39 protein-coding genes, 1 tRNA gene and 2 pseudogenes (1 of these 42 running past the window's edge) are annotated in these 45,971 nt (G+C 68.5%); 22 read left to right on the top strand and 20 right to left on the bottom strand.

From position 1 onward, the window contains the following. Positions 1-186: pseudogene (locus EV683_RS05165) on the top strand (IS5/IS1182 family transposase); the annotation flags it as partial. A 252-nt stretch (positions 187-438) separates the two neighbouring features. Continuing rightward, complete coding sequence (locus EV683_RS05160) at positions 439-2,139, top strand: hypothetical protein (RefSeq protein ID WP_131862071.1); 1,701 nt, start codon at positions 439-441, stop codon at positions 2,137-2,139. A gap of 69 nt (positions 2,140-2,208) precedes the next feature. Here EV683_RS05160 and EV683_RS05155 read toward each other — a convergent pair whose 3' ends face one another. Both EV683_RS05155 and EV683_RS05150 read right to left on the bottom strand, forming a co-directional pair. Beyond that, entirely contained in the window at positions 2,209-3,336 is a 1,128-nt protein-coding gene (locus EV683_RS05155; protein ID WP_131862070.1) for a M14 family metallopeptidase, read from the bottom strand. A 100-nt stretch (positions 3,337-3,436) separates the two neighbouring features. Continuing rightward, positions 3,437-3,988 (bottom strand): phasin family protein, encoded by a 552-nt coding sequence (locus EV683_RS05150; RefSeq protein ID WP_066610570.1) that lies wholly within the window; start codon positions 3,986-3,988, stop codon positions 3,437-3,439. 196 nt (positions 3,989-4,184) lie between these two features. On the opposite strand from EV683_RS05150, the gene phaR reads away from it, so the two are divergent. The 3 genes from phaR (at position 4,185) to EV683_RS05135 (ending at position 8,925) form a co-directional block, all read left to right on the top strand. Continuing rightward, on the top strand, positions 4,185-4,757 hold the full coding sequence (phaR, locus tag EV683_RS05145; protein ID WP_066610569.1) for a polyhydroxyalkanoate synthesis repressor PhaR: 573 nt from the start codon (positions 4,185-4,187) through the stop codon (positions 4,755-4,757). Between the two features lie 138 nt (positions 4,758-4,895). Then, the gene (rimO, locus tag EV683_RS05140) at positions 4,896-6,212 is read left to right on the top strand and encodes a 30S ribosomal protein S12 methylthiotransferase RimO (RefSeq protein WP_131862069.1); all 1,317 of its coding nucleotides are present in this window, start codon (positions 4,896-4,898) and stop codon (positions 6,210-6,212) included. Between the two features lie 208 nt (positions 6,213-6,420). Beyond that, the gene (locus tag EV683_RS05135) at positions 6,421-8,925 is read left to right on the top strand and encodes an EAL domain-containing protein (protein WP_131862068.1); all 2,505 of its coding nucleotides are present in this window, start codon (positions 6,421-6,423) and stop codon (positions 8,923-8,925) included. A 5-nt stretch (positions 8,926-8,930) separates the two neighbouring features. On the opposite strand, the gene EV683_RS05130 is transcribed toward EV683_RS05135, so the two are convergent. The 6 genes from EV683_RS05130 to EV683_RS05105 form a co-directional block, all read right to left on the bottom strand. Next, positions 8,931-9,239: a hypothetical protein gene (locus tag EV683_RS05130; protein ID WP_231879822.1), complete on the bottom strand. Its 309-nt coding sequence runs from the start codon at positions 9,237-9,239 to the stop codon at positions 8,931-8,933. Positions 9,240-9,403: 164 nt separating this feature from the next. After that, positions 9,404-10,690 carry a serine--tRNA ligase gene (gene serS / locus EV683_RS05125; RefSeq protein WP_066610565.1) on the bottom strand — a complete coding sequence of 429 codons (1,287 nt, stop codon included), beginning with the start codon at positions 10,688-10,690 and terminating at the stop codon, positions 9,404-9,406. 12 nt (positions 10,691-10,702) lie between these two features. Then, positions 10,703-11,203: a hypothetical protein gene (locus EV683_RS05120; protein ID WP_066610564.1), complete on the bottom strand. Its 501-nt coding sequence runs from the start codon at positions 11,201-11,203 to the stop codon at positions 10,703-10,705. Further along, positions 11,178-12,491 (bottom strand): replication-associated recombination protein A, encoded by a 1,314-nt coding sequence (locus EV683_RS05115; RefSeq protein WP_131862067.1) that lies wholly within the window; start codon positions 12,489-12,491, stop codon positions 11,178-11,180. Before EV683_RS05115 ends, EV683_RS05120 begins: the two co-directional genes overlap by 26 nt. Before the next feature lie 28 nt (positions 12,492-12,519). Continuing rightward, a complete protein-coding gene (gene lolA, locus EV683_RS05110; protein WP_066610562.1) occupies positions 12,520-13,131 on the bottom strand; it encodes an outer membrane lipoprotein periplasmic chaperone LolA in 612 nt (203 codons plus the stop codon). 20 nt (positions 13,132-13,151) lie between these two features. Beyond that, positions 13,152-14,744 carry an NAD+ synthase gene (locus EV683_RS05105; protein WP_131862066.1) on the bottom strand — a complete coding sequence of 531 codons (1,593 nt, stop codon included), beginning with the start codon at positions 14,742-14,744 and terminating at the stop codon, positions 13,152-13,154. Positions 14,745-14,824: 80 nt separating this feature from the next. On the opposite strand from EV683_RS05105, the pseudogene EV683_RS14785 reads away from it, so the two are divergent. The 6 genes and pseudogenes from EV683_RS14785 to EV683_RS05075 all read left to right on the top strand — a co-directional run bounded on the left by EV683_RS14785 (position 14,825) and on the right by EV683_RS05075 (position 19,158). Then, positions 14,825-15,930 (top strand): annotated as a pseudogene (locus EV683_RS14785) (GNAT family N-acetyltransferase). Positions 15,931-15,997: 67 nt separating this feature from the next. After that, positions 15,998-16,088 (top strand) — tRNA-Ser (locus tag EV683_RS05095). 202 nt (positions 16,089-16,290) lie between these two features. Then, positions 16,291-17,199, top strand: coding sequence for a D-hexose-6-phosphate mutarotase (locus tag EV683_RS05090; protein WP_131862065.1), 909 nt, complete (start codon positions 16,291-16,293; stop codon positions 17,197-17,199). Between the two features lie 132 nt (positions 17,200-17,331). Then, the gene (locus EV683_RS05085; protein WP_066610555.1) at positions 17,332-17,616 is read left to right on the top strand and encodes a glycine zipper domain-containing protein; all 285 of its coding nucleotides are present in this window, start codon (positions 17,332-17,334) and stop codon (positions 17,614-17,616) included. Positions 17,617-17,815: 199 nt separating this feature from the next. After that, on the top strand, positions 17,816-18,586 hold the full coding sequence (locus EV683_RS05080) for a sulfite exporter TauE/SafE family protein (protein WP_131862064.1): 771 nt from the start codon (positions 17,816-17,818) through the stop codon (positions 18,584-18,586). A gap of 140 nt (positions 18,587-18,726) precedes the next feature. After that, positions 18,727-19,158, top strand: a complete 432-nt coding sequence (locus EV683_RS05075) for an acyl-CoA thioesterase (RefSeq protein WP_066610551.1) — start codon at positions 18,727-18,729, stop codon at positions 19,156-19,158. A 143-nt stretch (positions 19,159-19,301) separates the two neighbouring features. On the opposite strand, the gene mnmC is transcribed toward EV683_RS05075, so the two are convergent. Together mnmC and mnmH are read right to left on the bottom strand one after the other, a co-directional pair. Next, positions 19,302-21,284, bottom strand: coding sequence for a bifunctional tRNA (5-methylaminomethyl-2-thiouridine)(34)-methyltransferase MnmC2/FAD-dependent 5-carboxymethylaminomethyl-2-thiouridine(34) oxidoreductase MnmC1 (gene mnmC, locus EV683_RS05070; protein WP_131862063.1), 1,983 nt, complete (start codon positions 21,282-21,284; stop codon positions 19,302-19,304). A gap of 28 nt (positions 21,285-21,312) precedes the next feature. Continuing rightward, positions 21,313-22,353 carry a tRNA 2-selenouridine(34) synthase MnmH gene (gene mnmH, locus EV683_RS05065; protein WP_131862062.1) on the bottom strand — a complete coding sequence of 347 codons (1,041 nt, stop codon included), beginning with the start codon at positions 22,351-22,353 and terminating at the stop codon, positions 21,313-21,315. Between the two features lie 20 nt (positions 22,354-22,373). On the opposite strand from mnmH, the gene selD reads away from it, so the two are divergent. From selD to EV683_RS05040, 5 genes are all read left to right on the top strand, one after another. After that, a complete protein-coding gene (gene selD / locus EV683_RS05060) occupies positions 22,374-23,414 on the top strand; it encodes a selenide, water dikinase SelD (protein WP_131862061.1) in 1,041 nt (346 codons plus the stop codon). A gap of 69 nt (positions 23,415-23,483) precedes the next feature. Continuing rightward, complete coding sequence (locus tag EV683_RS05055; RefSeq protein WP_131862060.1) at positions 23,484-25,187, top strand: glutamine--tRNA ligase/YqeY domain fusion protein; 1,704 nt, start codon at positions 23,484-23,486, stop codon at positions 25,185-25,187. 134 nt (positions 25,188-25,321) lie between these two features. After that, positions 25,322-26,692, top strand: coding sequence for a cysteine--tRNA ligase (gene cysS, locus EV683_RS05050; RefSeq protein WP_066610540.1), 1,371 nt, complete (start codon positions 25,322-25,324; stop codon positions 26,690-26,692). A gap of 113 nt (positions 26,693-26,805) precedes the next feature. Then, the gene (rpmE, locus tag EV683_RS05045) at positions 26,806-27,021 is read left to right on the top strand and encodes a 50S ribosomal protein L31 (protein ID WP_066610537.1); all 216 of its coding nucleotides are present in this window, start codon (positions 26,806-26,808) and stop codon (positions 27,019-27,021) included. A gap of 100 nt (positions 27,022-27,121) precedes the next feature. Beyond that, the gene (locus tag EV683_RS05040; protein ID WP_131862059.1) at positions 27,122-28,771 is read left to right on the top strand and encodes an ArnT family glycosyltransferase; all 1,650 of its coding nucleotides are present in this window, start codon (positions 27,122-27,124) and stop codon (positions 28,769-28,771) included. Between the two features lie 63 nt (positions 28,772-28,834). Here the strand turns inward: EV683_RS05040 and EV683_RS05035 are convergent, their stop codons facing one another. From EV683_RS05035 to EV683_RS05025, 3 genes are all read right to left on the bottom strand, one after another. Next, positions 28,835-30,250, bottom strand: coding sequence for an alanine/glycine:cation symporter family protein (locus EV683_RS05035; protein ID WP_066610533.1), 1,416 nt, complete (start codon positions 30,248-30,250; stop codon positions 28,835-28,837). A 294-nt stretch (positions 30,251-30,544) separates the two neighbouring features. Beyond that, complete coding sequence (locus EV683_RS05030; protein ID WP_131862058.1) at positions 30,545-32,509, bottom strand: acetoacetate--CoA ligase; 1,965 nt, start codon at positions 32,507-32,509, stop codon at positions 30,545-30,547. Positions 32,510-32,567: 58 nt separating this feature from the next. Then, entirely contained in the window at positions 32,568-33,464 is an 897-nt protein-coding gene (locus tag EV683_RS05025) for a hydroxymethylglutaryl-CoA lyase (protein WP_066610663.1), read from the bottom strand. 102 nt (positions 33,465-33,566) lie between these two features. On the opposite strand from EV683_RS05025, the gene clpB reads away from it, so the two are divergent. Beyond that, entirely contained in the window at positions 33,567-36,140 is a 2,574-nt protein-coding gene (gene clpB, locus EV683_RS05020; RefSeq protein WP_066610529.1) for an ATP-dependent chaperone ClpB, read from the top strand. Between the two features lie 56 nt (positions 36,141-36,196). Here clpB and EV683_RS05015 read toward each other — a convergent pair whose 3' ends face one another. The 6 genes from EV683_RS05015 to fliW form a co-directional block, all read right to left on the bottom strand. After that, positions 36,197-36,400 carry a hypothetical protein gene (locus EV683_RS05015; protein WP_131862057.1) on the bottom strand — a complete coding sequence of 68 codons (204 nt, stop codon included), beginning with the start codon at positions 36,398-36,400 and terminating at the stop codon, positions 36,197-36,199. Between the two features lie 189 nt (positions 36,401-36,589). Next, positions 36,590-37,222, bottom strand: coding sequence for a 7-carboxy-7-deazaguanine synthase (gene queE / locus EV683_RS05010; protein WP_131862056.1), 633 nt, complete (start codon positions 37,220-37,222; stop codon positions 36,590-36,592). Next, positions 37,219-38,202: a 6-pyruvoyl trahydropterin synthase family protein gene (locus EV683_RS14820; RefSeq protein ID WP_131862055.1), complete on the bottom strand. Its 984-nt coding sequence runs from the start codon at positions 38,200-38,202 to the stop codon at positions 37,219-37,221. Before EV683_RS14820 ends, queE begins: the two co-directional genes overlap by 4 nt. A 3-nt stretch (positions 38,203-38,205) precedes the next feature. After that, a complete protein-coding gene (queC, locus tag EV683_RS05000; protein WP_131862054.1) occupies positions 38,206-38,910 on the bottom strand; it encodes a 7-cyano-7-deazaguanine synthase QueC in 705 nt (234 codons plus the stop codon). Between the two features lie 126 nt (positions 38,911-39,036). Then, the gene (locus EV683_RS04995; protein WP_131862053.1) at positions 39,037-39,618 is read right to left on the bottom strand and encodes a DNA-3-methyladenine glycosylase I; all 582 of its coding nucleotides are present in this window, start codon (positions 39,616-39,618) and stop codon (positions 39,037-39,039) included. Positions 39,619-39,632: 14 nt separating this feature from the next. Then, positions 39,633-40,076: a flagellar assembly protein FliW gene (gene fliW, locus EV683_RS04990; protein ID WP_131862052.1), complete on the bottom strand. Its 444-nt coding sequence runs from the start codon at positions 40,074-40,076 to the stop codon at positions 39,633-39,635. A 75-nt stretch (positions 40,077-40,151) separates the two neighbouring features. On the opposite strand from fliW, the gene EV683_RS04985 reads away from it, so the two are divergent. The 5 genes from EV683_RS04985 (at position 40,152) to argS (ending at position 45,166) form a co-directional block, all read left to right on the top strand. Next, complete coding sequence (locus EV683_RS04985; protein ID WP_066610511.1) at positions 40,152-40,991, top strand: ferritin-like domain-containing protein; 840 nt, start codon at positions 40,152-40,154, stop codon at positions 40,989-40,991. 14 nt (positions 40,992-41,005) lie between these two features. Then, positions 41,006-41,221 carry a hypothetical protein gene (locus tag EV683_RS04980; protein WP_066610509.1) on the top strand — a complete coding sequence of 72 codons (216 nt, stop codon included), beginning with the start codon at positions 41,006-41,008 and terminating at the stop codon, positions 41,219-41,221. A 172-nt stretch (positions 41,222-41,393) separates the two neighbouring features. Then, positions 41,394-41,813, top strand: coding sequence for a hypothetical protein (locus tag EV683_RS04975; RefSeq protein WP_066610507.1), 420 nt, complete (start codon positions 41,394-41,396; stop codon positions 41,811-41,813). A 31-nt stretch (positions 41,814-41,844) separates the two neighbouring features. Continuing rightward, the gene (gene trhP / locus EV683_RS04970) at positions 41,845-43,188 is read left to right on the top strand and encodes a prephenate-dependent tRNA uridine(34) hydroxylase TrhP (RefSeq protein WP_131862051.1); all 1,344 of its coding nucleotides are present in this window, start codon (positions 41,845-41,847) and stop codon (positions 43,186-43,188) included. Between the two features lie 259 nt (positions 43,189-43,447). Next, positions 43,448-45,166 carry an arginine--tRNA ligase gene (gene argS / locus EV683_RS04965; RefSeq protein ID WP_131862050.1) on the top strand — a complete coding sequence of 573 codons (1,719 nt, stop codon included), beginning with the start codon at positions 43,448-43,450 and terminating at the stop codon, positions 45,164-45,166. Between the two features lie 223 nt (positions 45,167-45,389). Here the strand turns inward: argS and EV683_RS04960 are convergent, their stop codons facing one another. Then, positions 45,390-45,971, bottom strand: the 3' end of a protein-coding gene (locus EV683_RS04960; RefSeq protein ID WP_131862049.1) for an acetyl-CoA C-acetyltransferase. Its footprint extends 600 nt past the window's final position; only the last 582 of its 1,182 coding nucleotides appear in the window; its start codon lies beyond the right edge, outside the window; it ends in the stop codon at positions 45,390-45,392.

Genomic DNA, 45,971 nt, shown 5'->3' with positions numbered 1-45,971 from the left:
CGCCGAGGGATGGAAAGTCGCGAGAAACTGGGCCGGCACCGCTGGGTGGTCGAACGTACCCACGCCTGGTTTGCCGCGCTCGGCAAGCTGCGCATCCGCTTCGAAAGACGGCTGGATACGCATTACGCCTTGCTCAAGCTGGCTTGTGCCTTGATCTGCTTACGCTTTGTCGAGCGGTTTTGTTAGCGGCTCTGAAAGCGGGCGGCTCGACCATAGCAAAGTCCGGACGCAGCGAATGCGGTATTATGCAAAGGGTGGCTTGGGCCACCCTTTTTCATGCACGCTCGCCGTCTTGCTCTTGCCGAACGCGACAATTTTTATGCTTTTTGCAAAACTGTCTTGCGCAAGCCTTCGCTGAGCGGATAATTCGGTATCGAGCCGCCCGAAACGGGCCGCCGTTGGCTGTGTATGTCCCTCCGACACAAAGACCTGGATGCCATGCTGGATTTCTTCTCCCGTTCCCCTCGCAAAAAAAGCGATCCGCTCGCCAGCGCCGACGCTGCAAAACGCTGGGTCGACGCGCAGCGCGAAGAACTCGGCTCGGCAGTGCACGGCCGGGTTGCCGCGCTCGTTGCCGAGTTCAACGAGACGGATGCGGAGTCCCTGGATTCTTCAACGCTGGAAGCCCTGCTGGCGCTGAATTTCGAGACCCATGGTTTGCACGAGCAGCTGGGCGAGCAGTATCTGATGAATACCCGCATGCCCCGTGCGCTCGAGAGCCAGCTGCGCGGCCAGATACTGCATTACGGCAAACAATTCCTGAACGCCTACGAACGGTTTCTTGCGCTCGACCTGCAGAGCGAGGACGGCGTGAGGGTTTATGCGCTGCTGCCGCTGGTGCTGTCCCGCATGCTGCATTATCTCGGCGAGTACGCGCGCTGGCAGTTTTACCGGCATTACGCGCCCGATGACGCATTCTGGCTGAATGCGAACCGGCTTTTCCTTTTTGCGGAAGATCAGGGCATCGATACCGTCCCCGTCCATCTGTTCGGAGCGGTCGGCGAATCCGCCGGTACGACGGTGCAGGACCAGTTCCTGATCCTGCATATGCTGTCGCTGTTGTCTGCCGGAAATCTGGGCATCCGCCAGCTGCATTTCGCCTACGAAGTGCTTGGTCGTCTGTCGAACCGGCTGACGATCCGCCGCGACTTCAGCGAGGAGGCCAGCTTCATGATTGCGCTGGACCGTGGGCGCCCGGCGGCGCGTTGCAACTCGGCCATCGGCAGCGCGCACGGACGCTACTGGAGCACCGCAGAATTCCTCGACGCGCTGTACGGCTGGCTTGCGGCGCTGGAGGCTGGCCGGCCGCCTGCCGAGCTCAAGGCCTTGCTCGAGCCCGGCATCGACGCGGGCCTGCTGCGGCTGCTGTGCCGCGAGTGGGCGGTGAAGTCGGTCCGTTTCGAGCGTGCCGAACGCGTCAGCGTGGCCGACCGGCAGATCGAGGTCGCCTACCGGCTGACGCTGCTGCACCGCCTGATCCGGCAACCCGACGAGCAGTTGCAGATGCGCGGCACGCAGAGCCATCCCGATAACTACAACGACATGAGCGACATCCGCATTTACGGCTTCGTGACCGGGCGTCGCAAGGATCGTGCGGCCGGTGCGGCGGCGGTGCCCGAGGTGGCCGCCCCGCACCACGACCTGTCGCGCTGGAGCGTCGAAAACGTGAGCCTGACCGGGCTGGGCGTATCGCTGGATGCGCAGGGCAACGAATGGGTGAGCCTCGGCGCGCTGGTCGGTTTTCGCAGCCAGGAGAAGCCGGACTGGTCGCTGGGCGTGGTGCGTCGTATCCGGCGCCTGAACCGGGAGCGCGTGTTTCTCGGCATCGAGACCTTGAGCGAGCGGCCGGTGGCCGCTTCGCTGCGTCCGCTGGACGGTCGAACCGACATGAGCCTGCCGTCCGACCAGCTGTGGCACGGCGGCCAGATCGGCATCTTCGTGCCGACCAGGCGGGAGGGGCGGTCGCTGAACGCGCTGCTGTTGCCGCTGGCTGCCTATACGCCGGGCAAGCAACTGGTGATGAGCGCGCGCGGCAAGCATTTCCAGATCGGTCTGTCGGCCCTGCTCGAGAAGGGCAGCGACTGGTGCCTGGCCGAGGTCGAGCTGGTGAGGCCGCTGGAGCACGCGCCGCGCCCCTGAGCGGCCCTGGTTTGCGAACGACAAAAAACCCCGCGTCGGCGGGGTTTTTGCATGGTGCCGTGCGCCGGTTCAGCGCAGGCGGCCGAGCACGCCGTAGATCGGCGTCAGCATCGCCTCGCCCAGGCGCAGGCTGCGCTGGCCGTTCCAGCCGAAGTCGTCGTCCGGCAGGTTGGCGTTGTCCTTGAACGGCATCTCGAGCGTGAAGGCGAGGCAGTTGAAGGTGTGACCGACCCACGCGGTCGCCAGCGTCATGTTGGCGTCGCCGAACTGGTCCGGCGTGTAGCCGAACTCGGTCTGGAAGTCGGGGCTGGCCAGGAGGAGCTGCTGGCGGAAGCGCTCCTGCAGCTCGGCCAACCTTTCATCGAACGACGGGATGCCGTCGTTGCCGGCGAGAAAGACGTAGGGGATGGTCTCGTCGCCGTGGATGTCGAGGAACAGGTCGACGCCGGTTTCCTTCATCTTCTCCCGCACGTAGTACACCTCGGGGCTCTTTTCGAGCGACGGCGACTGCCACTCGCGGTTCAGGTTGGTGCCGACCGCGTTGGTGCGCAGGTGGCCGCGTACCGAGCCGTCCGGGTTCATGTTCGGGACGATGTAGAAGGTCGCGTGGTCGAGCAGCGCGCGCGCGGTGGCGTCCTGCGGGTCGAGGAGGCGCGACAGCAGCCCCTCGACGAACCATTCGGCCATCGTCTCGCCGGGGTGCTGGCGGGCGATGATCCAGACTTTCAGGTCGGACTCGACCTCGTGGCCGATGGTCAAGAGGTTGAGGTCGCGGCCGTCGAGCGTACTGCCGAGGTCGGACACCTGGCACAGGCCCGAGCCCTGCGCCTGGCCGATCAGGTTCAGGTGTTGCTCGTGCGAGTAGGGCTCGAAGTAGGCGTAGTAGACGCTGCCGGCCAGCGGCGTGTGTTCGATGACGAGCACGCCGTCCTCGTAGCGGGTCGGCACGCGGAACCAGTTGGTGCGGTCGTAGGAGGCGACCGCCTGGTAATCCTGCCAGCCTTCCGGGTAGGCGCACTCGTGGGCATTCAGCAGTTTCAGGGTGCAGGGCTGGTAGGCGGCGCCCTGCAGGCGGAAGTAGAACCATTGCGCGAAATCCGAGCCGTTGTCCTTGCGGATCTTGAGCTGGATATCGTCGTAGCGGTCGAGCGAGACGACTTCGATATTGCCGGCGTCAAACAGGCTGCTGATTTTCATGCGTTCAGGATTGTCCGTTGGGGGCGATGCCCGGATTGTACTCCGGGCGCAAAAAAACCACACCCGGTAACGGGGTGTGGTTTCGTCTCGGTCGGCGCGATCAGCCGCGCTTGGCGGTGGTCGCCTTGACCGCTTCGGTGGTTGCCTGGCCGGCGGCCTTGAAGCTCGCGTCGGCGAACTGGCCGGCTTGCTGGGCGGCCTTGGTGAAGGTGCTCACCGCAGCGGTGGCGGCGGCGAGGGTGTTCTTCAGGCCGACCACGGCGACGTCGGCGCCCGGGGTCTGCTGGGTCTTGGCGAAGGTCTCGACCGACGAGATCAGCGCCTTGTTGAAGGCGTCGACGTTCTCCTCGACCAGGCTCGACAGTTCGGTCTGGGCCTGGGAGACGATCTCGTAGGCGCTGCGCGAGCCGGCGACGGCCTGTTCGACCGACTGGCTGGCGATCTGGTTGACGCGCGAGAACACTTCCTGCGGGTCGGACACGCCAGCCAGGTCGCGGGCCGCTTTGACGTTGCCTTCCAGCGATTGTTTGGACAGCTCGAGATTGAGCTTGACGAGACGCTCGGCGCTGTCCAGCGAGATCTGGGCGAAACGCAGAGCGGACTCGACGCCGCTCAAGGACAGCTTGCTCAATTGCTCATTCGTGGCGAACATAGGCTTACCCTCTATTTTCCGGTGGTGACTGGCGGATCATCGTTATGGTGTCGATGCGCTTTTCCGCATTGCACAATGCAGGGGGAATGTAACACGTCCGTTTCGACCTACCTAGAGGCTTTGCTCTAGCCTGTTGCATTTATGGTAAATTCGCCGGAAGCGCCACACGCCGCAGACAATAAAACGGGAGTGTTACATGGGTGTTGAAAAGAGGGTCATCAAGAAATATCCGAACCGTCGGCTGTACGACACGGCGACCAGTTCCTACATCACGCTGGGCGACGTGAAGCAACTGGTGCTGGACAACGTCGACATCCAGGTCGTCGACGCCAAGACCCAGGACGACATCACGCGCAGCGTGCTCTTGCAGATCATCCTGGAAGAGGAAAACGGTGGCATGCCGATGTTCAGCTACGAGGTGCTGACCCAGTTCATCCGTTTCTACGGCCAGGCGATGCAGGGCATGATGGGCCCCTTCCTCGAGAAGAACCTGCAGATTTTCGCGCAGCTGCAGCAAAAGCTGCAGGAGCAGACGCAGACGTTGTACGGCGACAAGGGCGTGTTCAACAACTCGCTGTGGGGCGAGTACATGAAGTTCCAGGGCCCGGCGATGCAGAACGTGATGGCCAACTATATGGAGCAGAGCACCAGCCTGTTCCTCGAGATGCAGACGCGCATGCAGGAACAGACCAAGCAGCTGTTCACCACCGGCTTCCCGTTTCCCGGCTACGGCGACAAGGACGACGAGGACGGCGGGATGAAGCCCTGACGGAGGACGCCGCGGCGCTGACACGCACCGGCGTTTTCTCTTATAATTTCAGGCATTTGGCAGCCGGGGGTCCGGAAAGACCGCCGGCTGTCGTCGTTTTTTCGCACGTTTCATCAGTTCAAGGTTCGAGATACAGGTATGTCCCACACCGCACCGAAGGTCGGCTTCGTTTCGCTCGGCTGTCCGAAAGCGCTCGTCGACTCCGAGCAAATCCTCACCAAGCTGCGCGCCGAAGGCTACGAGATCGCGCCCAGTTACGACGGCGCCGACCTCGTGGTGGTCAACACCTGCGGCTTCATCGACTCGGCGGTCGCCGAGTCGCTCGACGCGATCGGCGAGGCGCTGAACGAGAACGGCAAGGTGATCGTCACCGGCTGCCTGGGTGCCAAGGGCGATGTCGTCAAGGAGGTGCACCCGTCGGTGCTGGCCGTCACCGGTCCGCACGCGTCGGACGAGGTGATGAACCACATCCACGCCCACCTGCCCAAGCCGCACGACCCCTTCGTCGACCTGGTGCCGGCCGCCGGCATCAAGCTGACGCCCAAGCACTACGCCTATCTGAAGATTTCCGAGGGCTGCAACCACCGCTGCACCTTCTGCATCATCCCGTCGATGCGCGGCGACCTCGACAGCCGCCCGATCCACGACGTGCTGCGCGAGGCCGAGAACCTCGCCAAGTCCGGCGTCAAGGAAGTGCTGGTGATCTCGCAGGACACCTCGGCCTACGGCGTCGACGTCAAGTACAAGACCGGCTTCCACAACGGCCGCCCGGTCAGGACGCGCATGACCGAGCTGTGCGAGGAACTCGGCCGCCTCGGCATCTGGGTGCGCCTGCACTACGTCTACCCGTACCCGCACGTCGACGAGGTGATTCCGCTGATGGCCGAGGGCAAGATCCTGCCTTACCTCGACATCCCGTTCCAGCACGCGAGCAAGAAGATCCTCAAGGCGATGAAGCGCCCGGCCAACGCGGACAACGTGCTCGAGCGCATCAAGAAGTGGCGCGCGATCTGCCCGGATCTGGTGATCCGCTCGACCTTCATCATCGGCTTCCCCGGCGAGACCGAGGAGGATTTCCAGGAGCTGCTCGACTTTCTCGAGGCGGCGCAGCTCGACCGCGTCGGCTGTTTCACCTACTCGCCGGTCGAGGGCGCGGCCGCCAACGAGCTGGCCGACCCGGTACCGGAAGAGGTCAAGGAAGAGCGCAAGGCGCGCTTCATGGAACTGCAGGCGAAGATCAGCGCCGCCAAGCTCGCCGCCAAGGTTGGCCGAACGCTGACCGTGCTGGTCGACGAGATCGACGACAAGGGCGCGGTGTGCCGCAGCTACGCCGACGCGCCGGAGATCGACGGCTTGGTCTACCTCGGCGACGACGAGGGCCTGAAGGTCGGCGACTTCGTCGAGGTGCGCATCACCGACTCGGACGAATACGACCTGTGGGCCGAGCGCGTCTGAGCGCGGCCGGGTCGCGAACGGCAAGGGGGCTCCGGACGGGGCCCTTTTTTGCGCACGGGTAATCCCTTGGCTTTGGGTGGGGCCGGCTTGCGCACGGTTTGTCCACGATCAAGGCGGACGACGATTGAATGCGGTGGGATGACGAAAAGTTAAGGAAATTCAATATAATTGCCCGATGTATTTTCACCTCGTTGACTAAAGCGCTTCCATGCCCCCTCTGTTACAGCCCATCGAACAGATCGCCAGCGCCGACATCCTCGCCTGTACGCCCGACACCCCGCTGAACGAGGCGGCGCGCCGGATGGCCGAGCAACGCCGTGCGGCCATCGTCGTGCTCGGCGACGACGGTCGCGCGCTCGGCATCTGGACCGAGGCCGACGCGCTGCGGCTCGACCCGGGCGATACGGCGCGGCTGGCCTGCCCGGTCAGCGAGTGGATGAGCCGCTCGGTGCTGACGCTCGCCGCCGACACCTCGATCCACGACGCGACCTCGCTGTTCCGCGCGCGCGGCCTGCGGCACGCGCTGGTCGAGCGCGACGGCCGCTACGTCGGCTTCGTGTCGCTGTCCGACATCGTGCTGAACCAGGGGGCGGAATCCTTCCTCAGCGTGCGCCGCCTCGACAGCCTCGCGGTCGCGCCGCCGCTGCTGCTCGACGGCGCCGTGCCGGTGCGCGAGGCGCTCGCCGTGCTGCGCGAGCGGCGCTTCGACGCGCTGGTGGTGTGCTGCGCCGACGGCGGCTACGGCATGTTCACGCTGCGCGACGTGCTGTTCCTGTTGGCCGAGCCTTGCGCGCAGGAGGCGACGCTGGAGACGCTGTGCTCGCGGCCCTTGCTCGCGGTGCCCGGCGCCACCAGCCTCTTGCAGGCGCGCCAGCTGCTGGCCGAGCGCCAGATCCGCCATCTGGCGCTGCGGGCGCCGGACGGCTCGATCTGCGGCGTGGTCGGCTTCGCCGACATCCTCGCCGGCATCGAGCAGGAGTTCCTGCTCGAGTTGCACACCGCGCTCAAGGAGCGCGACGCGGCCTTGCTGCGCTCGCGCCAGAGCCTGAGGCTCGCCGACAAGGTGTTCGAATCGACGCTCGAGGGCATCCTGATCACTGACGGCGACGGCACGATCCTGTCGGTCAACCCGGCCTTCACCCGCATCACCGGCTACGCCGCCGACGAGGCGATCGGCCAGACGCCGGCGCTGCTGAAATCGGGCAAGCAGTCGCCCGACTTCTACCGCGAGCTGTGGACCACGCTGAAGCGCGACGGACAATGGCAGGGCGAGGTGGTCAACCGGCGCAAGAACGGCCTGTTGTACACCGAGCACCTGAGCATCACCGCGATCAGCGACGAGAACGACGCGCTCGGCCACTACGTCGCGGTGTTCTCCGACATCACGCGCCGCAAGCAGGCCGAGGAGCGCTTGCACTTCCTCGCCAACCACGACGCGCTGACCGGCCTGCCCAACCGCACGCTGTTCCTCGAAAGGTTGGCCGAGGCGATCGCCGCGGCGCAGGCGGGCAAGGAGCGGCTGGCGCTGTTCTTCGTCGACCTGGACCGTTTCAAGCTGGTCAACGACACGCTAGGCCACGCCGCCGGCGACGAGCTCCTGGCGCGCATCGGCGCCGACCTGCGCGAGGCGATGCCCGAGGGCGCGACCGTCGCAAGGCTGTCCGGCGACGAGTTCACCGTGCTGATTCCCGGCATCGCCGGCGTGGAGGACGCCGCCCGCCACGCGCAGCGCGTGCTCGAGGCGGTCGCCGACGAGACCGAGCTGGCCGGCGAGGAGGTGTTCGTCACCGCCAGCGTCGGCGTCAGCCTCTACCCGGACGACGGCGTCGCGCCCGAAACCCTGCTGACGCACGCCGACACCGCGATGTACCGCGCCAAGGAGCGCGGCAAGAACACCTTCCAGTTCTACACCGCCGAATTGAACGTGCGCGCGATCGAGCGGCTCAAGCTCGAGTACGCGCTGCGCCGCGCGCTGGCGCAGGACGAGTTCGAACTGTGGTACCAGCCCAAGGTGTCGCTGGCCACCGGCGCGCCGGTCGGCGCCGAGGCGCTGCTGCGCTGGCGCCACCCGGAGCTCGGCATGGTGTCGCCGGCGCAGTTCATCCCGATCGCCGAGGAGAGCGCGCTGATCGGCGCGATCGGCGAGTGGGTGCTGGCGACCGCCTGCCGCGACACGCGGCGCTGGGTCGCTGAGGGGCTGTTCGCCGGCCGCATGGCGGTCAACCTGTCCGGGCGCCAGCTCAAGCTCGGCGGCCTGGTCGACACGGTGCGCGCCGCGCTGGCCGACTCGGGGCTCGAAAGCGACTATCTGGAGCTGGAGGTCACCGAAAGCGTCGCGATGGACGACGCCGATGGCGGCCAGGTCGGCATGCTCGACGAATTGCGCGCGCTCGGCGTGCAGCTGTCGATCGACGACTTCGGCACCGGCTACTCGAGCCTCGCCTACCTCAAGCGCCTGCCGGTGCAGGTGCTGAAGATCGACCGTTCGTTCATCGCCGACCTGTCGCACGACAAGGACGACGCGGCGATCACCACCGCCATCGTGTCGATCGCCAAGAGCCTCGGGCTGGCGGTGGTCGCCGAGGGGGTGGAGGAGGCCGCGCAGCGCGACTTCCTCGCCGCGCTCGGCTGCGACGCGGCGCAGGGCTATCTGTTCGGCAAGCCGATGCCGGCCGCGCACTTCGAAGCCTACCTCGCGGCGCAGCGGCGCTGACGGTCTCAGTCCCCGGTGCGCTCGGCGTCGGTCTCGCGCTGTTCGGCGGCGAGCTCCTCGCGGCTCGCGGCGACCGCGCCCTCGATCAGCAGTTGTTCGAGCAGCTTGCTGCGCGACGCGATGTGGTGGTCGAAACGCCAGTCGCGCAGCAGCTCGAGCGCGAGGTCGAAGTAGCGCATGTCGATCTCGTACAGCGCCTTCAGGTCGAAGGCGCGCCCCAACTCGAGCGCGCCGGCCAGCTCCTTGAGCACTTCGACCTGCTCCGGGTTCTCGCCGGATTCGATCAGTTTGCGGATGCGTTTGGCGGCGTTCATGGTGTTTCTCCTTTGGCGGACGGTGCAGAAGGGGGCAAGCATCTTTGTGTATAGCCGCGCGAGTGCGGCAGCGCCTTGACGCGGCTCAAGACGAAGTCGCGCGTCGGCCGACGGCGGCGCGCATGAAAAAACCGGGCGAATCGCCCGGTTTTTTTTGCGTCGCCTCAGGCGCCCAGCACTTCGAGTCCGCCAAGGTAAGGACGCAGCGCCGTCGGCACCGTCACCGAGCCGTCGGCGTTCTGGTAGTTCTCCAGCACCGCGACCAGCGTGCGGCCGACGGCGAGGCCGGAGCCGTTCAGCGTGTGCACGTAGCGGTTCTTGCCGTCCTCGTCCTTGAAGCGGGCCATCATGCGGCGCGCCTGGAAGTCGCCCATGTTCGAGCAGGAGCTGATCTCGCGATAGGTGTTCTGCGCCGGCAGCCATACCTCGAGGTCGTAGGTCTTGGTCGCGCCGAAGCCCATGTCGCCGGTGCACAGCGTGACGACGCGGTACGGCAGCTCGAGCGCCTTCAGGATCGCTTCGGCGTGGCCGACCATGTCTTCCAGCGCCTCGAACGAACGGTCCGGGTGGACGACCTGCACCATCTCGACCTTGTCGAACTGGTGCTGGCGGATCATGCCGCGCGTGTCGCGGCCGTAGGAGCCGGCTTCGGAGCGGAAACACGGCGAGTGCGCGGTCAGCTTGATCGGCAGCTCGGCGGCCTTGAGCACCGATTCGCGCACGGTGTTGGTCAGCGTGATCTCGGAGGTCGAGATCAGGTACTGGTCGACCGTGCCTTCGTCGCCGCCGCGCGTGACCTTGAACATGTCCTCGGCGAACTTGGGCAGCTGGCCGGTGCCGTACAGCGCGCTGTCGTTGACGATGTACGGCGTGTACATCTCGGTGTAGCCGTGCTTGAGCGTGTGCGTGTTCAGCATGAACTGCGCGAGCGCGCGGTGCAGCTGCGCGATGGGGCCGCGCAGCACGGTGAAGCGCGCGCCCGACAGCTTGGCGCCGGTCTCGAAGTCGAGACCGAGCGGCGCGCCGACGTCGACGTGGTCCCTGACCTCGAAGTCGAACGAACGCGGCACGCCGACGCGGCGCACCTCGACGTTGCCTCCCTCGTCGTCGCCGACCGGCACCGATTCGTGCGGCAGGTTGGGGATGGTCAGAAGCCAGGCGTCGAGGCGGGCCTGCACCGTTTCGAAGGCGATCTCGGCGGCTTTCAGTTCGTCGCCGAGGTTGGCCACCTCGGCCATGATCGCCGACACGTCGTCGCCCTTGCGCTTGGCTTCGCCGATCTGCTTGGAGGTGGCGTTGCGCCGCGCCTGAAGCTCCTGCATGCGCGTCTGCAGCGCCTTGCGCTCGCCTTCGAGGCTGGCGAACGCGTCGGTGTCGAGGGTGTAGCCGCGGCTGGCGAGGCGGTCGGCCACGGCGTTGAGGTCGGAGCGGAGCAGTTGGATGTCGAGCATGGTTGTCCGTGCTTATTTGATGTTGATGAGGTGGCGTCCGTCGGCGATCAGCCAGATCTTCGCGTACGGACTGTCCGAAAAATCGCGCCCGGCCAGGTAGTCGCGCCACATCGGCGCGCTGATGCCGGCGTCGGCGTTGCAGATCAGCAGCCAGCAGGGCTTGAGCGTATAGGCCGCGAACTTGGCGTTCTTGTCGGCGATCGCGGCATCGAGCCGCGCGCGCCGCGCGTCCAGGGTCGGCGCCGGCAGGCCGCGGTCGGGCGGCGGCACCGAGCCGTTGAGCTTGGCGGCCGCCTGGCCGCTCGCGTACAGGTGGGTGACTTCGAGCCCGACGAAGTGCCAGGCGAAGATTCCGGTCAGCACGCGCAGGCTGTAGTCGGGCGCCTCGCGGTGCGGCCCGAGCTGGTAGCGTGGCGGATGCTCGTGCCGGTTCAGGTGTTCGACCAGCGTGCGCGCGGCGCGCGCCTCGATCCGCCACTTCTGGTGGTCATGTCCCTTTCGATGCTTCTTCATCGAGTCGGCGCAAAAATGCCAGTTTCTCGCCTATCTTCGCTTCGAGTCCGCGGTCGGTCGGCTCGTACCAGCCAAGACCTTCCAGCCCCTCGGGCAGGTAGGTCTCGCCGGCGGCGTAGGCGTAGGGTTCGTTATGGGCGTAGCGGTAGTCGTGACCGTAGCCCAGCTCCTTCATCAGACGGGTCGGCGCGTTGCGCAGGTGGACCGGCACCGGGCGCGATTTATCCTGTTTGACGAAGGCGCGTGCCTCATTATACGCCTTGTATGACGCGTTGCTCTTGGCGGCCACCGCCAGGTAGATCACCGCCTGGCCGAGCGCCAGCTCGCCCTCCGGGCTGCCGAGCCGCTCGTAGGTGTCGGCCGCGTCGAGCGCGATGCGCATCGCGCGCGGGTCGGCCAGGCCGATGTCCTCCCACGCCATGCGTACCAGCCGGCGCGCGATGTAGCGCGGGTCGGCGCCGCCGTCGAGCATGCGCGACAGCCAGTAGAGCGCGCCGTCGGGGCTGGAGCCGCGCACCGACTTGTGCAGCGCCGAGATCTGGTCGTAGAAGGCGTCGCCGCCCTTGTCGAAGCGGCGCGCGTTGACGGTCAGCACTTCGGCGAGGAAGCCGGCGTCGACTCGGCCAAGCTTGCGCGCCAAGGCCGCGGTGCGGGCTTGTTCGAGCAAATTCAAGAACCGGCGCGCGTCGCCGTCGGCGTAACCGGTCAGCGTGTCGATCGCGTCGTCGGCGAAGTCTAGCCCGGCCAGGCTGCCCTTGGCGCGCGCGCGCGCCAACAGTTCCTTCAGTTCGTCGTCGGAGAGGCTTTGCAGCACGTAGACCTGCGCGCGCGACAGCAGCGCCGGGTTGACCTCGAACGACGGGTTCTCGGTGGTCGCGCCGATGAAGGTGAACAGGCCCGATTCGACGTAGGGCAGGAAGGCGTCCTGCTGCGCCTTGTTGAAGCGGTGCACTTCATCCACGAACAGGATGGTCGCGCGACCCGAGGAGGCGAGCGCGGCTTGCGCGCGCTCGACCGCCTCGCGGATGTCCTTGACGCCGGCGAACACCGCCGAGATCGGGATGAACTCGGCGTCGAAGGAGCGGGCGAGGATGCGCGCCAGCGTGGTCTTGCCGACGCCGGGCGGGCCCCACAGGATCATCGAGTGCGGCACGCCGGCCTCGACCGCCAGCCGCAGCGGCTTGCCCGGCCCGATCAGGTGCCGCTGGCCGACGACCTCGGCCAACGTCGTCGGGCGCAACGCCTCGGCCAGCGGTTTCTTCGGCTCGGTGTGGAAAAGGTCGCTCACGTCGGCAGTCTGTCCAGTCGGTCGGGGCTCAGTCGCCGTTCATCACGTCCACGCCGGCCGGCGGCGTGAAGCGGAACTGGCTGGCGGCGATCGCCGGGTTCTTTTTCAGGTTGGAGAAGGCGATGCGCGTGACGTTGCCGAAGCTGTCGGTCAGCTCCATCTGCCGAAGCTGGTTGGCGGCAAAGCCCATCCGGATCGCGGCGAAGCCGTTTTCTTTGTTCTTCGGGCTGGCGGCCAGCCACTCGAGCCCGCCCTGGCGGCCGGTCTCGCGCAGGCTGTAGTCGCGCTCGATCGCGTTGTTGCCGGCGAGGAGGGCGGCCGGGCTCGAGCCGAGCGCCGCGTCGAGCGACTTCTTCGTCACCTGCGCCAGTTCCTGGTCGTACACCCACAGCGTCTTGCCGTCGCCGACGATCAGTTGCTGGTACGGTTTGCCGTAGCTCCAGCGGAACTTGCCCGGGCGCGAGATTTCCAGCGTGCCGGACGCGGTTTCCTGACGGCCGCCGCCGGTGACGGTCTGCGTGAAGTTGGCCGAGAGGGTCTTGGTCGAGGCGACGAAGGCCTTCAGTTGCGCGACGGCGGCCGCGTGGGCCAGCGTCGGCAGCGACAGCGCGAGCGACAGCGCGATCAGGGTCTTTTTCATCCGGGTATCCTTGTTGCGCCTCACGAAAACCGGTTGGTGATCGGGTAGCGCCAGTCCTTGCCGAAACCGCGCTGCGTGATGCGCGGGCCGACCGGCGCCTGGCGGCGCTTGTACTCGTTGATTTTCAGAAGCCGCACCACCTTCTTCACGTCGGCCTCGGCGTAACCCTCGGCGACGATCTCCTCGGTGGAGCGGTTGTCTTCCACGTAGCGCGCCATGATGGCGTCGAGCACATCGTAGGGCGGCAGACTGTCTTGGTCGACCTGGTCGGGGCGCAGTTCCGCCGAAGGCGGCCGGGTAATGATTCTTAACGGAATCACCTCGGATTGCGCGTTGCGCCATTCGCACAACTGGTAGACCAGCGTCTTGGCGACGTCCTTGAGCACGGCGAAGCCGCCGGCCATGTCGCCGTACAGCGTCGCGTAGCCGGTGGTCATCTCCGACTTGTTGCCGGTGGTCAGCACCAGCTTGCCGCTCTTGTTCGACAGCGCCATCAGGAGCACGCCGCGGATGCGCGACTGCAGGTTCTCCTCGGTGGTGTCGACGGCGAGGCCCGCGAAGTTGGGCGCGAGCGCGGCCATGAACGATTCGTACATCGGCCAGATCGCGATCTCGTCGTACTTCACGCCGAGCCGGGCGACCATGTCGCGCGAGTCGTCGACGCTGATGTCGGCGGTGTAGCGGCTCGGCATCATCACCGCGTGCACCTTGTCGGCGCCCAGCGCGTCGACCGCGATCGCCAGCGTCAGCGCCGAATCGACGCCGCCGGACAGGCCCAAGAGCACGCCCGGGAAGCCGTTCTTGCCGATATAGTCGCGCACGCCGGTGACCAGCGCCTGGTAGACGCTCTCGACCGGGCCGGGCAGGGCAGCCTGTTTGCCGGCCACGAAGTCGCCGCCCGCGAAGTCGACCAGCAGCAGCTCGTCGGCGCAGGTCGGCGCCTGCGCGACCACTTCGCCCGCGCGGTTCATCGCGAACGAGGCGCCGTCGAACACCAGCTCGTCCTGGCCGCCGACGAGGTTGACGTAGGCGATCGGGAGGCCGGTTTCCTGGCAGCGGTAGCGCACCGTGTCGTGGCGGGCCTCGATCTTGTTGCGGTGAAACGGCGAGGCGTTCAGCACCAACAGCGCCTCGGCGCCGGCTTCCTGCGCTTCTGCCGCCGGCTCGACCGACCAGATGTCCTCGCAGATCACCACGCCGAGCTTGACGCCCTTGTGCTCGAACACCAGCGGCGACGCGCCCGGCGTGAAATAGCGGCACTCGTCGAACACCTCGTCGTTCGGCAGCAGCATCTTGTGGTACTGGCCGAGCCGGTTGCCGTCGCGCAGCACCGTCGCCGCGTTGAAGCGCTCGTTGCCGAGCTTGACCGGGTGGCCGACCACCAGCGTGATGCCGTCCAGCTCCAACAGTTCGTCGAGCGCGTTCGATACCGCGCGGTAGAAGTGGTCGCGCAGCAAGAGGTCTTCGGGGCTGTAGCCGGTCAGCGCCAGCTCCGGCGTGACCAGCACGTCGGCGCCGGCGGCCATCGCGTCGCGCGCGAGATCGAGGATTTTCCGGGTGTTGCCGGCGATGTCGCCGACGACGGGGTTGAACTGGGCCAGGGCAAGTCGCATCTTGGAGGCTATCGACACTGAATAGTGGGAATGCCCGGATTTTACCGCAGCGCCGGGCTTTGCAGGCAAAGGAGTGGCGGGTGGGGATTTCCGGATACGACGCGGTGTCCGCGATCGAAGCTTGGCCGAGCCCCGAAGGGCCGGGCGGCCTGTTCGTCGGCGCGGCGTGGCTCTCGGCGCTGGAGGCGAGCGGCGCGGTCGGGCGGGGCAGCGGCTGGCGACCCTTGCCGCTGTTCGACGCCGTCGCGCGGCTCGCCTGCCCGGTCTACCTCAAGGGGCATTCCTACGGCGAATACGTGTTCGACTGGGCTTGGGTCGAGGCCTACGCGCGCGCCGGGCTGGCCTATTACCCCAAGCTGGTGGTCGCCTCGCCGTTCACGCCGATCGCCGGACCGCGCTTTCTCGGCGACGCGGCCGGCCGCGCCGCGCTGATCGGCGCGCTCGAAGCGCTGCAGGACGAATACGCGATCGGCTCGGCGCACGTGCGTTTCCGACCGGGGACGAGGCGCAAACCTTGGCCGAACGCGGCTGGCTGCTGCGCGACGGCGTGCAGTTCCACTGGGCCAACCGCGGCTACCGCGACTTCGACGACTTCCTCGACACGCTGTCGCGCGACAAGCGCAAGAAGATCCGCCAGGAGCGCCGCCGCGTCGTCGACGCCGGCGTGACGGTGCGCGTGATGGACGGCCACGCGGCGACGCCCGACGACTGGGCCTTTTTCGCCGCCTGCTACGCGAACACCTACCGCGAGCACCGCTCGTCGCCGTATCTCAACCGCGACTTCTTCGACAGGGTTGGCCGAGCGCTGCCCGGCGCGGTGCGGCTGGTCGTCGCCGAGCGGCACGACCGTCCGATCGCCGCCAGCTGGCTCCTCGCCGACGGCGGCCGGCTGTACGGCCGCTACTGGGGTGCGACCGAGCCTGTCGACTGCCTGCACTTCGAGCTGTGCTACTACGTCGGCATCGAGATCGCCATCGCCGAACGGCTGGCGGTGTTCGAAGGCGGCGCGCAGGGCGAGCACAAGCTCGCGCGCGGCTTCGAGCCGGTGTTCACCCGCAGCGCGCACCGTATCGCCGACCCGCGCTTCGCCGACGCCATCGCCGCCTGGCTGCGCCACGAACGCGCCGGCGTCGCCGCCTACCACGCCGACTGCCTCGCGCACCGCGCCTATCGCTTATCTGGATGACAAGCTTGCAATCGGCCGGATGCCCCTATATACTGCGCGCCTCTGCTGACGCAGCGGACCCTTCCACGGAGAGGTGGATGAGTGGTTTAAGTCGCACGCCTGGAAAGCGTGTTCAGGGTAATACCCTGACGGGGGTTCGAATCCCCCCCTCTCCGCCAGATTTTGAAAAGCCCGCCTTATGGCGGGCTTTTTCGTCGTCGCCCTTGCGTCGGGGTGCCCGGGGATGGCCTCATCCTTTTCCCGCGTCGCTCTGCGACGTGGCTCGTCGCTGCCGGCTCCTTGGGCTATCGTCGAAGCCAGCGCCTGCCGCCGGTTTGCGCTACAGTGACGCTCCTCCGTCGTCGTCGCGAAAGTCTCCGCATGTCTGCCATCGAACCCGATTTTCTCCCGCCCGAAGTGGAAAGCCTGACGCTGGGCGAGCTCGCCTGCTGGCGGGTGCGCACCGGTTCGGCCGAGCTGCTGCTGGCCCGGCAGGGCGCGCAGATCCTGGAATACCGCCGTCACGGCGAGCCGCCGCTGATCTGGCTCAGCGAGCAGGCCGCGTTCCGGCGCGGCGAGGCGGTGCGCGGCGGCGTGCCGGTCTGCTGGCCCTGGTTCGGCGACCTGGGGCGCAACCCGGCCGAGGTTGCTGCGCCGCGCCCGGACGACGCGCCCTTCCACGGCCTCGTCCGTACGCTGGACTGGACCCTGGTCGAGGCCGTCGCCGACGCCGACGGGGTCGCGCTCGCCTTCGAGCTCGCGCCGCAGGCCTTGCCCGGCTGGCCGCCGGCGACCGCGCTGCGCCTGGCCATCCGCGTCGGCGAGCGGCTCGAGCTTGCGTTGAGCAGCCACAACCGCGGCACGGCGCCGGTGGTCATCAGCCAGGCGCTGCACAGCTATTTCGCCGTCGGCGACGTCGAGGCGGTCCGGGTCGAGGGGCTGGAAGGGTGCTCCTATATCGAGACGCTGGACGGCTGGCAGCGCCGCCGCCAGGACGGCGCGCTGTCTATCTCCGGCGAGACCGACCGCATCTACCTGGACCTGCCGCCGCGGCTGACGCTGGTCGACGAAGCCTGGCGACGGCGCCTGGTGCTCGAGGCGAGCGGCTCGCGTTCGGCCGTGCTCTGGAACCCGTGGCTCGACAAGGCGCGCCGGCTGTCGCAGTTCGCCGACGACGCGTGGCGACGCATGCTGTGCATCGAGACGGCCAACGCGATGGACGACGTCGTCCGTCTCGCGCCGGGCGCGCGTCATACGCTGGGCCTGACGCTCACGAGCGCGCCGCTTTGATCGTGGGGCGCGACGCGGTCAGCCTTTCGAGTGGCCGCGTCTTTCTCAACAATTGCTAATAGTTATTTACACCTGCCGACCGACCTTCCGCGTTACGATCGGCACATTGTCAAAGCCGCGAGACGTAACGCGATGAAAAGAAAACTGTTTGCCTCCCTGTTCCTGACGCTTTCCCTCGCCGCCGGCGTCGCCCACGCCGGCAGCGGCTCGACCATTCTCGGCGGCGCGCTCGGCGGCGCGGCCGGCGCGGCGATCGGCGAATCGGTCGGCGGCCGCAACGGTGCCGTGATCGGCGGCGCGATCGGTGGCGCCACCGGCGCGGCGATCGGCCACGACTACGGCCGCAAGCCGGAAACCCGCTACGTATACAAGAAGAAACGCCACGGCCACCACAAACGCTGGCACCGCCACCACTGAGCGGCGGCGTGCACGAAACGGCAAGCGGGGGACGAGGTCCCCCGCTTTTTATTGTCGGAGCACCAATCTGGCCGTTTCTTTATCTATGAAATAGATATTACATATCTGAATAAAAGGTAAAGAAAACGGTCTAAAGCGTTATAACCGCTTCGGTTAGCATCCTCGAATCAAAAGCGAATAAGACGCGAGGAGCGCGATAGTGGAGTTGGGATACGTGGTCGCCGGCCTGGTGGTCGGTTTCATCGTGGGTTTGACCGGGGTCGGCGGCGGTTCGCTGATGACCCCGATCCTGCTGTGGTTCGGCATCAGCCCGGCCACCGCGGTCGGCACCGACCTGCTGTACGCGGCGATCACCAAGGCCGGCGGCGTCGTCGCCCACCATCGCCAGAAGCATATCGACTGGAAGATCACCGGCTGGCTGGCCGCCGGCAGCGTGCCGGCCGCCGCGCTGACCCTGGTCGGCCTGTCGCTGCTGACCTTCGATACCGAGGCGGTCAACGGGCTGATCCGCTTCACGCTCGGCCTCGCGCTGATCCTGACTTCGCTGGCGCTGCTGTTCAAGCCGCAGATCCTCAAGTGGGTGTCGGCTCATCGCCCGGTCCGCGCCGACGCGCCGCCGCCGGTCGCCGCCACCGTCGCCACCGGCGTGCTGCTCGGCGTGCTGGTCACGCTGACCTCGATCGGCGCCGGCGCGCTCGGCACCGTCGCGCTGTTCGCGCTGTTCCCGCTGCTGCCGACCGCGCGCCTGGTCGGCACCGAGATCGCCCACGCGGTGCCGCTGACGCTGGTCGCCGGCCTCGGCCACGCCAGCATGGGCAATATGGACTACCACCTGCTGGGCAACCTGCTGCTCGGCTCGCTGCCGGGCATCTGGATCGGCTCGCACCTGACCCGCCAGTTGGCCGAGCGCTGGCTGCGCCCGATGCTCGCCTGCATGCTGGTGCTGGTCGGCGCCAAGCTGGTTTTCTGACCGCCGCGAGGCCGCGTGCCGCGACGCGACAACCCCGGTCCTGCGACCGGGGTTTTTCGTGCCCGGTACTTGGGGTGGAACGCTACCGCGCGTTACCATGTTGCGCCGCAAGGCGGAACCATACGACAAGGGGCTCAACAATGGACAAGCACTACCCGGTGGTCGCCGAGGGGCGCATCGTGATGCGCTGGGGCGACATGGACGCGGTCGGCCACGTCAACAACACCACCTATTTCCGCTACCTCGAGCAGGTGCGGCTCGACTGGCTCGAGTCCTTCGGCTACTCGATCGACCCGGCCGGCACCGGTCCGGTGCTGGCGTCAACCGGCTGCAGCTTCCGCAAGGAGCTGGTCTACCCGGGCACGCTGCGCATCACCATCGAGCTGGAAAAGCTCGGCAAGAGCAGCCTGAAGATGCGCCACCGCTTCTTCCGCGAGGAAGACCCGCACACCGTCTACGCGACCGGCGAGGTGGCGCTGGTGTGGGTCGACTACGCGAGCGGCAAGCCGGTGCCGGTGCCGGACGACATCCGCGCCGCGCTGGCGATCCACGCCGACGCCTTGCCGGCCTGAGCGCGCCTTGAGCGCGACGAAAAAGCCCCGCGCGATGCGGGGCTTTTTCATGCGTCGGCCTTGAGCGGGCGCAGGGGCGGGCAGGCTGGGCCGGAGCCGGTCGCGCGGCGGCGGACGGGGCAGGGCGCGTCTTGTCCGGACGCTCAGGCCGAAGCGGGCTTGCGCGGCTTGCCGCGCATCAGCGCGCGGATCGCGAAGCGGTTCGGCGACAGCGCGTCGACGAGCGCGCGCGACACCGGCATCGGCTCGTTCTCCAGATAGGCCGCGACGATCTCGGCGCACAGCGGCGCGGTGACCATGCCGCGTGCGCCGTGGCCGGCGTTGACGAACAGGCCCGGCAGCCACGGCGCCGGGTCGGTCAGCTTGAGCGTCGCGTCGTTGGCGAGCGCCGCGTAGACCTCGGCCAACCTTGCCGCGTCGGCGAGCGGGCCGACCAGCGGCAGGTAGTCGGGCGTGGTCGCGCGCAGCGCCGCGCGGCCGGGCAGCGTCTCGACGTTGGCCGAGCTCGCCGCCAGCGCGCCGGCGAGCGCGGGCGCGAGTTTTGCGAGCATGTCGAGGTTGCCGCGGTGCTCGTCGGGCGACAACGCGTTGTCGGTGCGCTCGAAGTTGAAGCTCGCGCCCAGCGTGTGCCGGCCGCGCCGGGCCGGCGCGATATAGCCCTCGCCGCACAGCACGGTTGTCAGCGGCGCGGATTCGGAGGCCGGCAGCTCGCTGACCTGGCCGCGGATGGTTTTCAGCGGCAGGTGGGCGGTCGCCGCGTGGGTTTTCGTGTCGGCCGCCTGGCACAGCACCACCGCGTCGGCCTCGGCCAAGGTGCCGGCCGCGCCGTGCGCGATCCAGCGGTTTTCCCGATATTCGAGTTCGAGCACGCCGTTCGCGGCGCGCACGTCGACGTTCGGGTGGGAGGCGAGCGCGGCGACCAGCGCCGGCGGGTGCAGCCAGCCGGCCTCGGGGAAGAACAGCCCGTCCTGATCCAGCGCCACGCCGGCCAGTTCGCCCGCCTCGGCGGCGCTCACCGCCCGGGCGAAGGTCTCGGGCAGGCCGGCCGCGGCCAGGCCTCGCAGGCGTTTGGCCTCGGCGTCGTCGTAGGCCAGCTGCAGCACGCCGCAGGCCTGCCAGTCGTCGGGCGCGTCGGCCAGGTGGGTGTCGAGCACGCGCCGGCTGTAGCAGAGGCCCGCGAGCAGCAGCCAGGTCAGCGGCGTGAAGTGCGGCGACAGCTTGCCGTACAGCACGCCCTGCGGGTTGCCCGAGCCTTCCTGCGCTAGCGCGTCGTGCCGCTCCAAGAGAGTCACGCGCCAGCCGCGCGCGGCGAGGCTGGCGGCGGTGGCCGCGCCGGCGACGCCGCCGCCGACGACGATCGCGGTCCTGTCCCGCGCGAAGAGCGCGGGGCGGCTATACCACGGCGCGCGCCACGCGGCCTCGGGCGGCGCGGTCAGCACGCCGCGGCTCATCTCGCGCTTGTGGCCGTAGCCGGCCACCTTTTCGACCGCGAAGCCGGCGTCGCGCAAGCCGCGCCGCACGAAGCCGGCGCTGGTGAAGGTCGCGAAGCTCGCGCCGGGCGCCGACTTTTGCGCCATCAGCGCGAACAGTTCCGGCCGCCACATCTCGGGGTTTTTCGACGGCGCGAAGCCGTCGAGGAACCAGGCGTCGACTTCGCCGTCGAGTTCCGGGTAGCGCTCGAGCGCGTCGCCGACCATCAAGGTCAGCGCGACGCGGCCGTTATCGAATACGAAACGGTGAAAGCCGGGCGGCAGGCTGCGGTACTGTGCGAGCAGTTGGCCGGACAGCTCGGCCAACTCGGGCCACAGGGCGAGGGCGCGGATCAGGTCGTCGCGCGACAGCGGGAATTTCTCGACGCTGACGAAGGCCAGCCGCGCGGTATCGGGCGCGTGCTCGCGAAAGCTCTGCCAGGCGGCGAGGAAGTTGAGGCCGGTGCCGAAGCCGGTTTCGCCGACGGTGAAGACCTCGCCGTCCGCGAGCGCGGCGAAGCGCTCGGGCAGCCGGTTGTGGTCGATGAACACGTGGCGGGTTTCGGCCAGGCCGCTGGCGCGCGAGAAGTACACGTCGCCGAAGGTTTCGGAGAAGGGCTGGCCGTCGTGCCAGGCGAGGGTGGCGGTGGAACTCATGGTGTCGGGCGTGAAGGTTGGCCGAGCCTCAGGCGGGCAGGGCGGCGGCGGCCTCGGCCAGCGCGGCCGGCGCGAGGCTTGGGAGCGCGAGCGTCGGCGCGGCGGCGAGCGCCGGGTAGGAGCGCGTCATCGAGCGCCAGTAGAGCGGGTCGTAGTGGCGGCTCAGCAGCTGCTCGACCAGCTCGGCGAAGCGGCCGGCGCGCGCCAGCTCGAACCAGCCGGCCAGCACCTCGTTCGGGTACAGGCCCTTGAGGAAGCCCAGCTGCCTGACCAGCGACTCGGGGTCGGCGAGGTAGAAGGCGTAGTCCTCCTGCAAGAAGCGCACCCGCTCGGCGAGCGGCACGTCGACGAGCAGGCAGTCGGCCGCGTGCATCGCGGCGAACAGCGCGTCGGGCAGCGCGACGTTGCCGATCTTCTTGCTCTCGGACTCGATATAGACCGGGCGCGCCGGGTCCAGCCGCTGGAGTTCGGCCAACAGCAGCGAATCGAAGCCCTTTTGCGCCGGCTGCGGCGCGTCCGGCAGCTTGCCGAGCACCGAGCCGCGGTGGCGCGCCAGCCCTTCGAGGTCGAGCACCTGGCGGCCGGCGGCGGCCAGCGCGGCGAGGAAGCGGCTCTTGCCCGAGCCGGTCGGCCCGCAGACCACGGTGAAGCGGAAGGCGGCGGGCAGGACGGCGAGCCGTTCGAGCACGTCGCGCCGGTAGGCCTTGTAGCCGCCCTCGAGCTGCTGCGCGCCCCAGCCGATCTGCGCGAGGATGGTCGTCATCGCGCCGCTGCGCTGGCCGCCGCGCCAGCAGTAGACCAGCGGTTTCCAGTTCTTCGGCCGGTCGTGTAGCACGGTGTCGAGGTGGTGCGCGATATTGCGCGCGACGATGGCGGCGCCGACCTTGCGCGCCTCGAACGGCGAGACCTGCTTGTACAGCGTGCCGACGCGCGCGCGTTCCGCGTCGGAAAACACCGGGCAGCTGATCGCGCCGGGGATGTGGTCCTCGGCGTATTCGGCCGGCGAACGCACGTCGATGATTTCGTCGAAACGGGCGATCTGTGCTACGTTAGCGGTCTTGAAAAGCATGGAAAATCGGGGAATCGACGATGTCGGAAGTGAAGTTGACGCAATTGTCTCACGGCGGCGGATGCGGCTGCAAAATCGCGCCGTCGGTGCTCGAGGCCATCCTCGGCGACGCGCGCGAAAAGGGCGTGTTCCCGAACCTGATGGTCGGCACCGAAACCAGCGACGACGCGGCGGTCTACAAGCTCAACGACGCGCAGGCGCTGATCGCGACCACCGACTTTTTCATGCCCATCGTCGACGATCCGTTCGACTTCGGCCGCATCGCCGCGACCAACGCGCTGTCCGATATCTACGCGATGGGCGGCAAGCCGATCATGGCGCTCGCCATCGTCGGCATGCCGGTCAACACGCTGCCGGTCGAGACCATCCGCAAGATCCTCGAAGGCGGCGAGGCGGTGTGCCGCGCGGCCGGCATACCGGTAGCCGGCGGCCACTCGATCGACGCGCCCGAGCCGATCTACGGCCTCGTGGGCATGGGCCTCGTCCACCCGGACAAGGTCAAGCGCAACAGCGACGCGCGCGCGGGCGACGTGCTGATCCTCGGCAAGGGGCTGGGCGTCGGCGTGCTCGCGCAGGCGATGAAAAAGGGGCTGCTCGACGACGCCGGCTACGCGGCGCTGGTCGCGTCGACCACGCAGCTGAACACCGTCGGCGCCGAACTGGGCGATTTGGCCGGGGTGCACGCGCTGACCGACGTCACCGGCTTCGGCCTCTTGGGCCACCTGCTGGAAATCTGCCGCGGCGCCGGCGTCGGCGCCGAGGTCGATGTCGCCGCCGTGCCGGTGATCGCCGAGGCGCTGACCTTGGCCGAGCAGGGTATCGGCCCGGGCGCGATCGAGCGCAACCTGGCGAGCTTCGGCCACGCGGTCGACTTCGCCGCCTCGGTGCCCGACTGGCAGCGCCGCGTGCTGGCCGACGCGCAGACCAGCGGCGGCTTGCTCGCCTCGGTCGCGCCCGAGGACGCCGACGCGGTGCTGGCGCGCTTTCACGCGGCCGGCTTCGGCTACGCGCGCGTAATCGGCCGTCTCGTCGACGGCGCGCCGCGCGTTGCGGTGCGATAAATCGGGTAAAATGCGCGCCTACCCCTCGTCATGCCGCCGGGTTCCCGGCGGCGCATTGAAGCGAACAATATGAGCGACAATCACGCCAAGCCGGCCGCCGACGCGGTCGAGGTCAAGCACTTCATCAAGACCATCATCGAGAACGACCTGGCCTCGGGCAAGCACGACCGGATCGTCACCCGTTTCCCGCCGGAGCCGAACGGCTATCTGCACGTCGGCCACGCCAAGTCGATCTGCCTGAACTTCGGCATCGCCGAGGAGTTCGGCGGCGTCTGCCACCTGCGCATGGACGACACCAACCCGGAAAAAGAGTCCGACGAGTACGTGCAGGCGATCAAGGAAAGCGTCGAGTGGCTCGGCTTCAAGTGGGACGGCGCGGTGCGCTTCGCCTCCGACTACTTCGACGCGCTGTACGACTACGCGGTCGAGCTGATCGAGGCCGGCAAGGCCTTCGTCTGCGACCTGAGCGCCGACGAGATGCGCGAATACCGCGGCAGCCTGACCGAGCCGGGCCGCGAGAGCCCGTACCGCAACCGCTCGGTCGAGGAGAACCTCGACCTCTTCACCCGCATGAAGAACGGCGAGTTCCCGGACGGCAGCAAGACGCTGCGGCTGAAGATCGACATGGCCAGCGGCAACATCAACCTGCGCGACCCGGCGATCTACCGCATCCGCCGCGCGCACCACCATCGTACCGGCGACAAGTGGTGCATCTACCCGATGTACGACTACACGCACTGCATCTCGGACGCGCTCGAGGGCATCACGCACAGCCTGTGCACGCTGGAGTTCGAGGACCACCGTCCGCTGTACGACTGGGTGCTCGACAACATCAGCATCGGCTGCCACCCGCGCCAGTACGAGTTCTCGCGCCTCGAGCTGATGTACGCGCTGACCTCCAAGCGCAAGCTCAACCAGCTCGTCACCGAAGGTCGCGTGTCCGGCTGGGACGACCCGCGCATGCCGACCATCGCCGGCATGCGCCGCCGCGGCTACAGCCCGGCCGGCATCCGCCTGTTCGCGCAGCGCATCGGCGTGTCCAAGAGCGAGAACGTGATCGACTTCCCCATCCTGGAAGGCGCCGTGCGCGACGCGCTCGAATCGGAGGCGCCGCGCGTGATGGCGGTGCTCGACCCGATCAAGGTCACGCTGAGCAACTTCGACGCCGCCGTCACCGCCAGCCGCAGCGCGCCGTTCCACCCGCACCACCCGGAATTCGGCGAGCGCGAGGTGCCGATCGCGCGCGAAATCTACATCGACCGCGACGACTTCGCCGAGGTGCCGCCGCCGAAATGGCAGCGCCTGACCGCCGGCGGCGAGGTGCGGCTGCGCTACAGCTACGTGATCCGCTGCGACGAGGTGATCAAGGACGCCGACGGCCGCGTGATCGAGCTCAAGTGCTCGATCGACCACGACACGCTGGGCAAGAACCCGGAAGGCCGCAAGGTCAAGGGCGTGATCCACTGGGTGAGCGCCGAGCACGCGGTCGCGGCCGAGGTGCGCCTCTACGAGCGGCTGTTCACCGAGCCGCGCCCGGACGCGGTGCGCGGCGCGGACGGCGAATACGTCGAGTTCCTGCAGTTCCTGAACCCGGAATCGCTGAAGGTCGTCACCGGCTACGTCGAAGCCTGCGTGAAAGACGCGGCGCCCGAGACGCGCTTCCAGTTCGAGCGCGTCGGCTACTTCGTCACCGACCGCCACGACCACCAGCCGGGCGGCAAGGTGGTGTTCAACCGCACCGTCGGCCTGAAGGACACCTTCAAAGCGGCCTGACGGTTCCCCCGCGGGGCTCGGCCAACCTGGTGCGTCCAAAGGTTGGCCGAGCCTGTTTTCCGGGCGCGCCGGCCGACGCCGGGCGCCGTGTTACACTGCAACGTTTTCCAGTCCCCCGAATGGCGACCGCACCGATGCTGACCCTGTTCAACACCCTGTCCCGACAGAAAGAAGTCTTCCAACCGATCGAAGCCGGCAAGGCGCGCATGTACGTATGCGGCATGACGGTCTACGACTACTGTCACCTCGGGCACGCGCGGGTGATGGTGGTGTTCGACATGGTCGCGCGCTGGCTGCGCGCGTCGGGCTACGACCTGACCTACGTGCGCAACATCACCGACATCGACGACAAGATCATCCGCCGCGCCGCCGAGAACGGCGAGTCGATCGGCGCATTGACGCAGCGCTTCATCGACGCGATGAACGAGGACAGCGACGCGCTCGGCATCGTCCGTCCCGACCACGAGCCGCGCGCGACCGAGCACGTGCCGGGCATGATCGCGATGATCGAGCGGCTGATCGCCAACGGCAAGGCCTACCCGGCGTCCAACGGCGACGTCTACTACGCGGTGCGCGAGTTCGACGGCTACGGCAAGCTGTCGGGCAAGAGCCTCGAGGACCTGCGCGCCGGCGAGCGCGTCGACGTTGACCCCAACAAGCGCGACCCGCTCGACTTCGTGCTGTGGAAGGCCGCCAAGCCGGGCGAGCCGAGCTGGCCGAGCCCGTGGGGCGAGGGCCGTCCGGGCTGGCACATCGAGTGCTCGGTGATGAGCGAGAAACTGCTGGGCGAGCACTTCGACATCCACGGCGGCGGCGCCGACCTGCAGTTCCCGCACCACGAGAACGAGATCGCCCAGTCCGAGGGCGCGCACGGCCACGGCTTCGTCAACTACTGGCTGCACAACGGCTTCATCCGCGTCGACAACGAGAAGATGTCCAAGTCGCTCGGCAACTTCTTCACCATCCGCGAAGTGCTGCAGAAGTACGACGCCGAGGTGGTGCGCTTCTTCATCCTGCGCGCGCACTACCGCAGCCCGCTGAACTACTCCGACGCGCACCTGGACGACGCCAAGCATTCGCTGACCCGCCTCTACACCGCGCTCAAGACCACCCAGCCTGCCGACGTCGCGATCGACTGGGCCGAGCCGCACGCGGCGCGCTTCAAGGCGGCGATGGACGACGACTTCAACACCGTCGAGGCGATGGCGGTGCTGTTCGAATTGGCCGGCGAGGCGAACAGGAGCGGCTCGGCCGCTCAGGCGGGCCTGTTGAAGTCGCTGGGCGCCGTGCTCGGCCTGTTGCAGCGCGACCCGGTCGAATTCCTGCAGGGCGGCAGCGTCGAGGGCGAACTGTCGGCCGACGCGATCGAGGCGCTGATCGCCGCGCGCCGCGCGGCGCGCGCCGCGAAGAACTGGGCCGAATCGGACCGCATCCGCGACGAATTGACCGCCGCCGGCGTCGTGCTCGAGGACGGTCCGCAGGGCACCACCTGGCGCCGCGCGTAAGGGCGGGCGGGACGGGCCCGCGCCCGGCTTGCCAAGCGGCGGGCTTGGGCGGATAATGGCGCGTTTCAGTAGCACAGGCAAAACCCCTGTGCCCGTTTGCATAAGGAAAAGCGATGAAAGCTGGTATCCACCCGAACTATATCGACGTCAACGTGACCTGCTCCTGCGGCAACAAGTTCGTCACCAAGTCGACCATGGGCAAAGAAGCCTTCCACGTGGAAGTGTGCTCCGAGTGCCACCCGTTCTACACCGGCAAGCAGAAGATCGTCGACACCGCCGGCCGCGTCGACAAGTTCAACCAGAAATTCGGCGGCTTCTTCAAGCGTTGATCCGCTCGAACCGCTACGCAAAAGGCAGCCTCGGCTGCCTTTTTTGTTGCCATCGTTTGCCGCGTGCGCCGCGCGCGGGGCGCGCGGTTATCATATCGACATGCTGACTTTCTCTCCCGACCGCGCCGGCCTGCCGCAGCCGACCGAAAAACCGTGGCTCCTCCTGTTGCTGACCTTCGTCTGGCTGTGGCCGGGCATCCTCGGCCACGACCCGTGGAAGCCGGACGAGCCCTTCGTCCACGCGGTCGTCGCGCACATGCTCGGCAGCGGCGACTGGCTGACGCCGACGGTGAACGGCCAGCCCTACCTCGACGCGCCGCCGCTGTATTACTGGGTCGCCGCCGCGTTCGCGCGCGTTTTTTCGCCGTGGCTGTTGCCGCTGCACGACGCGGCGCGGCTGGCGACGCCGCTGTTCATGGCGATCGGGCTGACCTTCGCCGGCATGGCCGGGCGCGAGCTGATCGGCCGTCGCCACGGCCGCAGCGTGGTGCTGATCCTGATCGGCTGCCTCGGCCTGCTGGCCACCGGCCACCAGATGACGCCGGCGGTGGCCGGCTTCGCCGGCTTTTCGATTGCCTTCTACGCGCTCGCGCTGTCGCCGCGCGCGCCCGGGCTCGCCGGGGCGCTGCTCGCGGCCGCGCTGGTGGTCACCTTCCTGTCGACCAGCCTGCTCGAAGTCGCGCTGCTGGCGATGACGGCGCTGATGCTGCCGGCCTTCTCGGCCTGGCGCAACAAGGGCTACGCGCTCACGCTCGCGCTGGCGCTCGCGCTGGCCTTGCCGGCCTCGGCGCTGTGGCCGTGGCTGTTCGCGCAGGCCGAGCCGGGCGCGTTCGCGCAATGGTGGCACGGCAAGGCGCTCGGCCCGCTCAACGGCTTCGGCCGTGTCGGCTTCTTCCACGAGTTCGGCTACTACCCGAAGCTGGTGATCTGGTACACCTGGCCGGCCTGGCCGCTGGCGGCCTGGACGCTGTACCGCAGCCGGCGCTTCGACGAACCGGTGCTGCAGCTGCCGCTGTTGTGCTTCGCGGTGACGCTGATCCTGTTGACGCTGTCGGACCGCCAGCACGCGACCTACGCCCTGCCGCTGCTGCTGCCGATGGCGACGCTGGCGGCGGTCGAGCTCGATACGCTCAAGCGCGGCGCGGCGGCTTTCCTCAACTGGTTCGGCCTGATGACCTTCGGCTTCTTCGGCCTGCTGATCTGGGCCGGCTGGGCGGCGATGAACTTCGGCTGGCCGGCCAAGTTGGCCGAGCGCGCCGCCTACTTCAGCCCCTACTACCAGCCGCAGGTGTCGTGGCCGGCGGTGGCGGCCGCGCTCGGGGCGACCGCCGTCTGGCTGTGGGCGGTCACGCGCCGCCACCTGCGCGGGCGGCAGGCGGTGACCAACTGGGCGGCCGGCATCACGCTGTTCTGGGGGCTGGCGCTGACGCTGTGGCTGCCGTGGCTGGACGCCGCCAAGAGCTACCGGCCGGTGGTCGAGCGGATGACGGCGGCGTTGCCTGCCGAGGCGCGCGCCGCCTGCATCGCGACCGAGGAGAACAACCGGCTGGCGCGGCTGTCGTGGCGCTACTACGGCGGTCTGGAGCTGACGCCGTTCGCGCGCGGCGCCGAGCCGCCGTGCGACTGGCGGCTGGCGATCCGCAGCCGGCGCCAGGCTCTGGCCGAACCCGGCTGGCAGGTGGTCTGGCAGGGCGGGCGGCCGCGCGACAAGGACGAGCGCTACGTGCTGCTCGGCCGGCTGCCGCGCTGAGGCGGCCGGCACAACAAAAACGCCCCGCGATCCGCGGGGCGTCGTGCTTTTCGGGCGGGCGTGTTACTTCCAGGCGCCCGGCTTCAGCTTGGCCAGCAGTTCCGGGTAGGCCTTGACGTCGAACACCGGCTCCTTGACGCCGGCCTTGAGCTGGCGTTCGAAGTCCTTCTGCACGATGAACACGTACTTGGACAGCAGCACGATGGCGGCGAGGTTGATCAGCGCCATCAGGCCCATCGACAGGTCCGCCATGTCCCACACCAGCGGCAGGCTGCCGACCGAGCCGAAGAACACCATGCCGAGCACCATCAGCCGGAACACCAGCAGCACCGTCGGGTGCTTCTTGATGAACTCGACGTTGCCCTCGGCGTACGCGTAGTTGCCGATGATCGACGAGTAGGCGAACAGGAACATCGCCACCGCGAGGAACTCGCCGCCCCAGCCGCCGACCTGCGATTCGATCGCCTTCTGCGTCAGCTGCACGCCGCTCAGACCGGTGCCGTGCACGTCGGACAGCAGGATGATCGCCGCGGTGCAGGTGCAGATGACGATGGTGTCGACGAACACGCCGAACATCTGCAGCACGCCCTGGGTCGCCGGGTGGCGGGTGGTGGCGGTCGCCGCCGCGTTCGGCGCCGAGCCCATGCCGGCCTCGTTCGAGAACAGGCCGCGCTTGATGCCGAGCATCATCGCCTGGCTGACGGCGTAGCCGGCTGCGCCGCCGGCGGCCTGCTCGAGGCCGAAGGCGCTACGGACGATCAGCGCGATCACGCCGGGCAGGTCGGTCAGGTGGACCGCGACGATGTAGACCGTCAGCGCGATATACATCAGCGCCATCACCGGCACCATCCACTCGGCGACGCGGGCCACCGAGCGCACGCCGCCGAAGATGATCGGCGCGGACAAAATCACCAGCGCGACGCCGACGGCGGTCTTGTCCCAGCCCCAGGCGCCTTCGGTCGCGGCGGCGATCGAATTCGCCTGCACCGCGTTGAACACCAGGCCGAAGGCGAGGATCAGGCACAGCGCGAAGGCGACGCCGAGCCAGCGTTGGCCGAGGCCCTGCTGGATGTAGTAGGCCGGGCCGCCGCGGAAGGTGTTGTCGCCGTGGCTGACCTTGAACAGCTGCGCGAGCGTCGACTCGGCGAAGGCGCTGGCCATGCCCAAGAGGGCGGTCATCCACATCCAGAACACCGCGCCGGGGCCGCCGACCGCGATCGCGATCGCGACGCCGGCGATGTTGCCGGTGCCGACGCGGCTGGCGAGGCCGGTGGCGAAGGCCTGGAACGGCGAAATGTCGCGCGCGCTCTGGTGGGCGCGGCCGCCCATCATCTGGCGGAAGCCCTGCGGCAGCAGGCGCAGCTGCGCGAGGCCGGTGCGGGCGGTGAAGTAGAGGCCGGCGCCGATCAGCAGGTAGATCAGCACATTGCCCCACAGGAGGCCGTTGGCCCAGTTGACGAATTCATGCAGGAATTCCATGTAGCTCCTTGATGCGCGGTTGGTATTGCATGGCCGGTTTGGCGACCGGTCTGGGAGGGGCGGCCGCACGATCGGTGCGGGCGCGCGCCACGCCGTGCGGCGCCGCGCCCGGCCGGGTGGGCCGGGGCGCGGCGGCACGGGCATGGAGGGTGGGGAAGGGCGGCGGATCGGCCCCCGCCCTTCCGTGGGCTGCATGATAGTGAGCTTGGCGCGCGGCCACCGTCGGGGATCGCCCGTGTTGTCGTGGGTGCGACTTTTTTTGTCGCATATGCGAAAGATCGCGCCGGGTTTCCGTCAGCGGGCGAGCGCCGGCAGATTCTCGAACAGCTTGAGCGCCTCGGGATTGGCCAGCGCCGACACGTTGCTGACCGGTTCGCCGTGAATGACGTTCTTCACCGCCAGTTCGACGATCTTGCCCGATACGGTGCGCGGGAGGTCGGCGACCGCGACGATCCTGGCCGGTACATGGCGGGGGCTCGCGCCGTCGCGGATTTTCGCCTTCAGCCGCGCGATCAGGTCGGCGTCGAGCCTGGCGCCCTCGGCCAAGCGGACGAACAGCACGACGCGCTCGTCGTCCTGCCAGCGCTGGCCGACCGCCAGCGCCTCGACGATCTCGTCGAAAGCCTCGACCTGGCGGTAGATCTCGGCGGTGCCGATGCGCACGCCGCCGGGGTTGAGCACCGCGTCGGAGCGACCGTAGATGACGAGGCCGCCGCGCCCGGTGAGCTCGGCCCAGTCGCCGTGGCACCAGACGCCGGGAAAGCGGTTGAAGTAGGCCTTGCGGTATTTCTCGCCGTCCGGGTCGCGCCAGAAGCCGACCGGCATCGACGGGAAGGGGCGGGTGCACACCAGCTCGCCCTTCTCGCCGACGACAGGCCGGCCGTGCTCGTCGTAGACGTCGACCGCCATGCCCAGGCCGCGGCACTGCAGCTCGCCGGCGTAGACCGGCAGGCAGGCGTTGCCGAGCGCGAAGCACGACACGATGTCGGTGCCGCCCGAGATCGACGCGAGGTTCAGGTCGGCCTTGATATGCCGGTACACCCATTCGAAGCTTTCGGCGACCAGCGGCGAGCCGGTCGAGAACAGCGCGCGCAGGTGGGCGAGCGGCCACTCGCGGCCCGGCTCCAACCCCGACTTGCGCAGCGCGTCGAGGTACTTGGCCGAGGTGCCGAAGTGGCTGCAGCCGGCCTCCTCGGCGTAGTCCCACAGCGCGCGGCCGCCATCGGCGAACGGCGAGCCGTCGTACAGCATCAGCGTCGCGCCGCTGGCGAGGCCGCTGGCCAGCCAGTTCCACATCATCCAGCCGCAGGTGGTGAAGTAGAACAGCGTATCGCCTTCGTGCAGGTCGGCGTGCAGCTGGTGCTCCTTCAGGTGCTGCAACAGCGTGCCGCCGTGGCCGTGCACGATGCACTTGGGTTTGCCGGTGGTGCCGCTCGAATAAAGGATGAACAGCGGGTGGCGGAACGGCACGCGCTCGAAGGCGAGCGGCGCCGGCTCGAACGGCGCGAGCCACGCGTCGAGCGCGACGCCGTTCGGCAGCCGCGCCGCCAGCGCCGCCGCGTCGCCGAGGTAGTCGACGACGATCAGGCGCGACAGCGACGGCAGGCCGCGGGCGATGGCGGCGAGCTTGTCGGAGACGTCGATGCGCTTGCCGTTGTACAGGTAGCCGTCCGGCACGAACAAGAGCTTCGGTTCGGTCTGGCCGAAGCGGTCGAGCGCGCCGTCGACGCCGAAGTCGGGCGAGCACGAGGTCCAGACCGCGCCGAGGCTGGCGGCGGCGAGCATCGCGGCGATCGTCTCGGGCAGGTTGGGCATGAAGCCGGCGACGCGGTCGCCGGGCTTGACGCCGGCGCCCGTCATCGCCTGTTGCAGCCGGGAGACGAGCTGGTTCAGGGCGCGCGCGCTCACGCTGCGGCGGATGTCGGCCTCGCCGCGAAAGTGCAGCGCCGGCGCGTCGTCGTTGCGGCGCAGCAGGTTCTCGGCGTAGTTGAGGCGCGCGTCGGGGAAGAAGCGCGCGCCGCGCAGGCTGTCGCCCGCTTCAAAGGCGACGCTCCCCTTGTCGCCGATCACGCCGGTGTAGTCCCAGACCAGCGACCAGAACGCGCCGGGGTCGGCGATGCTGAAGCGCCACAGGCTGTCGTAGTCGGGGAAATGGCCTTGCGTGACGCTTTCGGCGAGGCGGGTGAAGGCGGCCAGATGGCTGGCGGCGACGCGGCCGGGTGACGGCTGCCAGAGCGGTTGGGGCGCGGCGGCTTGCATGCGGTCTCCTTGCGGGGCGGCGCCGGGGCTGGGCGGCGCGAAACGGCGTGGTCGGGGCTCAGTGCGGCGCGAGCGCGTGCGCGACGCGCGAGGCCGGCGCGCGGCCCAGTCGTTGCGAGATCCAGTGCGCGACCTCGACGAGGCGGGCCAGGTCGACGCCGGTCTCGACGCCGAGGCCCTTGAACAGCCAGACCAGGTCCTCGCTGGCGACGTTGCCGGTGGCCCCCCGAGCATACGGGCAGCCGCCGAGGCCGGCAACCGAGCAGTCGAATGTCATCACCCCGGCGCGCCAGGCGGCGTAGACGTTGGCCGAGGCCATGCCGTAGGTGTCGTGGAAGTGGCCGGCCAGCTGCGCGACCGGCACGCGGTCGGCGACCGCGTCGAGCATCGCCAGCACGGTGTTGGGCGTGGCGACGCCAATGGTGTCGCCGAGCGAGATCTCGTCGCAGCCCATCTCCCACAGCGCGCCGGCGACCTCCTCGACGCGCTCGGGCGCGATCGGCCCTTCGTACGGGCAGCCGGCGACGCAGGAGACGTAGCCGCGCACCAAAAGGCCGGCGTCGAGCGCGCGGCGCACCACCGCCTCGTAGCGCTTGAGGCTCGCGTCGACGTCGGCGCCGATGTTCCGCTGGCTGAAGGTGTCGCTCGCCGCCGCGAACACCGCGATCTCGCGCGCGCCGGCGGCCAGCGCCGCGTCGAGCCCGCGCTCGTTCGGCACCAGCACCGGGTAGCCGATCGGGCTGTCCAGCTTAAGCCCGGCGAGCACGGCGGCGGTGTCGGCCATCTGCGGCACCTTGTCGGGCGAGACGAAGGCGCCGGCCTCGATGCTGCTGAAGCCGGCCTCGGCCAACCTTTCGATCAGCGCGCAACGCTCGGCCACCGTCAGCCGTGCCGGCTCGTTCTGCAGGCCGTCGCGCGGTCCGACCTCGACCAGTTTCACCCTTGCTGCGGTCATCGTCGTCATCCGTCAGGGTCTCAGTTTCAGGCTAGACCCCGGCCCTTGAAATCGCTAAATCCTCGCCCAAGATAGGGATTAACCCGATACGAGGAGGATGTCATGCGTTTCGACAAACTGACCACCAAATTCCAGCAGGCGCTGGCCGACGCGCAGAGCCTGGCGCTCGCGAACGACAACGCCTACATCGAGCCGCAGCACCTGCTGCTGGCGATGCTCGACGACGCCGACGGCGGCGTCGCCAGCCTTCTGGCGCGCGCCGGCGTGAACCTTGCCGGCCTCAAGGCGGCCTTGAAAGGCGCGATCGACCGTCTGCCGAAGGTGCAGGGCACCGGCGGCGAGATCACTGTGTCGCGCGAGCTGGGCAACCTGCTGAACCTGACCGACAAGGCCGCGATGAAGCGCGGCGACGCCTTCATCGCCAGCGAGCTGTTCCTGCTGGCGCTGAGCGAGGACAAGGGCGAGGCGGCGCGGCTCTTGCGCGAGAACGGCGGCGGCGCGGCGGCGGTCAAGGCCGCGATCGACGCGGTGCGCGGCGGCGAGGGCGTGCAGAGCGCCGACGCCGAGGGCCAGCGCGAGGCGCTGAAGAAGTACACGCTCGACCTGACCGAGCGCGCGCGCGCCGGCAAGCTCGACCCGGTGATCGGCCGCGACGACGAGATCCGCCGCGCGATCCAGGTGCTGCAGCGTCGCACCAAGAACAACCCGGTGCTGATCGGCGAACCGGGCGTCGGCAAGACCGCCATCGTCGAGGGCCTCGCGCAGCGCATCGTCAACGGCGAGGTGCCCGAATCGCTGAAGCACAAGCGGCTGCTGGTGCTCGACCTGGCGGCGCTGCTCGCCGGCGCCAAGTACCGCGGCGAGTTCGAAGAGCGGCTGAAGGCGGTGCTGAGCGAACTGGCGCGCGACGAGGGCAGCACCATCATCTTCATCGACGAGATCCACACCATGGTCGGCGCCGGCCGCGCCGAGGGCGCGATGGACGCCGGCAACATGCTCAAGCCGGCGCTGGCGCGCGGCGAGCTGCACTGCATCGGCGCGACCACGCTCGACGAGTACCGCAAGTACATCGAGAAGGACGCCGCGCTCGAGCGCCGCTTCCAGAAGGTGCTGGTCGACGAGCCCAGCGTCGAGGACACCATCGCCATCCTGCGCGGCCTGCAGGAAAAGTACGAGGTGCACCACGGCGTCGACATTACCGACCCGGCGATCGTCGCGGCGGCCGAGTTGAGCCACCGCTACATCACCGACCGCTTCCTGCCGGATAAGGCGATCGACCTGATCGACGAGGCCGCCAGCCGCATCAAGATGGAGCTCGACTCCAAGCCGGAGGCGATGGACAGGCTCGACCGCCGGCTGATCCAGCTCAAGATCGAGCGCGAGGCGGTCCGCAAGGAAACCGACGAGGCGTCGCAGAAGCGCTTCGCGCTGATCGAGGAGGAAATCGCCAAGCTCGCGCGCGAGTACGCCGACCTCGACGAGATCTGGAAGGCCGAGAAGGCCAGCGTGATGGGCAGCCAGAGCATCCGCGAGGAGGTCGAGCGGCTGAAGGTCGAGATGGAGGAGCTCAAGCGGCGCGGCGACTGGCAGAAGTTGGCCGAGCTGCAGTACGGCAAGCTGCCGGCGCTCGAGGCGCAATTGAAGGCGGCCGAGGCGGGCGAGGGCGGCAAGACGCCGATGCGGCTGTTGCGCACCCAGGTCGGCGCCGAGGAGATCGCCGAGGTGGTCAGCCGCGCGACCGGCATCCCGGTGTCCAAGATGCTGCAGGGCGAGCGCGACAAGCTCTTGCACATGGAAGACGTGCTGCACCAGCGCGTGGTCGGCCAGGACGAGGCGGTGCGCGTGGTCGCCGACGCGATCCGGCGCAGTCGCTCGGGCCTCTCCGACCCGAACAAGCCGTACGGCTCCTTCCTGTTCCTCGGCCCGACCGGCGTCGGCAAGACCGAGCTGTGCAAGACGCTGGCGAACTTCCTGTTCGATTCGGAAGAGCACCTGGTGCGCATCGACATGTCCGAATACATGGAAAAGCACTCGGTCGCGCGGCTGATCGGCGCGCCGCCCGGCTACGTCGGCTACGAGGAGGGCGGTCAGTTGACCGAGCAGGTGCGCCGCAAGCCGTACAGCGTGATCCTCCTGGACGAGATCGAGAAGGCGCACCCGGACGTGTTCAACATCCTGCTGCAGGTGCTCGACGACGGCCGGCTGACCGACGGCCAGGGCCGCACGGTCGACTTCAAGAATACCGTGGTGGTGATGACCTCGAACGTCGGCAGCCAGGCGATCCAGACCATGGAAACCGACGACTACCAGGTGATCAAGCTGGCGGTGATGGCCGAGGTCAAGGCGCAGTTCCGTCCCGAGTTCGTCAACCGCATCGACGAGGTGGTGGTGTTCCACGCGCTCGACGACAAGCACATCAAGTCGATCGCTCGCATCCAGCTGGCGCGTCTCGAGGCGCGGCTGGCCAAGATGGAGCTCGGCTTCGCGATCAGCGAGGCGGCGCTCGACGAGCTGGCGCAGGCCGGCTTCGACCCGGTGTACGGCGCGCGCCCGCTCAAGCGCGCGATCCAGAGCGAGATCGAGAACCCGCTCGCGCGCGCGATCCTCGCCGGCAAGTATCCGCCGAAGGCGACCGTCACCGTCGACGCCGAGGGCGGGCAGCTGGTGTTCCGCTGAGCCGGCACACCTGGCGCGAAAAACCCCCGCAGCGCGCGGGGGTTTTGTTTGACCGTCTACCAGCGGTCGCGCCGCTCGTAGCGGTAGTCGCGGTCGCGCCGGTCGGGGCGACGGTCGTAGCGGTCGCCGTGCGGGTAGCGCTCCGGCGCGACGACGACGGTGCGCCGCTCGTGGTAATGGTGGCGCGGCACGACGACGCAGCCGGCGAGGCTGCCGCCCAGCGCGATCGCCGCCAGCGCGAGGCCGATCTGACGTTTCATGGTGTCCTCCTTGTGCGGCGGAGCCGTTCGGGCTCCTGATCCGAGCTTAAGAGGCGGTGCACGCCGGCCAAAGCGCGCAATTGTTGGCGAAACGAGCGGTTTGCAAGTTTGTGTGAAGCGCCGCACGCCGGCGCGCAAAAACAAAACCCTCGTCGTCATGACGAGGGTTTTTGCATCGCTCCCGGCGCGTCAGCGGATGCCGGTCAGCTTGTGCGTCTGCAGTGACAGCTTCCACTGCGGGTGCGCGAGGCAGTAGGCGATCGCCGCCTCGGTGTTGGCGCGCTGGTTGAGGTCGTCGAGCGGCTGCAGGTAGAAGTGTTCGAAGTCGAGTTCGGCCAACGCGTCCGGCGCGGGCGCGTCGGTTTGCGGGTAGACGAGCTTCAGCTCGTGGCCCGAGGTCTGCACCAGCGGCGCGGTGCCCTTGGGGCTGACGCAGATCCAGTCGATGCCGGCCGGCGCGGCGATGGTGCCGTTGGTCTCGACCGCGACCTCGAAGCCGCGAGCGTGTAGCGCGTCGATCAGCGGAGCGTCCAGCTGCAGCAGCGGCTCGCCGCCGGTGCAGACGACGTAGGGCTTGCCGCCGACGCCGCGCCATTCGGCCGCGATCCGCTCGGCCAACGCGTCGGCGTCGGCGAACTTGCCGCCGTCCGGGCCGGTGCCGACGAAGTCAGTGTCGCAGAAGCGGCAGACGGCGGCGGCGCGGTCCTGCTCGCGGCCGCTCCACAGATTGCAGCCGGCGAAGCGGCAGAACACCGCCGGGCGGCCGGCCTGGCCGCCTTCGCCTTGCAGCGTGTAGAAGATTTCCTTGACGGTGTAGCTCATCGCGCGTCCCTCAGGATCAGCCGGGCGCCCTCGTGCGGGTTCTCGAACAGGTCGACGCCGGACAGCTCGGGCAACAGCGGCGACAGCCGCGCGGCAATCCACGCGGCGATGCCCGCGCAGTCGGTGCGCGCAACGCCGGGCAGCGCGTCGAGCGGATTGTGGTCGAGCTGCTTGTAGAGCGGCTTGAACAGCGATTTGACCTCGCCGAAGTCGCGCAGCCAGCCGCTGAACTCGTCGATGGCGCCGGACAGGTACAGGCGCACGAGGTAGCTGTGGCCGGTGTAGTTGCCGGCCGCGTCGAACGGCACGGCCGCCTCGAAGCGCTGCTCCTTCCAGATCGTCAGGCCCTGCGCGTCGCGGCGGCTGCCGGCGGTGTGCGTCTCGAACACCTCGACCTTGCAAAGCCCCGGCAGCGGCTCGGCCAACCTTTGCCACAACCAGTCGGCCAGCACCTCGCTGGTCGGATTTTCCAGCCCGGCGATCTCGTTCAGGTATTTGTGCTGCAGCACGTCGAACTGCGGCTGCCAGGCGTCGACGATGTCGCCGACGTCCTCGGCGGCGACGAGGCGCACCTTGAAGCCGTGGCCGTGCAGGCGGCCGCACTGGTGGCCGGGCGGCACATGCGGCAGCTGGTGCGCCGCCTCGAAGCCGGTGGCGAACCAGTGGTGCAGCGTGCCGTCCTCGGCCAGCTCGACGCCGCGCTCGGGCGCCGAGCGCAGCGTGAGCGCGCAAGGTTGGCCGAGCTCGGACAGCGTGGCGGCCAGGTGGCGGGCGAGCGCGGCGTCGCCGGCGTCGGCGAGCATCGCCGACAGGTCGCGGTAGTGCAAGGGCGCGCACGCCTCGGTCAAGTGCGCGCGCAATTCGGCGTGGTCGGCGACGCGGCTCTCGGCGGTGACGAAAAAGCTGTGGCCGTGGCGGCCGACGCCAGGCAGGGTGCGCGCGGCCTCGAAGCCGCGCGTCGCGAGGTGGAGGGTGCGCATCGTTTACGCTCCGGCGCCGGTGCGCACGACCAGCGGGTCGGCCACGCCGGCTTCGAGAAAGCCCTTGGCGCGCAGCTCGCACGATGCGCACACGCCGCACGGCGGCACCGCGCCGTTGTAGCAGGTGTGGCTGAAGGCGAGCGCTTCCATCGCGCCGACCTGCTGGGCGAGCTTCACCGTCTTGGCCTTGCTCATGAACATCAGCGGGGCGTGCAGTTGCACGCGGCTGTCCATGCCGAGGCGGATCGCCAGTTCGAGCGCCTTGAGGGTGTTTTCGCGGCAGTCGGGGTAGCCCGAGTAGTCGGTCTGCGCGACGCCGGTGACGACGTGCTCCATGCCCTTCTGCCACGCCAGCGCGGCGGCGAAGGTCAGGAACACGAGGTTGCGGCCCGGCACGAAGGTGTTCGGCAGCGCGGTGTCGGCGTCGTCGCGGGCGCCCTGTTCGGGCTCGATGTCGGCGGCGGTCAGCGCGTTGCCGCCCATCGCGCCGAAGGTGTCGATCGGCAGCACGGTCTGCCTGACGCCGGCCATCCGGGCGATGTGGCGCGCGGCGGTAAGTTCGACGCGGTGGCGCTGGCCGTAGTCGAAGGTGACGGCCTCGACCGCGTCGCGGCCGAAGCGCTGGATCGCCCAGTAAAGGCAGGTGGTCGAATCCTGACCACCGGACAGGACGACCAGCGCCCGTTCGGTCTTGTTCGGAGTGCTCATTGCAGCGTCCTTCGAAAAACAGTCGAAGTGAAAGGGAAGGGCGCCGCCGCTCGAGTGATCGCGACGCGCCGAACCGACCATTTTACCGGGTTTGCCCGCAGGCGCCTACCGCGCCGGCGCGGTGGCTCAGCGTTGGCCGAGCCGGTCCGGGTGGCGGTGGCAGTCGACGAGGTGGTCGTTCACCACGCCGACCGCCTGCAGGTAGGAGTAGACGATGGTCGGGCCGACGAAGGTCATGCCGGCCTTTTTCAGCGCGCGGCTGACGCGCTCGGACAAGGGCGTCGAGCTCGGGCACTCGGCCAGGCTGGCCCAGCGGTTGACGATAGGTTCGCCGTCGACGAAGGCCCACAGCCAGTCGGCGAAGGTGCCGTGGCGCGCCTGCAGTTCGAGAAAGGCGCGCGCGTTGCCGAGCGTGCTCTCGATCTTGCCGCGGTGGCGCACGATGGCCGGGTCGGCGACGAGCCGCTCGACGTCGTCCGCCGTGAAGGCGGCGACGCGCGCGGCGTCGAAGCCGGCGAAGGCGCGCCGGTAGCCTTCGCGCTTTCTGAGAATGGTGAGCCACGACAGCCCGGCCTGCGCGCCCTCGAGCAGCAGCATCTCGAACAGCTGGGCGTCGTCGCGGCTGGGCACGCCCCACTCGCGGTCGTGGTAGGCGACGTAGAGCGGGTCGCTGCCGCACCAGGGGCAGCGGGGCAGGGAGTCGGTCATCGGAATCGGCCGCCTTAGCAGTTGTGGAACACGATGTCGCAGGCCAGGCCGGTCTTTTGCAGCGCGCGGCGCGTGGTCAGGTTGACGACCAGCGGGTTGCGCACGTTGGCCTTCAGCGGCGACAGCAACGGGTGGCCGTCCTCGCGCGCCTCGCCGTCCTTGTAGACCATCACCAGCAGCGCGGCGTCCTCGGCGCGCACGAGCGCGAGCGCGTCGAGTTCGGCGGCCGACAGTTCGATCTCGTAGCGGAGGCCCAGCGCGGCCGGGTCGACCACGCTGAACAGCACGTCCGCCTGGTCGAGCGACTGCATCCAGAACACGCGCGGCGCATCCTGGCCGTCCTCGTGGAACAGCTTGAAGCGACGGCAGGCCTCGAAAGCCGGCAGGCCGTGCGGGAACTCGATGACGGTGGATTCGTCCACCTCGACCGGGCCGAGCAGGCTGGAATTGAACAGCATGGCGTCTCCTTGGAAAGCTGGGCCCGCCCATTATGCATGAGAAGCCGCGGCGCGTTTCGCTTACAATGGCCGCCGATGCCCGAAACCGACCGTCTGCTCTATCCCCGTCTATACGCCGCGCTGCGCGAGCCCGACCCGGCCGCCAAGTGCGCCGCTGTGCGTGCGCTGCGGCGCGACTGGCTCGCCGGCCGTCTCGAACGCGACGACACGGCCGGCGCGCCGGCGCTGTCCGCGCCGGGCCGTCCGGCGCGGCCCGAACTCGTCGATCCGCGCCGGGTGCCGCGTCGCGGCATCGCCAGCCGCGAAGGGCACGGCGCGCTGATTCACGCGATCGCGCATATCGAGTTCAACGCGATCAACCTCGCGCTCGACGCCGCCTGGCGCTTCGCCGGCCTGCCCGACGACTACGTCGGCGACTGGCTGCGCGTCGCCGACGAGGAGGCCCGTCACTTCGGCCTGCTCGCCGACAGGCTGGCGGCGCTGGGCTATGCTTACGGCGACTTTACCGCGCACAACGGCCTGTGGGACATGGCCGACAAGACGCGCCACGACGTCTTGCTGCGCATGGCGCTGGTGCCGCGCATTCTCGAAGCGCGCGGCCTCGACGTCACGCCCGGCATCCAGAAAAGGTTGGCCGAGGCCGGCGACGCCGAGACGGTCGCGTTGCTCGACGTGATCTATCGCGACGAGATCGGCCACGTCGAGATCGGCAACTACTGGTTCACCTGGCTGTGCGACGCGCGCGGGCTCGAGCCGCTCGCGACCTTCCGCGCGCTGCTCGCCGAGCACGACGTCTCGGCGCTGTCCGGCCCGTTCAACTGGCCGGCGCGTCGCGCCGCCGGCTTTACCGAATTCGAACAAAAGATGCTCGAGGACTTCGCCGCGCGGCGACGTCGCCCGGGCGCATCCGCTTGAAAGGGGCCCCGAAGATGTTCGACCACTTCCAGAAACGCCTGCGCGGCGACCGCCGCCTCGCCGTGCTCGCCCTCGTGCTGTTCACCGCCTGCTTCGTGCTCGGCTCCTTCGTCACGCAGACGGCGATCGACGCCGGCGAGGGCGTGTTCGCCATCGTCGGCATCGTGCTGATGGCCGGCGGCCTGATCGGCCAGCTCGTCACGCTGGCGACGCTGTTCCGGCCGCGCTGAGCGGTGCGCGCCCTGTAAAATCAAATACTTGTGCCGGTTGGTTTCGGGCGTGTCGCCTTGACGCTGTCGCGTGCCGGGGCGCATAATCGCGCCGCGCCAGGCTCGCGGCAGACGGGCCGGCTTTGCGACCCTGCGCGGGTCGTTTCCCATCCGACCGAAAAGAGTGACACGCATGGACGACCAGGCATTCCTGCAAGCGCTCGAATCGCGCGCGCTGCCGGTTTCCGCATTCAACCACCGGGCCCACCTGCTGGCCGCCTGGGCCTACTGCCGCCGCTACGGCGGCCGCGAGGCCGCGGCGCGCTGCGCCCACTCGCTGTCGCGCTACGCGATGGCCAAGGGCGTGGCCGACAAGTACCACCACACGCTGACGATGGCGCTCCTGGCCATCCTGTACACCCGCGTCGCCGAGCGTCCCGAGCTGCGCGACGACTGGGACGCCTTCTGCGCCGCCTGTCCGGACATCGTCGACGACGCGCGCAGCGCGGTGCTCGCCTACTACAGCGCAGAGCGGCTCGACCACGACAGCGCGCGCCGTGCCTTCGTCGAGCCCGACATCCAGCCGCTGCCCACCGGCGGCCTGTTGCACTGAGCGTGCACGCCTTACACAAGACACCCACCTGATGAAATCACCGGAACTCCTCCTGCCGGCCGGCAACCTCGACAAGATGCGTGCCGCCTACGACTTCGGCGCCGACGCCGTCTACGCCGGCCAGCCGCGCTACTCCTTGCGCGCGCGCAACAACGAATTCAAATTGGAAGAATTGCGGATCGGCATCGCCGAGGCGCACGCGCGCGGCAAGCAGTTCTTCGTCGCCAGCAACATCCTGCCGCACAACGCCAAGCTCAAGACCTACCTTGCCGACATGGAGCCGGTGATCGCGATGAAGCCGGACGCGCTGATCATGGCCGACCCCGGCCTGATCATGATGGTGCGCGAGAAGTGGCCCGAGGTGCCTATCCACCTGTCGGTGCAGGCCAACACCACCAACCTGATGGGCGTGAAGTTCTGGCAGAAGATCGGCCTGAGCCGCGTGATCCTGTCGCGCGAGCTGTCCTTGGACGAAATCGCCGAGATTCGCCAGGAATGCCCGGACATGGAGCTCGAAGTGTTCGTGCACGGCGCCTTGTGCATCGCCTACTCGGGCCGCTGCCTCTTGTCCGGCTACTTCAACCACCGCGACCCGAACCAGGGCACCTGCACCAACGCCTGCCGCTGGGACTACAAGGTGCACAACGCCGCCGAGGACGACGCCGGCGACGTGCAGGTGATCCAGTTCGACTTCAACAAGGCGCTGGAGGAAGCGAACCAGAGCTTCGCCGCCTGCGGCGGCGCCGAGCGCCACCCGCTGGCCGACCGCACCTACCTGATCGAAGAGGGCAGCCGCCCGGGCGAGATGATGCCGATCATCGAGGACGAGCACGGCACCTACATCATGAATTCGAAAGACCTGCGCGCGATCGAGCAGGTCGAGAAGCTGGTGAAGATCGGCGTCGATTCGCTGAAGATCGAGGGCCGCACCAAGAGCCTGTACTACGTCGCGCGCACCGCGCAGGCCTACCGCCGCGCGATCGACGACGCGGTCGCCGGCCGCCCGTTCGACTACTCGCTGCTGGCCGACCTCGAGGGCCTGGCCAACCGCGGCTACACGCCGGGCTTCCTCGAGCGTCACCAGACGCAGGAATACCAGAACTACCTGACCGGCCACTCGCAGGCGAAGAAGAGCCAGTACGTCGGCGAGGTGCTGGAGGTCGACGGCGAAGGCTGGGCGCTGATCGACGTCAAGAACCGCTTCGCGGTCGGCGACAAGATCGAGGTGATCCACCCGTCCGGCAACAAGGTGGTCGAACTGACCACGATGACGCGCGACGGCGCGGCGACGCAGGTCGCGCCGGGCAACGGCGTCAAGGTGAAGATCCCGGGCATGGCCGGCATGGAAAAGGCGCTGATCGCGCGCCTGTTCTAAGCGGCTCCCCGACGGGCTCGGCCAACCTTGAGTGAGGCAAGGTTGGCCGAGCTTTTTTGTGCGCGTGCGCACCGCGCCCTGGCTCTTGCCTTCCCGGTGCGCCGCCGCCGGCGCATCGGACCGTCCCGCCCCGATTTGCCCCGGTCGGGGGGCTGGTCTTACAATCTTGGATTGACCCAGACCGCCCCCCGCGGGCGACGCTTAACGAATTCGTGCCGGATGCTTGTCGTGTCCGGCCTTTTGATTTTCCGGGACCTTCATGACCATCCAGCAACTTCTCAACGAGCGCGTCGCCGCGGCGCTGGCCGCCGCCGGCGCGCCGGACGCCCCGGCGGTGCTGCAGCCGGCGTCCAAGCCCGAGTTCGGCGACTACCAGGCCAACGGCGTGATGGGCGCCGCCAAGAAGCTCAAGATGAACCCGCGCGAACTGGCGCAAAAGGTCATCGACGCGCTCGACCTTAACGGCATCGCCGACAAGGTCGAGATCGCCGGCCCGGGCTTCATCAACATCCACCTGACGCCGGCCTTCCTCGGCGACAAGCTGGGCAAGGCTCTCGCCGACGCCAGGCTCGGCGTCGCCGCGCCGGACGTGCAGAAGGTGATGGTCGAGTACTCGTCGCCCAACCTCGCCAAGGAAATGCACGTCGGCCACCTGCGCTCGACCATCATCGGCGACGCGATCGCGCGCGTGCTCGAATTCGTCGGCCACGACGTGACCCGCGCCAACCACGTCGGCGACTGGGGCACCCAGTTCGGCATGCTGGTCGCGTATCTGGTCGAAAGCCGCAAGGCCGGCGACGCCGAGATGGCGCTGTCCGACCTCGAGGAGTTCTATCGCAAGGCCAAGGTGCGCTTCGACGAGGACGCCGCCTTCGCCGACACCGCGCGCGACTACGTGGTCAGGCTGCAGGGCGGCGACGCCGAAGTGCGCAAATTGTGGGAGCAGTTCGTCGAGGTGTCGCTCGAGCACTGCGAGGCGGTGTACCGCAAGCTGGGCGTGTCGCTGACGCGCGAGAGCGTGCGCGGCGAGTCGGCCTACAACGCCGACCTGCCGGTGGTGGTCGCCGACCTCGCCGCCGCCGAGCTGCTGGTCGAGGACCAGGGCGCCCAGGTGGTGTTCATGCCGGAATTCAAGAATCCGGAAGGCGAGCCGATGGCCGTCATCATCCAGAAGAAGGATGGCGGCTACCTGTACGCGACCACCGACCTGTCGGCGGTGCGCTACCGCCACCGCGTGCTGGGCCTTAACCGCGTGATCTACGTCGTCGACGCGCGCCAGAGCCTGCACTTCCAGCAGATCTTCACGCTGGCGAAGAAGGCCGGCTTCGCGCCGGCCGAGATGCAGCTCGAGCACGTCGCCTTCGGCACCATGATGGGCGAGGACGGCAAGCCGTTCAAAACCCGCTCCGGCGGCACGGTCAAGCTGATCGAGCTCCTGGACGAGGCAGAGGAGCGCGCCTTCGCGCTGGTGTCGGAGAAGAACCCCGAGCTGGCCGAGGCCACCCGCCGCGACGTCGCGCGCGCGGTCGGCATCGGCGCGGTCAAGTACGCCGACTTGTCGAAGAACCGCACCAGCGACTACGTGTTCAACTGGGACACCATGCTCGCCTTCGAGGGCAACACCGCGCCCTACCTGCAGTACGCCTACACCCGCGTGCAGAGCGTGTTCCGCAAGGCCGGCGAGGTCGACGCCGGCGCCGCGATCCTGATCGCCGAGCCGGCCGAGAAGCAGCTGGCTGTCGCGCTGGCCCAGTTCGAGGACGTGCTCTACAACGTCGCCGACACCTGCCAGCCGCACCACCTGTGCGGCTACCTCTACAACGTCGCGACGCTGTTCTCGCGCTTCTACGAAGCCTGCCCGATCCTCAAGGCCGAGGGCGAGGTGCGCGCCAGCCGCCTGCAGCTGGCGGCGCTGACCGCGCGCACGCTGAAGACCGGCCTGGACCTCCTGGGCATCGCGGTGGTCGACGCGATGTAAGCGTATCGAGCCCCAGGCCACAAACGGCACGCCCTCCGGCGTGCCGTTCTGTTTTGCGCACGGGTTCGCGGCAGGGCGATGGCGCCGCGGATACGGCGGCTTGCGAGCCGGCGTTGGCGGCCCGCCCGCGCATGGGCGAGGCGAGCCGGTCGGGCAGCGTGATTTTCCGTAAAGAAAAACGCCCCGCGGCAGCGGGGCGTTGCGTGATGCGGCAAGAGGGGGCTTAGGCGCGTTCGATCGCCAGCGCCACGCCCATGCCGCCGCCGATGCACAGCGTGGCCAGACCCTTGTTGGCCTCGCGGCGCAGCATCTCGTGCACCAGCGTGACCAGCACGCGGGCGCCGGACGCGCCGATCGGGTGGCCCAACGCGATCGCGCCGCCGTTGACGTTGACCTTGGCCAGATCCCACTCCAGTTCGCGGGTCACACCCAGCGCCTGGGCGGCGAAGGCTTCGTTGGCCTCGATCAGGTCGAGGTCCTGCACGCCCCAGCCGGCCTTGGCCAGCGCCTTGCGGGTCGCGCCGACCGGGCCCATGCCCATGATTTCCGGCGCGCAGCCGGACAGTGCGTAGCCGCGCACCACGGCCAGCGGCTTGAGGCCCAGTTCCTGCGCCTTGGCGGCCGACATCATCAGCACGGCGGCGGCGCCGTCGTTGATGCCCGACGCGTTGCCGGCGGTCACGGTACCGTCCTTCTTGAACGCGGCACGCAGCTTGGCCAAGCCCTCGACGGTCGCGCCGGCCTTGATGAACTCGTCGCGCGCGAAGGCGACCGGGTCGCCCTTCCTCTGCGGCACGTAGACCGG

The organism is Crenobacter luteus (assembly GCF_004345725.1).
Lineage (GTDB): Bacteria > Pseudomonadota > Gammaproteobacteria > Burkholderiales > Chromobacteriaceae > Crenobacter > Crenobacter luteus.
Note: the sequence above shows the minus strand (reverse complement) of the source record. Positions and strands in the feature narration are given on the sequence as shown.

Coding starts and splice junctions, on each gene's coding strand:
- EV683_RS05160 (WP_131862071.1), top strand. CDS start 439: ATGCTGGATTTCTTCTCCCGTTCCCCTCGCAAAAAAAGCGATCCGCTC.
- EV683_RS05155 (WP_131862070.1), bottom strand. CDS start 3,336: ATGAAAATCAGCAGCCTGTTTGACGCCGGCAATATCGAAGTCGTCTCG.
- EV683_RS05150 (WP_066610570.1), bottom strand. CDS start 3,988: ATGTTCGCCACGAATGAGCAATTGAGCAAGCTGTCCTTGAGCGGCGTC.
- phaR (WP_066610569.1), top strand. CDS start 4,185: ATGGGTGTTGAAAAGAGGGTCATCAAGAAATATCCGAACCGTCGGCTG.
- rimO (WP_131862069.1), top strand. CDS start 4,896: ATGTCCCACACCGCACCGAAGGTCGGCTTCGTTTCGCTCGGCTGTCCG.
- EV683_RS05135 (WP_131862068.1), top strand. CDS start 6,421: ATGCCCCCTCTGTTACAGCCCATCGAACAGATCGCCAGCGCCGACATC.
- EV683_RS05130 (WP_231879822.1), bottom strand. CDS start 9,239: ATGAACGCCGCCAAACGCATCCGCAAACTGATCGAATCCGGCGAGAAC.
- serS (WP_066610565.1), bottom strand. CDS start 10,690: ATGCTCGACATCCAACTGCTCCGCTCCGACCTCAACGCCGTGGCCGAC.
- EV683_RS05120 (WP_066610564.1), bottom strand. CDS start 11,203: ATGAAGAAGCATCGAAAGGGACATGACCACCAGAAGTGGCGGATCGAG.
- lolA (WP_066610562.1), bottom strand. CDS start 13,131: ATGAAAAAGACCCTGATCGCGCTGTCGCTCGCGCTGTCGCTGCCGACG.
- EV683_RS05105 (WP_131862066.1), bottom strand. CDS start 14,744: ATGCGACTTGCCCTGGCCCAGTTCAACCCCGTCGTCGGCGACATCGCC.
- EV683_RS05090 (WP_131862065.1), top strand. CDS start 16,291: ATGTCTGCCATCGAACCCGATTTTCTCCCGCCCGAAGTGGAAAGCCTG.
- EV683_RS05085 (WP_066610555.1), top strand. CDS start 17,332: ATGAAAAGAAAACTGTTTGCCTCCCTGTTCCTGACGCTTTCCCTCGCC.
- EV683_RS05075 (WP_066610551.1), top strand. CDS start 18,727: ATGGACAAGCACTACCCGGTGGTCGCCGAGGGGCGCATCGTGATGCGC.
- mnmC (WP_131862063.1), bottom strand. CDS start 21,284: ATGAGTTCCACCGCCACCCTCGCCTGGCACGACGGCCAGCCCTTCTCC.
- mnmH (WP_131862062.1), bottom strand. CDS start 22,353: ATGCTTTTCAAGACCGCTAACGTAGCACAGATCGCCCGTTTCGACGAA.
- selD (WP_131862061.1), top strand. CDS start 22,374: ATGTCGGAAGTGAAGTTGACGCAATTGTCTCACGGCGGCGGATGCGGC.
- EV683_RS05055 (WP_131862060.1), top strand. CDS start 23,484: ATGAGCGACAATCACGCCAAGCCGGCCGCCGACGCGGTCGAGGTCAAG.
- cysS (WP_066610540.1), top strand. CDS start 25,322: ATGCTGACCCTGTTCAACACCCTGTCCCGACAGAAAGAAGTCTTCCAA.
- rpmE (WP_066610537.1), top strand. CDS start 26,806: ATGAAAGCTGGTATCCACCCGAACTATATCGACGTCAACGTGACCTGC.
- EV683_RS05040 (WP_131862059.1), top strand. CDS start 27,122: ATGCTGACTTTCTCTCCCGACCGCGCCGGCCTGCCGCAGCCGACCGAA.
- EV683_RS05035 (WP_066610533.1), bottom strand. CDS start 30,250: ATGGAATTCCTGCATGAATTCGTCAACTGGGCCAACGGCCTCCTGTGG.
- EV683_RS05030 (WP_131862058.1), bottom strand. CDS start 32,509: ATGCAAGCCGCCGCGCCCCAACCGCTCTGGCAGCCGTCACCCGGCCGC.
- EV683_RS05025 (WP_066610663.1), bottom strand. CDS start 33,464: ATGACCGCAGCAAGGGTGAAACTGGTCGAGGTCGGACCGCGCGACGGC.
- clpB (WP_066610529.1), top strand. CDS start 33,567: ATGCGTTTCGACAAACTGACCACCAAATTCCAGCAGGCGCTGGCCGAC.
- EV683_RS05015 (WP_131862057.1), bottom strand. CDS start 36,400: ATGAAACGTCAGATCGGCCTCGCGCTGGCGGCGATCGCGCTGGGCGGC.
- queE (WP_131862056.1), bottom strand. CDS start 37,222: ATGAGCTACACCGTCAAGGAAATCTTCTACACGCTGCAAGGCGAAGGC.
- EV683_RS14820 (WP_131862055.1), bottom strand. CDS start 38,202: ATGCGCACCCTCCACCTCGCGACGCGCGGCTTCGAGGCCGCGCGCACC.
- queC (WP_131862054.1), bottom strand. CDS start 38,910: ATGAGCACTCCGAACAAGACCGAACGGGCGCTGGTCGTCCTGTCCGGT.
- EV683_RS04995 (WP_131862053.1), bottom strand. CDS start 39,618: ATGACCGACTCCCTGCCCCGCTGCCCCTGGTGCGGCAGCGACCCGCTC.
- fliW (WP_131862052.1), bottom strand. CDS start 40,076: ATGCTGTTCAATTCCAGCCTGCTCGGCCCGGTCGAGGTGGACGAATCC.
- EV683_RS04985 (WP_066610511.1), top strand. CDS start 40,152: ATGCCCGAAACCGACCGTCTGCTCTATCCCCGTCTATACGCCGCGCTG.
- EV683_RS04980 (WP_066610509.1), top strand. CDS start 41,006: ATGTTCGACCACTTCCAGAAACGCCTGCGCGGCGACCGCCGCCTCGCC.
- EV683_RS04975 (WP_066610507.1), top strand. CDS start 41,394: ATGGACGACCAGGCATTCCTGCAAGCGCTCGAATCGCGCGCGCTGCCG.
- trhP (WP_131862051.1), top strand. CDS start 41,845: ATGAAATCACCGGAACTCCTCCTGCCGGCCGGCAACCTCGACAAGATG.
- argS (WP_131862050.1), top strand. CDS start 43,448: ATGACCATCCAGCAACTTCTCAACGAGCGCGTCGCCGCGGCGCTGGCC.